Here is a 56,333-nt window from a genome sequence, read left to right on the forward strand (position 1 = left end):
ATGAAAATGCTCCGCGCGACGACCTTCGCCACCCTTCTCTTCGCCGCTGCCGTGGACGCCGATCAAGGGCAGCCGCGGCCTGACCCAAAGCCTTCAGCGGACGTGCTCGAAGTCACCCCACAGCTTTACGCCTACACCACCGAGTTGCTGTTCGGCGAAGTGTGGAAACGCACCGAGCTGATACCGCGAGACCGCAGCCTGATCACCTTGTCTGCGCTGATCGCCAGCGGCCAGACCCCGCAACTCACCGGGCACATCAAACTGGGGCTCGACAATGGCCTCAAGCCAAGTGAGATCAGCGCATTGATTACCCACTTGGCGTTCTACGCCGGCTGGCCCAACGCAATGTCGGCGGCCGGCGTGGCCAAGCAAGTGTTCAGCGAGCGAAATATCCCCGCCGAGCTGATGTCGCCAACCGCTGGCGCCGCGCTGACACTTGACCCGGACAGTGAAGTAAAACGCCGCGCCGCCGTCGAAGCCGGGGTTGCCGAGGTCGCGCCGGAGCTGGCGCGCTACACCAATGACGTGTTGTTCGGTGACCTTTGGCGACAAAGCACGCTCAGTGCGCGTGACCGCAGCCTGGTCACCGTCGCCGCGCTTATCGCCCAAGGCCAGGCGGCGCAGTTGCCGGTCCACCTCAACCGCGCCATGGACAACGGCCTCAGCCGCGCCCAGGCCGCCGAGGTGGTGACGCACTTGGCGTTCTATGTGGGCTGGCCGAAGGCGATGTCGGCGGTGCCGGTACTCAAGGAAGTCTTCGCTTCGCGCGCGTGAGGTAACGCCACGTTGAGCAATCATGAATTCAGCTCACAGGCTCGTTCCACGTTACCTGGCTAGTGCGCCCCTGCGCACCGACCGAATTGACCTGTTGTATCAGCACCGGGTTGATCCTGCAGTGCTGCCTGTGCTTGAAGAACTGAATATTGGCTTGATGCCGTTCAGCCCACTGGGCGCAGATACGGTGCTGGCCTACTCAGGCGTTGAGGCGCCCTTACAGCACTGACATCAGTTTTTCCTTGGTGATAGGCAAGCTGCGAATGCGTTTGCCCGTGGCGTGGTAGACCGCATTCGCAACCGCCGCCGCCAGGCCGGTCACACCGATTTCGCCGATACCGCGCGCACCGAACTCGCTGAGGTTGTAGTCCGGATAGTCGAGCAACGTCACGTCGATGTCGGGCAAGTCTGCATGCACCGGCACCACGTACTCGGCATAGTTGTTGTTGACCGGCAAACCGCTGCGGGGGTCATTCTCCGAGGCTTCGAACAGCGCCATCCCGAGCCCCATGATGATCGCCCCTTCTACCTGATTACGCGCCGCCAAAGGGTTAACCACCTTGCCCACATCGATGGCACTGACCACGCGTACCACGCGCAGCCGCGAAATGCCTGCGTCCCAGCGTACCTCGACAAAATGCGCGCCGAAGGAGCGATAGGAAAAGTCGCCGCCCTTTGCCCCGCTCTGAAAGTTGCCCTCGGCGCGAGCGATGCGTTGGTGGCGCAATACCTCGGCGAAACTTGCCCGCTGAGCGCCGTTGACGAGATGCCCAGCCTCCACCGCAAGGGTTTCGGCTTTAGCCCCGGCCAGAAGCCCGCCGCTCATCACCGCGTATTCACGCAGCTTGGCAAGCGCCGCGCGCGTAGCGCCAGCGACCGCCGGCAAGATGCTCGCCGTGGCCCACGAACCGCCGGCCAACGCGCCCGGCGGAAACGTGGAGCTACCGAGTTGAACCTCAATACGCTCGAACGGCAGGCCGGTCAGTTGCGCGACCGTCTGCGCAGCCACGGTGTAGGTACCGGTGCCAATGTCTTGCTGGCCGCATTGCACCAACGCGCTGCCGTCAGCGCGAATAATAACTCTCGCGTCAGTCGGCACCTGGTAGGCCTCCCAGTTGCAGGCGCCCATGCCATAGCCAATGACTTCATCAGCGTCACGCATTGAGCCGACCACTGCGTTGCGTGCATGCCAGCCAAATCGTTCGGCGGCGGTATCAATCGCTTCAGGCAGATGATTACTCGACCATTCCAGGTTAAGGCTTTCGTCGCGCGTGGCCAGGTTCAGCTTGCGAAACGCCAGCGGGTCAACCCCGCGCAACAGTGTCAGCTCATCGATTGCCGACTCCAACGCAAACAGACCGGGCGCGGCGCCAGGCGCACGCATTGAGGTGGGAGTGCCTCGATTAAGCGGGCTGTTCTGGTGATTCACCAGCACGTTCGCGCTCCGATGACTTGATCGACAAACGTTGGATTCAGTTCAGCGCTTCGACTGGGGGTGCGCCAAAGCAACTTCGATGGGCATGAACGCCGGCAACAGGCGGCAATCCAGCAGACGTATTTCAACGGTATTGATGCATTCGATAGGCATCGGCTGATCCTGCTTAATTGGCGTGGCGCGAATCTAGCGGTGAGCAGACAAGGCGACTACGCCGCTCAGTCGACATATGCATGTGAGCCCGGTTCATGAATAGCCTGAACGCCCCGTAACGCGTGAGACGGGTGCTGAAATTTCAACCGCGCGGATACAATTTGAAATCATTACCCGCCATAAGGCCGTGCGGTTTAGCGGTGTCGGGTCAGTGCGAGCGACGCACACGCTCAAGCCTGCGAACCGCATCGCAGACAGGCGTGTCGCCCTGAGTGAGCATCTGCGCGTTTTTTCACGGCCATGTAATGCTCGAAACCTTCAGATCCCGCGCCACCCGCGCCTGCGGTAAACACCGAATCCGAGAGCAGTGTGCGGCTCTATTTCAAGCGAGTTCCAGATAGAGTAGTTAACCAATATAAAGTAGGATGCCGCTGATTAAGGATAAGGAATCAACGTGCCTCAAAAAAATTCGATAGCGCTAATCCGCTACCCCAGTTTTGATTTGGTTCGGCTACTTTTAGCGCTGGAAGTTGTTGTCGCGCATACGTGGCCGACGATCGATCCAAGCGTAGGCTGGCCAGGCTTTATAATGGCCGTCCCGGCCTTTCTTGCAGTCAGTGGCTTCCTTGTACTTAAAAGCTACGCCACCTCGGGATCGTGGGTCATCTTCACAAAAAAACGCGCATTACGAATATTTCCAGCACTTTTCACTTCATTCGTATTAGGTTTTTTACTGATTGATTGGGCGTTCGTTGAAGCGTCGTTTATCAATTGGATTTCTGGCGGACTGTACGGCTTTCCGGGCCTTGCCAACGCACCCTTGTGGTCACTGGCGTGGGAGGAATTGGCCTACGTATGCCTGGCCCTGCTCTGGACAATTGGCGCTTATAAAAAACCACTCTTCATCTGGGCGCTCCTCGCCGTGTCTTCAGCCATCTCGGCGTATGTCGTCCATTCCGGGTTTAGCCCACGCACACAAGTAATCTCATTTCTCGCGCCGGCTTTTTTTGTCGGGAACCTGACCTATATTTACAGCACCACACTTTTAAAGTTAGGCAACATTTTGCCTTGGCTGTTTTTCATTGGCATTTGTGCGTGGGGCACGTCTTCACACCCCGTACTTCAAGCCTTCGCTACCGTATGGGCGGGCATGGCGGGTCGGCAGTTATTACCGGTTCGCATTCCGGATATAAGTTACGGAATTTACATCTACCATATGCCGGTGTTGCTGTATCTCACCGTCGTGTGCGGCGTAACCTCACCAGTCACGCTCATCACGTTAATGGTTGCTACCCTTGTTCCGCTGTGCCTGGCGAGTTGGTACCTGATCGAAAAGCCATTTTTACGACTGAAATAAAAGGCCTCCCGAGAGGACAAGCCGCTTGCCCAAGCGACCTGCCGAGGTCCTAAACCAGCACCGCCGGAGCGTGGCCCTGATGATGTGCGCATTTAGAATCGAGCATTGTTGACAGCTCTGAAACCCGTTGGCTCTCACGTCCGCAATCATGCGGACTTCGAATTGGCCGAGCAGCGCCGATCAGCCGAAGTGGCCGGGTTTATTTTAAATGCTTTCTATTTTGGGGTTACATCAATGCCTTTCTCTTGAAGTTGGCGCGTCAAATAGATAACCGCTGCTTTCAACTGATAGAGCTCTTCACGGTCCGATACGGACAGATAACCATCCGGATTAACCGTGACTGAATCTGGGTTGGTTGCCTGGACATCCTGGGCAAGGTTTCCTGTTTCATTCGTGGCGATCTTCTGGCGTTTTTCAGTGACTACGCCATTGGCATCAGTCTCTTTCCAAACCACATAGCGATCAGACACGTAGACCTTGTTCGCCAATACCCGCTGCATGCTCTTGGCGTAATCAACTTCCCCATGAATATCCTGAAGCCGGCTATCAGTAACTGTCATCACGCGACCGGCCTGCACGTCGCCAACAAAGTAGCCGGAATAGTTGCTTTTACCGCCAACCGCATTTGCGTAGACGCCATAGTTTGTATCATTGCGGCCCTCGACGATTGCTCGATAGCCCGATGCCTCTTTTCCGTCAGTGGCAAGGACGGTGGAGCTGTTACCACGCGCATCCTCCGAGCCGGTCACAGCGCTGCTGATGCGGGCTTCCTGCGCGGTGACTCTGCCTTTACCAGTGGACACTTCGGAAGGCTCAACACTGGAAACGGATGCGGCGACAGAACCTGTCCGCGTGCCACCACCCGAAACCAGGGTTGAGGCGGCAACTCCATACGCCCCGTTTGCACGCTCAAAAGTGTTCGATACTGGCGAGGTGTTGGTGCCATCCGTCATCGAATCAATGGCCATTGCTGCATTACGCGCAGAAAAAGCCCGCAGCGCTGAGTCACGTCCGCGAGAGTCGGCCAACATCGAGTAACCCCAGTCGCCTTGTTTTTTCAGGCCCGCTACCGATGCGTTATCGATGCTTGTGGCGCCCTTCGCATAACCAAGAACGCCATATCCAGGGCCAGCATCATTCAGGCGCTCGCCATAAACACCCGCGCCGTCTTTAGATTCATTCTTGCCGTAAACACCATGGCCAGAGCCGGTGAGAACCTTGTAGCCAGTCACTCCGCTGCCCGATCCAGTGCCGCGCATCAAGCCATAAACGCCGGAGCCGGCCCCGCTTTCCCACCGGGTGCCGATTACACCGTTGCCTGGGCCGTCCGCGCGACGATTACCGACGATCGCATCAGCCGTATTCGTACGCGCAGTAGCGCCACCAATGGCGCCACCGCCGCCACCCCCATCACCCTCGTCCAAGGCGTGGAAAGCATATCCAGATCCCAGGGGGCCCATAGCCTTATGGTGTGCAGACACAGCATCGGAAATACTGGTCGTATTCTTTATCACGAGAAGAGAGCTGGGCGCCTGGACAGCGTCGTCCGTGACGATGCTTACATGATGCTCGATAGATTCAGGGATTGCCTCAGCAAAAGCCGCCGAAGAGGTGACACCCAACATCAAAGCCACAGCCAAATTGTTCATTCGTCCACTTCCTGAAAAACGAGAATATACAATACATGACCCCGCAGCAGTCAGGCTGGGAGGGCGCACCGAGCACAACTCTGCCGCCAGCGCCTGCAGAAGCGCCGAGAGACTTTTACGCGAACGAGAAAATCTGGAGCGCTGTCTTTGCAGTCGAGGCCTGCACACTGACATTCTGGATGCGGGCGAAGCCAGCCGACTGCCGGGGCACACGGACAAGCGAATTACCGCTACGGTTTATCGACGTGTCGGGGAGATCGTGAAGCCCGCCCGCTGACCGAAACTCGCGAGTAGTTGCGCAAACCACCTGAAATGATGCGCAAACGGTAGAGAGTCAAGAGCATGGCTTGACCAAACCCCAGAAACGCAAAAGCCCCGCTTTCGCGGGGCTCTCGTGTAAATCTTGGCGGGAAACCAGGGATTCGAACCCTGGGAACGCTATTAACGTTCGCCGGTTTTCAAGACCGGTGCATTCAACCACTCTGCCAATTTCCCTTTTGCATCACAGGATTATCGTAGACCTTCCTGCCTCAGCGGGCGCCATAATACCCGAATGAAACACACTGTCAAACTCTCGCCATCGCTTGTTACAGAGCGTCTGTTATGATCTTTGCGACTGAACGTTTCAAAACTGAAGGAGTGTCGCCATGCGCGATCAGAATTACGCAGTGAATGGCAACGCGCAGGCTGAGCAGCTTGAAGTCAGCCGCGTCTTGCGCAATACCTATGGCTTGCTCGCCCTTACGCTCGCATTCAGCGGCGTGATGGCGTTCGTGGCGCAGCAAATGCGCGTTGGCTACCCGAATATCTTTGTCGTGTTGATCGGCTTCTACGGTCTGTTTTTCCTGACCAACAAGCTGCGTGACTCGGCGTGGGGCCTGGTGTCGGCATTTGCCTTGACCGGTTTCATGGGCTTTATCCTCGGCCCTATCCTTAACCGTTACCTCGGCATGGCCGGCGGCGCGGAAGTGGTCAGCTCGGCGTTTGCGATGACGGCGCTGGTGTTTGGTGGTCTGTCGGCTTATGTGCTGATCAGCCGCAAGGACATGAGCTTCCTGGGTGGTTTCATCACCGCAGGCTTCTTTGTGTTGCTGGCGGCAGTGGTTGCGGGCATGTTCTTCCAGATCAGCGGCTTGCAGTTGGCGATCAGCGCGGGTTTTGTGCTGTTCTCCTCTGTGTGCATCCTGTTCCAGACCAGCGCGATCATTCATGGCGGTGAGCGTAACTACATCATGGCGACCGTTAGCCTGTATGTATCGATCTACAACCTGTTCATCAGCCTGTTGCAGATCTTCGGCATCATGAGCCGCGATGACTGATTGTTAGTGCTATAAAAAATGCCCCGTATCGAAAGATACGGGGCATTTTTGTTTTCATACGGCGGTTGCAGGCTCAGTACTGGTTGGGTTCCATTTCCAGAGTCACCTTGAAGCGTTGAGCAATATCCTGCTGGATACGCCGCGCCAGGTTGGCAATGTCTTGCCCGGTGGCGGCGCCATAGTTGACCAGCACCAGTGCCTGCATTTTATGCACGCCCGCATCGCCTTCACGAAAGCCTTTCCAGCCTGCCTTGTCGATCAGCCAACCGGCGGCAAGCTTCATTTGCCCGTCAGGCTGCGGGTACGCCACCAAGTCGGGATACTTCGCCTGTAGTTCTGCGGCCAACGCCGTGGACACCAGCGGGTTTTTGAAAAAACTGCCTGCATTACCCAACTCAGCCGGGTCCGGCAATTTTTCGCGGCGAATGCTGCAAATGGCGCGGCTGACATCGCTGGGCGTCGCCTGCGTGATGCCCTGCCCGGCCAAGCGCTGTTGCACGGGGCCGTAGTCGAGTTTCAGGTGGCTGACGCGGCTCAAGGCAAAACGCACGCGCAGGATCAGCCAGCGCCCGGTTTCGTGCTTGAACAGACTGTCACGGTAGGCGAAGTTGCATTCTGCCAGGCTGAAGTCGCGCAGTTCGCCGGTTTGACGATCCAGCGCGGTCAGGCCGGCAAACACATCCTTGATCTCCACGCCGTAAGCGCCGATGTTCTGCATCGGTGCGGCGCCGACGGTGCCGGGGATCAGGCTGAGGTTTTCCAAACCGCAAAAACCGTGTTCCAGGGTCCACAGCACAAAGGGGTGCCAGGCTTCGCCCGCTTCAGCCTCAACGACCACGTGCAGGCCATCATCCTGGAGCACTCGAATGCCTTGGGTCGCCATGCGCACCACCAACGCCTGTATGTCTTGGGTCAGCAGCAAATTGCTGCCACCGCCGATCACCAGCAGCGGCGACGCGTGCGCGGCGGCGTAGGCCAGGGCTTCACGCACCTCGGCGTCGCTGCGCGCCTCGGCGAACCATTGGGCGCGTACGTCGATGCCAAAGCTGTTGAATGGCTTGAGCGACACCTGCGCAAGCACATGCAGGCTCATAAACGCCCCTTCAATTCGATCACCAATAGATCACATGCACGCTCGATCAGATCAAGCACCCGTTCAAAGCCTTGTTCGCCTTCGTAGTAAGGGTCTGGCACTTCTTCCACTTCGCCGTCGTAGCGGCGCAGGAACACGTCCAGCTCCGCCTTGCCGTGCGCCGGCTGCAAGGCCTTGAGGTTGCGCAGGTTGCTGTGGTCCATGGCGAGGATCAGGTCATAACGCGCAAAGTCGGCGCGAGAGACCTGCTGAGCACGTTGCGCCGACAGGTCATAACCGCGCGCCCGTGCCGCGCGTTGGCTGCGCTGGTCCGGCGGGTTACCGACGTGCCATTCGCCCGTCCCGGCTGACGCTACTTCGATTTGGCCGGCCAGCCCGGCTTCGCGCAACTTATGCCGCAGGACGCCCTCGGCAGTCGGTGAGCGGCAGATATTGCCCAAGCAGACAAACAGAACCTCCATCAGGCCCCCAGAACGCGACGGACGCGCTCAAGGTCTTCCTGAGTGTCAACACCGGCGGGCGGCGCTTCGAGGGCGTCACCTACGTGGATGCGCACGCCGTGCCACAGGGCACGCAGTTGCTCCAACGACTCAGTGCTTTCCAGCCAGCACGGGCCCCAACTGACGAAATCGTGCAGGAAACCGGCGCGGTAGGCGTAGATGCCGATGTGGCGGCGGTACGGCACACCCTCCGGCAATACGTCGGGGTGCTTGGCGAAGGCGTCTCGCGCCCACGGCAGGATCGAGCGGCTGAACGTCAGCGCCAGGCCATTGATGTCGCTGACCACTTTCACCACGTTGCGGTTGAACAGCGTGTCGATGTCTTCGATCGGCTCAGCCAGAGTCGCCATGCGCGCTTCGCCATGCGCCGCCAGGTTGGCGGCCACCTGGTCGATCACGCTCGGCGGGATCAACGGCTCATCACCCTGCACATTGACGACGATTGCATCGGGCGCCAGGCCCAACTGCGTGGCGACTTCGGCCAGGCGGTCGGTGCCGGAGTTGTGGTCTTCGCGGGTCAGCACCGCCTCGGCACCAAAACCCTTGCAGGCTTCGATGATGCGCGGGTCATCGGTGGCAACTACAACGCGCTCGGCGCTGCTTTTGCAGGCCTGCTCCCACACCAGCTGGATCATCGGCTTGTTGCCGATCAAGTGCAGCGGTTTGCCCGGCAGGCGGGTCGACGCGTAACGCGAAGGAATAATAACGGTAAAGGCGGTGGTCATTTATCCAGGCGCTCATCGGTGGTCAGGGTGCGGGCTTCGCTCTCCAGCATCACCGGGATGCCATCACGGATCGGGTAAGCCAGGCCGGCGCCCTTGCTGATCAGCTCGGTTTTGTCGGCGCTGAGCTTGAGCGGGCCTTTGCAGATCGGGCAAGCGAGAATATCGAGCAGTTTGGTGTCCATGAGTGTTTCCTGGAAAAAAGCGATTTAAGGCAAACGTCGGGCGGGCAGCAAGCGCATCAGTTGCGTGTCGAACCAGGCGACAAACGCGGGCGACGGCAGCGCATCCACCGCAAGGTACCACCAGTCGGGCTGGGCAAAGGCGCGGCACTTCACCGCGTCCTTTTCGGTCATGACCAGCGGCAATGACGGGGCAAAATTCAACACCTCTGCGCTGTACGGCGCGTGGTCGGCAAACGCATGCGGTATTGGCTGCCAGTGTAGCGTTTCAAGGGTATTGAAGAAACGATTCGGGTTGCCGATGCCGGCGACCGCATGCACCGGCTGACCAACCGGAAAATAGTCGACCGGCTGGCGCTCACCGGTGCTCAGGTTAACCAATGCCGCGGGGACCAGTCGAAAAGCAAAACCGCCTTCGGGATCAGAGCCTGCGCCGTTGTAGAGCAGCGCATCGACGCTTTGCAGACGCTCGACCGGCTCGCGTAACGGCCCGGCGGGCAGGCAACGGCGGTTGCCGAGGCCGCGCGCGGCGTCGATCAGCACCAGCTCAAGGTCACGCGCCAAACGGTAATGCTGCAGGCCGTCATCGGAAAGGATCAAGTCCAGCGGCTCGCTGGCCAGCAGCGCCTTTACGGCGCGACCGCGATCAGGGTCAATCATCAATGGAACGCCGCAGCGCTGCACGATCAGCAACGGCTCATCACCCGCAATCCCGGCGCTATGGCTGGCCTCGACTCGCCACGGCAACTGCGGCGGTTTGGCGCCGTAGCCACGGCTGACAACGCCGACGCGCAAGCCACTGCGACGACAGTGCTCGATCAGCCATAGAATTAATGGGGTCTTGCCGGTGCCGCCCACCGTAATATTGCCAACCACCACCACCGGCACGGGCGATTGATAGATCTCGCCCTCGCCCGCCAGAAAGCGCGCACGTTTGCGCTGCACCACTCGGCGATACAGCGATTCGAGCGGGCGCAGCAGCGCGAGTGCCGGATGGCCCTTGTACCAGGCGTTGACCAAACGATCAGACAGGGCCATCAGGGCTGCGCCGCCGCCTCAACGGTGGTCATGCGCAAGTGGCTGAAACCCAGCTTGCCGGCCGCGTCCATCGCGGTGATCACGGCTTGGTGCTGGGTTTTGCCATCGGCGCTGATGGAGAGCGGCATGTTGGTATCGCCGCCGGACTCTTTCTGCAGCGCCTCCATGAGGCTGGTGAGGTCGTTTTTCTCGAGCAACTGGTTATTCACCGAAAACACCCCATCGGCACTGATGGCAACGTCCAGTTGTTTGACTTCCTGGTCCTCGGCTGGCGAGCCGCTCACCGCTTCCGGCAAGTCGACACGCAGCTGGGTTTGCCGGGTAAAAGTGGTGGTGACGACAAAAAACAGCAGCAGGATGAACACCACGTCGATCAGCGACGCAAGGTTGATGTCGACATTTTCCCGTCGCTTGCGGCGAAATTTCACACTCGGCCCTCGACAAAATCTACATCACGATCGCCCTGCACCACTTCCACCAACTTGATCGCTTCTTGCTCCATACCGACCACCAACTCGTCGATACGCCGCTGCAGGAAACGGTGGAAAAATACCGAGGGAATGCCGACCATCAAGCCCGCTGCCGTGGTAATCAGCGCCTTGGAAATACCGCCGGCGAGGACGGCGGCGTTGGTGGTCATGCCCGAGCCCATGAACGAGCTGAAAATATCAATCATGCCCAGCACCGTACCCAGCAGGCCGAGCAACGGCGCCATCGCGGCAATGGTGCCGAGCGCGTTGATATAGCGCTCCATTTCATGGATGACGCGGGCGGCAGCCTCTTCAATGCACTCCTTCATGATCTCGCGACCATGCTTGGAGTTGGCGAGGCCAGCGGCCAGAATTTCACCCAACGGTGAATCGGCGCGCAGCTCCTTGAGCTTTTCCTTGTCCAACTGCTTGTTCTTGATCCAGCCCCACACCTGCCCCAGCAGGTGTTCAGGGGTGATGCGGCTGGCGCGCAGGGTCCACAGGCGTTCGGCTACGATGCCGAGTGCGGCGATGGAGCTCATGATGATCGGCAACATCATCCAGCCGCCGGATTTGACCAATTCCCACACAGTGAATGTCCCCTCGAAAAAGTGCGCCACTTTACCATATAGGTTCGCCAGCGGGGTTCGTCGGCCACACACCCGCGCGTAGCCGGCCCTGGTCTTTGGTAACGCGTGATTACGGTAACGCTTCGCGCCAGAAACGTCGTTGACTTCGCGCAACGTCAGGCGGCTTGAAGGCCCCCAGTTGCAGGCGGATGGCACCCTGCTCGGCGCTGTCATAGACAAGGCTGCCGACTGCTTGATAACGCGTCAGCACTTGCGGATGCGGGTGACCAAAGGCGTTACCACGGCCTCGGGAAATCAACACCGACTTGGGCGCCAGGCGCTGTATAAAAGCCTCGGAAGAAGAGCTACGGCTGCCATGGTGAGGGGCTTGCAGCCAATCGGTGGGCACCGCCAGGGGTGAGTCGAGCAGCGCGCGTTCAGCCGCGCGGTCAATATCACCGGTCAGCAGCAAGCGCTCGCCATTGGCCTGAACCTGCAACACGCAGGACTTCGGATTGCTGCTAGTGGCTCCAGGCCACTGCCACAGCTCAAATACCACGCCATCCCACTCCCACTGTTCACCGCTGATGCACGCCTGGGTGCCCAGCACTACCGGCAGCCCTTGGGTCTCTCCGCCCACCACCCGTTTTACCGCAAGCGCACGCGCAACAGCCGCCGCACCGCCTGCGTGATCGGCGTGGGCGTGGCTGATGACCATCATGTCCAACGCGCTCACCCCGAGTTTTCTCAAGGATGGCAATACCACGCGTGCGCCGAGATCAAAGTCCCCGGAGCGCGGCCCAGCGTCGTAGAGCAATGTGTGATGACGCGTGCGCAGAATCAACGCCAGGCCTTGGCCGACGTCCAACTGCACCACCTCCACCTGCCCGTGCGGCACCAGCGCTCGCGGTGGGTAGAGGGCGAGCAACAGCATTGGCCAGCCGAGCAGCCGAAACGGCACGCCATTGGGCAACAGTAATAACACCGCGCCCGCCAGACTTACCCACCAATAACCGGTAGGCACCTGCGCCGGTATCCAGGCCGGGCGTTGCTCGGCCAGCAGCGCCAAGCCGCTGAACAGCCCATTCAGTGCCCCGCCGGCCAGCCACAGCAAGCCCTCCCCGACAACAGGCACCGCCAGCAACGCGGTCCCCAGCAGTGCCAACGGCAACACCACCACGCTGATCCACGGCACGGCAAACAGATTGGCCACCGGCGCAGTGAGGCTGATCGGCAAGCCGAGCACCAGCAAGACCGGCAACAAGCCGATGGCAATCAGCCATTGCGGGCGCGCCCACACTTGCCACAGGTTCCACGGCCCCAGACGCCCGCTGAACGTCAGCAGCAGAACCGCGACCGCGGCAAATGACAGCCAGAACCCAGGTTGCAAACTGGCCAAGGGCTCAAGCACCAGCACCGCAATGAGCGCCAACAATAACGGCCACCACACGCCCAGGTGCCGAAAGCGCAAACGCCACAGCAATACCAGCCCGGCCATCACGCACGCCCGCTGTACCGGCACGCCGAATCCCGCCAGCAAGCCGTAACCCAGCGCTGCGGCGAACGCCAGGCCGCACGCCCACGGCAGCCACGGCAAGGCTCGCGGCCAAAAACCATAACGCGCCAGCCCCGCCACCAACCCGTAGATCAAACCCGCCAGTAAACCGATGTGTTGGCCGGAAATCACCAGCAGATGCACCGTGCCGGTGTCTTGTAGAATCTGCCAATCCTCAACACCCAGCCCCGAACCGTCGCCCAGCACCAGCGCCGCCAAACCCGCCTCACGGCCTTGAGCATCCAGCGCTTGCAGGCGTTGCCGCACGCCATCGCGCCACGCGTTGCGGGCTGGCGCCAGGCGCTGGCCATCTTTCACCGAGGCGGTTGCGCCGATGCGTTGGGCCAGCAGCCAGGCCTCGTGATCAAAGCCATGAAAATTAAGCAACCCTGACGGCCGCTTCAATTTGAGCGCAAGGCGCCAACGCTCGCCGCTGTGTACCGGCGGGCCGCCGTGCCAGGACACACGGATGCGCTTGGGTAATTGAGCGTTGCGCGACCAACTGTCGGATAACTCAAAACGTACCCCGGTGCTCGTCTGTTGCGGTAACCCGATGACTCGGCCTTCTACCCAGCGCGTCTGGCCGTCCAGCGCAGGCGTGAGGCGATCCTCCAAGGCCGCTTGCGCGCTCAGGCAGGCCCAACTCACGCCCAGCAGGAAGAACGCCACGGGGTAAGTGCGAAACGGCAACAGCATCAATGCCAGTACCAACAGGGCCAGCAGCCAACCCGTAGGCGGCAGTGCCGGTAAAAATCGCAACGACAGCAAGCCAAGCCCGAGCGCGAACATCCCAGTTCTCATGAATCATCCCTTTCAAGTGATCCACTCAGTTTTAGTCGAACGTCGAGTACGGCCTATGATGTTTTGTCACAAAGTCTGAATTTTCTGTTTATGGAATGCGGGCATACTTGCCCCTCGAACTGACCTGGACCCCTTATGCCCCGGCGCCTATTCAAACGGTACATGCCCGATCCCGTGAGTATCAGGGAACACAAGTCCTTACGATTTCTCGGCACGCTGCTGCATGACCCTAACCTTTGGCACCTGAACCGGCACTCGGTGGCACGCGCAATGGCGGTGGGTTTGTTCGCGGCCTTTATCCCCATTCCAATGCAAATGTTGTTGGCGGCGATCCTCGCGATTGCCGTGCGCGGCAATATGCCCATCGCCATCAGCCTGGTGTGGCTGACCAACCCGATCACCATGCCGGTGGTGTTTTTCTGCACCTACCTGACCGGCGCCTGGCTGATGAATGTGCCGCCGCGCAGCCTGCCCGACAACCTGACCTGGGAATGGATCAGCGGCCAGTTGAGTACGTTGTGGCAGCCGTTCCTGCTGGGTTCGGTGGTGTTGGGCCTGGTGTTAGGCGCGCTGGCCTATTGCCTGACCATGGGCTACTGGCGCTGGTGGGTCGCACACCAATGGAACAAGCGCAAACAGCGCCGTGCTTGAGCAATAACCCCTCAACAGACGCGGTCGCATCCGCGTGTTGTGTGCACACAAGCAACCTCCCCGCCGCTGCACGCCATTGAGCGCAATGCTCAAACGCAAGCCGATTTGAATGCCCCAACATTGCCATATGTCATTAATTTGCGAGATTCCAGACCTCGCAAATGGCTACACTGCGCAGGTGGCGCGGGCCGGATGCCTGCGTGAGTCATTGACATCAATGTGGTAGCAGGAGAGTGGCGTGCTTAGAAGAATGGGGATAAAAGGCCGCGTACTGTTGCTGACTTTATTACCGACCAGCCTGATGGCCCTGTTGTTGGGGGGCTATTTCACCTGGATGCAGCTGTCGGAGCTGCAAAGCCAATTGCTGCAACGCGGCGAAATGATTGCAGAGCAATTGGCGCCGCTGGTGGCCCCGGCCTTGAGCAGTAAAAACACCGACTTGCTCGAACGGATCGCCACTCAATCGCTGGATCAGCAGGACGTGCGCGCGGTGTCGTTCCTGGCGCCGGATCGCTCGCCGCTGGCCCACGCCGGCCCGACGATGCTCAACCAACAGCCGGTCGGCAACAGTTCCCACTTGCTGCAACGCACCGGCAATGACGCCACACGCTACCTGCTGCCGGTATTTGGCCGCCATCGCAACCTCGCCGGTGAACTGATCCCCGACGAAGCCGACCGTCTGCTGGGCTGGGTCGAGCTGGAACTGTCGCACAATGGCATGCTGCTGCGCGGTTATCGCAGCCTGTTCGCCAGCTTGCTGTTGATCGCCATTGGCTTGATATGCACCGCCGCCCTGGCGCTGCGCATCAGCCGCACGATCAATGCGCCGATTGGCCTGATCAAACAAGCCGTGGCCCAGCTCAAGGACGGTAACCTGGAAACGCGCTTGCCGCCGCTGGGCAGCCAGGAGCTGGACCAATTGGCCTCGGGCATCAATCGCATGGCCGGCACCTTGCAAAATGCCCAGGAAGAGCTGCAACACAGCATCGATCAGGCCACTGAAGACGTGCGCCAGAACCTGGAAACCATCGAGATCCAGAACATCGAGCTGGACCTGGCGCGTAAGGAAGCGCTGGAGGCCAGCCGTATCAAGTCAGAATTCCTGGCCAACATGAGCCATGAAATCCGCACCCCGCTTAACGGCATCCTCGGCTTTACCCACTTGCTGCAAAAAAGCGAGCTGTCACCGCGTCAGCTGGATTACTTGGGCACTATCGAAAAATCCGCCGACAACCTGCTGGGCATCATCAACGAGATCCTCGATTTTTCGAAAATCGAAGCCGGCAAGCTGGTCCTCGACAGCGTGCCTTTCAACTTGCGCGACCTGCTGCAAGACACCCTGACCATCCTCGCCCCGGCCGCGCATGCCAAACAGTTGGAACTGGTCAGCCTGGTGTACCGCGACACCCCACTGGCGCTGGTCGGCGACCCGCTGCGCCTCAGGCAGATCCTCACCAACCTGATCAGCAACGCGATCAAATTCACCCGCGAAGGCACCATCGTCGCCCGCGCGATGGTCGAGGACGAACAGGAAGACAGCGTACAACTGCGCATCAGCGTGCAGGACACCGGCATTGGCCTGTCCAATCAGGATGTGCGCGCGCTGTTCCAGGCGTTCAGCCAGGCCGACAACTCGCTGTCGCGCCAGCCCGGCGGTACTGGCCTGGGCCTGGTGATCTCCAAGCGATTGATCGAGCAAATGGGCGGTGAAATCGGTGTAGACAGCACGCCGGGCGAAGGTTCGGAGTTCTGGATCAGCCTGAACTTGCCGAAAACCCGCGACGACGTCGAAGACCTGCCCTGCGCGCCGCTGCTGGGTCGCCGCGTGGCGGTGCTGGAAAACCACGAACTGGCGCGCCAGGCCCTGCAACACCAGTTGGAAGACTGCGGCCTGGAGGTCACGCCGTTCAACACCCTCGAAAGCCTGACCAACGGCATCACCAGCGCGCATCAGACAGAACAGGCGATTGACCTCGCCGTGCTCGGCGTGACCGCCAACGATATTCCGCCGGAACGCCTCAACCAGCACCTGTGGGACCTTGAGCACTTGGGCTGCAAAGTGCTGGTGTTGTGCCCGACCACCGAACAGATGCTGTTCAACCAATCGGTGCCCAACCCCAACAGCCAATTGCAAGCCAAGCCTGCGTGTACGCGCAAACTGCGCCGCGCCCTCGCCGACCTGATCAGCCCGCGCCCGTTGCGCAACGAGCCCGGCGAGCCGCTGGGCAGCCGCGCACCGCGTGTACTGTGCGTGGACGACAACCCGGCGAACCTGCTGCTGGTGCAAACCCTGCTCGAAGACATGGGCGCCAAGGTGCATGCGGTGGAAAGCGGCTACGCTGCCATCGACGCGGTCAAACAGGAGACCTTCGACCTGGTATTGATGGACGTACAAATGCCTGGCATGGACGGCCGCCAAAGCACCGAGGCGATCCGCCAATGGGAAAGCGAGCGCCACGGTACGCCATTGCCGGTGGTCGCCCTCACCGCCCACGCCATGGCCAACGAAAAACGCGCCCTGCTGCAAAGCGGCATGGACGACTACCTGACCAAACCGATCAGCGAACGGCAACTGGCGCAGGTGGTGTTGAAGTGGACCGGGCTTGCGCTACGCAATCAGGGGCCGGAACGTACCCACGAAGGTTTGGGCAACGGGGTGCAACTGCTGGTGCTGGACCACGAGGAAGGCCTGCGCCTGGCCGCCAACAAGACTGACCTGGCGGCGGACATGCTCGCCATGCTGCTGGCCTCTCTGGAAGCCGACCGCCAGGCGATAAACGTCGCCCGTGAAGCGAATGACAACAATGCGCTGATCGAACGCGTGCACCGCCTGCACGGCGCCACCCGCTACTGCGGCGTACCGCAATTGCGCGCCGCTTGCCATCGCGCAGAAACCCTGCTCAAGCAAAACGACGGCAAAGCCATGGCGGCGTTGGACGAGCTGGACATGGCGATTGCCCGACTGGCTCGGGAGGCGCGCGTCAGCGTTTGAACGTCGTAACGTTAAACTTTGTGGGAGCGGGCTTGCTCGCGATGCAGTCACCTCGAACCATCAGGCACACCGCGTTGAGGCCATCGCGAGCAAGCCCGCTCCCACAGTTGACCGCGTTGGGCTTGCGAAATCGGAACTGCAGGGAGCTATTTTTATGCGCGTGATTCTTTTCAGCAGCCAGGCCTATGACCGCGACAGCTTTATCGGCGAGCCGCTGCCGGCAGGCGTTGAACTGCACTTTCAGCCGGCCCGGCTGAACCTCGACACCGTGGCCCTGGCTGAACACCACGCAGTGGTGTGCGCGTTTATCAACGATGACCTCAGCGCGCCGGTGCTGGAACAACTGGCCAAAGGCGGCACGCGCCTGATTGCCTTGCGCTCGGCCGGTTACAACCATGTCGACTTGCCCGCCGCCAAGCGCTTCGGGCTGGCCGTCGCGCGCGTGCCGGCCTATTCGCCGCACGCGGTGGCCGAGCATGCCGTGGCACTGATCCTCGCCCTCAACCGCCGCCTGCACCGTGCCTACAACCGCACCCGCGATGGCGATTTCAGCCTGCACGGGCTGACCGGCTTCGACGTGGTCGGCAAAACCGTCGGCGTGGTCGGCACCGGGCAAATCGGCGCGACCTTTGCCAAAATCATGGCCGGTTTCGGCTGCCAATTACTCGCCTTCGACCCCTTCCCCAACCCGCAGGTTGAGGCCCTCGGCGCCCGCTATGTGAGCCTTGCCGAGCTACTCGCGCAGGCGCAGATCATCAGCCTGCACTGCCCGCTGACCGCCGACAGTAAACACCTGATCAACGCCAACTCCCTGGCGCGGATGCAACCCGGCGCGATGCTGATCAACACCGGTCGCGGCGGCTTGGTGCATACGCCCGCGCTGATCGACGCGCTCAAGGACGGCCAACTCGGCTATTTGGGCCTGGATGTGTACGAAGAAGAAGCCCAACTGTTTTTCGAGGACCGTTCGGACCTGCCCCTGCAAGACGACGTACTTGCGCGCCTGCTCACCTTCCCCAACGTGATCATTACCGCGCACCAGGCGTTCCTCACGCGTGAGGCCCTTGCGGCGATTGCCGGCACCACGTTGGCCAACATTGCCGCGTGGGCCGCGGGCCAGCCGCAGAACCTCGTCGAAGGTTGATCAGCGGTCACATACCAGGCCCATGATAGGTCGGCACCCGTGATAGGATGCCGCGCCTATTTGGAGGATCCATGGCCGAACACGATTTCCGCTTCAGCTTGCTGAGCCCGCAACACACCCTGATCGAATGCCGCGCCCTGGTGCCGGGCCGCTACCAGGTCACTGGCAACGGTGGTTCGATCAAGCATGGCGACGTAATGATCGTCACCCTGCGCGGCAGTAAAACCCTGTCGATGCGCCTGACCGTCGAAGGTGATGCGCGTTACTCCATCCGCCCGGCGGGCCAATGGGTCGCCATGGCCCAGGGGCCGAAGTTTGGCGAACTCGAGATTCACACCTGGAAGGTCAACTGCGACAGTTGCGACAGCGTGCTCGAGTTTGAATTCGCGGTAGAAACCAAACTGACCAAAGAGCCGTTGCAACCGGCCGCCACTGCGCGCATCAACGCCTTGGGCTGGGCGACCGAGGGCGACCAGCACCGCTGCCCGAAATGCCAGCAGGCCGCGTTGTGAGAGGCCCGCTGCTGCTCGCTGTGATCGGTGCAGCCCTGGCCGGTTGCGCCGGTGATGCGGTAAAGCTCAAGCAGGACCACAGCTACGTGGTGGAATGGATCGGTGAACGGCCACTGATGGATTACGCGCACCTGACCGTCACCCTCGGCGCTGATGGTCGCGCCTACGGTAACGGCGGCTGCAACCACTGGTTCGCGCCCTACACCGTGGCCGGTCAAAAGCTTAGTTTCGGCAAGATCGGCAGCACCCGCAAACGCTGCGCCGAGGCCTTGATGGAGCAGGAACAGCGCTTCTTCCAGGCCCTGCAAGGCGTGCAGCGTTGGGACATTTCGCCAATCGAGCAGACGCGTTTCTGGCCAGCCGAGGGCAAACCTCTGCGCCTGTGGCTGGAAGAAGGCTGATAGCGGCCAACTGTGGGAGCGGGCTTGCTCGCGATGGCCTCAACTCGGTATGCCTGATGGTCCGAGGTGCCTGCATCGCGAGCAAGCCCGCTCCCACACTTTTAACCGCGCAAGGCTTTGAGTTTGGCCAGCACGCCTTCCGCCGTCTGCTCGCCCATCAACTGCTCGCGTACCTTGCCCTTGTCATCAATGATGTAGGTCACCGGTAACGCCTCGCTGCGCGGAATATCGAAAATCTCTTCAGGGTTCTGTGCCAACACGGTGAACTTGATGCCCAGCTTCTCGCTGGCAGCCTTCAACTCCTCGCCCTGCACATTATCGAAATTGACCCCGAACACCCCTACATTCTGCGCTTTCAGCTGCTCGGCCAACGCATTCAGCTGCGGGATTTCGGTGCGGCACGGGCCGCACCATTCGGCCCAGTAGTTGACCACTACCCATTGCTTGTCCAAGCGTTCGGCGGCGACTTTTTTGCCATATTGGTCAACGCCGTAGTCGTTACCGCAGCCGCTGAGCAGCAGGGTTGTGATGATCGCCAATGCACCGATCAGTCGCCTTGTCATGGGGTAATCCTTCGCAAAAAAATGAACGTTGGCTGCGACCTGTCGCCGCTTGTGGTTTAAGGACAGGTGGCTGCGCAGGTAGAATACCCGCCACCTTACGCAAGATGCGACCCGCACATGACCGATCTGACGCTTTATCACAATCCGCGCTGCTCGAAATCACGCGGTGCGCTCGAACTGCTGCAAGCGCGTGGCCTCAACCCGAGTGTGGTGCGCTACCTCGAAACCCCGCTGGATGCCACGCAATTAAAGGCCCTGCTCGGCAAGCTGGGGATCGGCGCGCGGCAACTGCTGCGCACCGGCGAAGACGAATACACAACCCTCAACCTGGCTGACGCCAGCCTCAGCGAAGCGCAATTGATCGCCGCCATCGCCGCGCACCCCAAGCTGATGGAACGCCCGATCCTGGAAACCGCTGACAAGGCCGTCATTGGCCGTCCGCCAGAGAACCTGCTGGAGATTCTGCCGTGACGACTGCGTATGTGCTGGTCTTGTATTACAGCCGCAATGGCTCGGTGAGCGAAATGGCCCGGCAGATTGCACGCGGTATCGAGCAAGGCGGGCTGGAAGCACGGCTGCGCACCGTACCGGCGATTTCCACCGAGTGCGAAGCCGTGGCGCCGAGTATCCCGCAGGAAGGCGCGCTGTATGCCAGCCTGGATGATCTGAAAAACTGCGCGGGCCTGGCCCTCGGTAGCCCCACGCGGTTTGGCAACATGGCCGCGCCGCTCAAGTACTTCCTCGACGGCACCAGCAACCTGTGGCTCACCGGCGCGCTGGTCGGCAAGCCGGCCGGTGTATTCACCTCCACCGCCAGCCTGCACGGCGGCCAGGAAACCACGCTGATGTCGATGCTGCTGCCGTTGCTGCACCACGGCATGCTGATCACCGGCCTGCCCTACAGTGAACAGGCGCTGCTGGATACTCAGGGCGGTGGTACGCCGTATGGCGCCAGCCATCACTCCGGGGCAGACGGCAAACGCGCACTCGACCCGCACGAGATCGCCTTGTGCCGGGCACTGGGCCTGCGCTTGGCCAAAACCGCCACGCTGCTGAGGAACGGCAGTGGCCAGCAAGCCTAAAGCCCTGCCGCCGCGAGCATGGCTGGCGCCACGGGTAAAAGCCGCACGCGTGTTAAGCCTGCTGGCGTTTTTTGCCTTGGTGGGCTTGCTGTGCGGGTATTACCTGTTCGTCGCCGACCTGCACGGTGCACGCCCGTGGGTCATCCTGCTGATCGAGCTGGTGCCGCTGCTGGTGTTGGCGCCGGGGATATTGCAGGGCAGCGCGCGCGGGCACTCGTGGCTGTGCTTTGTGGTGAACCTGTATTTCATCAAAGGCGCGCTGGCAGCGTATGACCCGAATCGCCAGTGGTTCGGCGTGCTGGAAATGCTCGCGAGCCTGGCGGTGTTTTGTACTGCGCTGCTGTATGTGCGCTGGCGGCATCAGCTGAATCGGTTGGCACAATGACTGTTGTTCACTGAAAGCACGCTAATTGTGGCGAGCGGGCTTGCTCGCGTTGGGCTGCGCAGCGGCCCCAGTACAGCAACCGCACTCTTCCAGGTATAAATTCGCCGTCTGGTTTGGGGCTGCCATGCAGCCCATCGCGAGCAAGCCGGCTCGCCATAGACTGCGTTGATCAGTGGTTAACGGTGTAAGCCAACATCATCGATAACTGACACATTGGCCGGCCGCTCTCGGCGTGCCATTGGTTGAACGCGCCCTGCACCGTCGCCAGGTCGCGCAGGCTGGTCGGCGCCTTGTCGACGATCTTCTGCGCGTTGAGCGCCGCGACCACGTCATCGCTCGGCACAAACGTATCCTTGCCGACCATGCGCAGAAAGCGCGGTGCCGACAACCCGCCGAGTTGGTGGCCGTGTTTGCTCAGGTACTTCCACAAGCCGACGATGTCGGTCACCGGCCACTCCGCGATAAACGCGCCGAAGCTGCCTTTTTCCTGTTCGATGTCGAGGATCATCTGCGCATTGCGCGGCACGCTCTTGAGCTTGCCCAGGTGGCGAATGATGCGAGCGTCCTGCATCAAGCGCTCCAGGTGCTCTGCGCCCATCAGCACGACTTTTTCCGGGTCGAAGCCGAAGAACACCTGCTCAAACGCCGGCCACTTGCCATCCACCACACTGTGCTTGAGCCCGGCGCGGAATACCCGCAGCGCCAGGGTCGACAGGTAGCGGTCAGCGCTGATCTTGCGCAATTGCGCCGGGGTTTTGGGCACTGGCAGATGGGCTTCCAACTTTGCCGCTGAACCGAAGCGGTTCAGACAATATTCGTGCAGCCACTTGTAATCGCGCATGCCCTCTCCTGGCAATTGAATTGAAAACGGCGCCCGCAAGCGCCGTGTGTCAGAGCGTTGAAAAGGCTCAGAGGTTCATTACATTGACGAAGCGCGAAGCGGCCGTCTCATCGATGCGCAGGCTGGTGAAGTCGAACAGGTTGCGGTCGGCCAATTGCGATGGCTGCACATTCTGCAGGCTGCGGAAGATGCTTTCGGTACGCCCCGGGGTCTTGCGCTCCCAGTCCAGCAGCATCTCCTTGACCACTTGGCGCTGCAGGTTTTCCTGCGAGCCACACAGGTTGCACGGGATGATCGGGAATTGCTTGAGATCCGAATACGCCTGGATGTCTTTCTCGTTGCAATAGGCCAGCGGGCGAATCACCACGTTGCGCCCGTCATCGGCGCGCAGCTTGGGCGGCATCGCCTTGAGCGAGCCATTGAAAAACATATTCAGGAAGAACGTCTCAACGATGTCATCGCGGTGATGCCCCAAAGCCATCTTGGTCGCGCCGATTTCATCGGCGAACGTGTAGAGCGTGCCACGGCGCAGGCGCGAGCACAGTGAGCAGGTGGTCTTGCCTTCCGGGATCAGCTCCTTGACCACCGAATAGGTGTCTTTTTCGACGATGTGGTACTCGACCCCCAAACCTTTGAGGTAGGCCGGCAGCACGTCTTCGGGAAAGCCTGGTTGTTTCTGGTCCATGTTGACGGCGACGATCCCGAACGTGATCGGCGCGACCTTTTGCAGGTGCAGCAGCACGTCAAGCAGGGTGTAGCTGTCTTTGCCGCCGGAGAGGCACACCATGACCTTGTCGCCGTCCTCGATCATGTTGAAGTCGGCGACCGCTTCCCCGGCCAGGCGACGCAGGCGTTTTTGCAGTTTGTTCTGGTTGACCGTAAGAGTGCCCATGGCGCTAGGATCCGCTGGAGGTGTGTGACGAAAAGCCGAGTATTTTAGCGGTATGCGCGAGCAAGTTCCAATATGCGATCGAGCACCCGACAACCGACCGCGCCGCGATTAAAGCCAATGTTCACAGGGTAATTGGCTCTAATGCGCTACAGGTGCTCCGGCCATCACTTGTTGTACTCCGTCGTATTGTGCGGGGGCTGAACGTAGGCCTTGCCGGTTTAAAACCTCAGGCAAGGCCACCGCAAGGTGGCTGTGTGCGTTAAGCATGACCATTCGGCGCCTGACAGATTCGGAAACATTCGCTTTTGCGGCATACTGGGCGTCTCTGGAGATAGGTACAGCATGTCCGAGCCACTCAATACCCGCGTCGAAGATTGTTTCCAGCAAGCCGAATCCTTTTTCAAACGAAGCTTCAAACGCCCCCAGGTCAGCCTCAAGCTGCGGGGCCAGAAGGCCGGTGTCGCGCATTTGCACGAGAACCTGCTGCGTTTCAACCCACAGCTTTACCGTGAAAACTGCCAACACTTTCTAAAGCAGACCGTGGCCCACGAAGTCGCGCACCTGATTGCCCACCAATTGTTTGGCGAGCACATTCAGCCGCATGGCGAGGAATGGCAGCTGATCATGCGCGGCGTTTACGAACTGCCGCCGGACCGCTGCCACACCTATGCGGTGAAACGCCGCCAGGTAACCCGTTACATTTACCGATGCCCGTGCGCCGACAGCGACTTCCCGTTTTCAGCCCAGCGCCATGGTTTGGTGGCTCAGGGCCGGCGGTATTTGTGTCGGCGGTGCCGGCAGACGTTGGTGTTCACCGGCGAAACGCGCGTCGAGTGAGGCATCGTGGTTTAACGGGGCGCTTCCAGGATCAAAATCAACAACAGGCGCCTGAAAGCTGGCCCGATCACCCAGGCCGAATCCAGTCAAATCTGGAAGCGGGCTTGCTCGCGATGCAGGCACCTCGGTCCATCAGGCACACCGAGTTGATGCCATCGCGAGCAAGCCCGCTCCCACAAAAGCGCTTTTGTTCCTGGACGCGCGCCGCTAGCCTCGATGGCCGCCCACGTTGATCACGGCGGGCTTTTTCGCGGCGGCGGCTTTATCATTGGCCGACGTTTTCTTGCAGAGTCTTCCATGAAGTTCGCGATTGCGCTGTTTTCCGCCGCCCACGCGCCCTCCTCGCGCCGCGCCTTGCTGTTCGCCCAAGCCGTGCTTGCCGGTGGCCACGAGATTGTGCGGCTGTTTTTTTATCAGGACGGCGTTTACAGCGCCGCCAATAACATCGTCACGCCGCAGGATGAGCAAGACATTGCCCGCCAATGGCGCGAGTTCGTCAGCGCGCACCAGCTCGACGGCGTGGTGTGTATCGCCGCCGCCTTGCGCCGTGGTGTGCTCAACAACGAAGAAGCCACACGCTACCAACGCAGCGCGGTGAACCTGGATGCGCCATGGGCGTTGTCCGGCCTTGGGCAGTTACATGATGCCGCCCAGGCCGCCGACCGCCTGATCTGTTTTGGAGGGCCATGACATGTCCAAATCCTTGTTGGTGATCAGCCGCCAGCCACCGTGGGCCGGGCCGGGTGCGCGCGAAGCACTGGACATCGTACTGGCCGGCGGCGCGTTTGACCTGCCGATTGGCCTGCTGTTTATGGACGACGGCGTGTTCCAGTTGGCGCCGCACCAGGACGCCAGGGCCGTGCAGCAAAAAGACCTCAGCGCCAACTTGCAAGCGCTGGGCCTGTTCGGTATCGATGAGGTGTTCGCGTGCAGCCACAGCCTCGCCGAACGCGGGCTTGCTGCCCCGGCCAGCGCCGAACCTTTGAGCAGCGAGGCTATCGCCCTGCTGATTGACCGCTACGACCAGGTGATTACCCTCTGATGTCGACTTTACACGTGGTGTCTCACTCCCCGTTTACCGACAGCCGCCTGGCCAGTTGCCTGCGCGTGTGCGGCGCCGAGGACGCCATTCTGCTGTGCGGCGACGGCGCCTACGGCCTGCGCAACCCGGCCCTGCAGACTAAAGGCGTGAAGGTGTTTGTGCTGGCCGAAGACATGCAGGCGCGCAACCTGCCCCTGCCGGATTGGGCCGACAGCGTCGACTACCCGGGTTTTGTGCAATTGTCGATCGACTACGCCAAGGTCAACACCTGGCTATGAATACCTTGACCGTAGGCGAGCGCACGCTGGCGCTGGACAAAGACGGCTACCTCGTCGACCTGAATGACTGGTCCGCCGACGTCGCCAACGCCCTGGCCGCCGCAGAAGCGCTGGAGCTGACCGCGAACCACTGGGAAATTCTCGAGCTGCTGCGAGGGTTCTACGCCGAATTTCAGCTGTCGCCTGCCACGCGGCCCCTGATCAAGTACGCAGCCATAAAGCTCGGCCCGGAAAAGGGCAACAGCCTGCACCTCAACTCACTGTTTAACGGCACTCCCGCCAAACTCGCCGCCAAGCTGGCGGGCCTGCCCAGGCCGACGAATTGCTTATGACCGACTTTGCTCCGCTGACCCTTGAAACCCCTGCCGAACACCCGTTTGCGCAGTTCGTGCGCATCCTCGGCAAAGGCAAGCGCGGCGCGCGCAACCTGACCCGCGAAGAAGCGCGTGAAGCGATGGGCATGCTGCTCGATGAAAAAGTCGAAGACACCCAGCTCGGCGCGTTCCTGATGCTGCTGCGCCACAAGGAAGAAAGCCCGGAAGAACTCGCAGGGTTCACCGAAGCGGTGCGTGAGCGCCTGAATGCCCCGGCGTTGAACGTGGACATTGACTGGCCGACCTACGCGGGCAAAAAACGCCACTTGCCGTGGTATTTGCTGGCGGCCAAGTGCCTGGCGCAAAACGGCGTGCGTATCCTCATGCACGGCGGCGGCGCACACACCGCCGGCCGGCTGTATACCGAGCAATTGCTGGAAGGTTTGCAGATACCGCTGTGCCGTGATTGGCAGCAGGTACAGGCAGCCTTCGAACAAGGCAACCTGGCGTTTATCCCGCTGGGCGATTGGGCGCCGCAACTGCAACGCATGATCGACTTGCGCAACACGCTGGGCCTGCGCTCGCCGATCCATTCCCTGGCGCGCCTGCTCAACCCGCTGAGTGCGCGTTGCGGCCTGCAAAGTATTTTCCACCCGGGTTATCAGGGCGTGCACCGCGATGCCAGCGGCCTGCTCGGCGACAACGTGATTGTGGTCAAGGGCGACGGCGGCGAAGTCGAGATCAACCCCGATGCTGCCAGCCACCTGTACGGCACCACCGGCGGCGAAAGCTGGGACGAAGAGTGGCCCGCCCTCGCGGCTCAACGCCACGTCAAACCCGCCAGCCTTGAGCCCGAGCATTTAAAAGCGCTGTGGCGCGGTGACGTCGAAGACAGTTATCCGCAATTGGCCCTGATCGCCACCATGGCCCTGGCCTTGCGCGGCCTCGGCCACCCACGCGCGCAGGCGTTCGAATTGGCTCAGCGATACTGGGATGCACGGAACAAATCGATTTAATCGATCATTCACCCGCGCTCTTTGCGCTTTTAGTTCGAACTCAGCCCGTTAGACTGGGCTCCAACGCTTAATTAGCCAAGGAGCCAGTCATGGGTTTGCTGATCGAAGGACACTGGAAAGACCAGTGGTACGAAAGTAGCGCAGACGGCGCTTTCCAGCGCGAACAGGCACAACGCCGCCACTGGGTGACCGCCGACGGCCAGCCTGGGCCAAGCGGCGACGGCGGCTTCAAGGCCGAGGCCGGTCGCTACCATCTGTATGTCTCGCTCGCGTGCCCTTGGGCGCACCGCACGCTGATACTGCGCAAGCTCAAAGGGCTTGAAAGCCTGATTGACGTGTCAGTGGTCAGTTGGTTGATGCTGGAAAACGGCTGGACCTTCGACAAGGCCCACGGCGCCAGCGGCGATAAGCTCGATGACTTCCAATTCATGCACCAGCGCTACACCGCCGACACCGCCGACTACACCGGCCGTGTCACCGTGCCAGTGCTGTGGGACAAGCAACTCAACCGCATCGTCAGCAACGAATCGGCGGAGATCATCCGCATGTTTAACAGTGCGTTTAACCAACTGACCGGCAATACCCTGGATTTTTACCCCGAGGCCCTGCGCCCAAGCATCGACGCGCTAAACGAGCGCATCTATCCCGCCGTCAACAATGGCGTGTACCGCGCGGGTTTCGCGACCTCGCAAACAGCCTATGAAAGCGCGTTTTATGATGTATTTGCCGAGCTGGACAACCTGGAGCAGCGCCTGGATAACCAGCGTTATCTGGCTGGGGAATACCTGACCGAAGCCGATGTGCGACTGTTCACCACGCTGATTCGCTTTGATGCGGTGTATTACAGCCACTTCAAGTGCAATCTGCGCAGGATTGCCGATTATCCAAACTTATCGAACTGGTTGAGGGAGATGTACCAGTGGCCAGGCGTGGCCGAGACGGTCGACTTTGAACATATCAAGGGGCATTACTACGCCAGCCACCGGACGATTAACCCAACGGGGATTGTGCCCAAGGGGCCGTTGCAACAGTTTGATGCAGAGCATGATCGGCAGCGCTTGGGCGGTAAAGGCGTCTGGGGCTGATTCGATTGATGGTGTGGGCTTATGGGCCTCATCGGGAGCAAGCCCCCTCCCACCTTGGGATGCGCTCCAAGATGGGAGGTGTTTGTGAATCTCAGACTTGAGACTGGGCGCCTTCGAACCACTTCAACTTTTCGCGCAACACCACCACTTCGCCGACGATGACCAGCGTTGGCGCATGCACTTCATGCTCCGCAACCATGCGTGGCAAATCTGCCAGGGTGCCGGTAAACACACGCTGGTTGGACGTGGTGCCTTGCTGGATCAACGCCGCCGGCGTATTTGGCGCACGGCCATGTTTGATCAGTTGTTCGCAGATCACCGGCAAGCCGATCAGGCCCATGTAGAACACCAGGGTCTGCGACGGTCCCACGAGGTCTCGCCACGGCAGATCCGATGTGCCGTTCTTCAAATGGCCGGTGATGAAACGTACCGATTGCGCATAATCCCGATGCGTCAGCGGAATCCCGGCATACGCCGCGCAGCCACTGGCCGCGGTAATCCCCGGCACCACCTGGAACGGGATGCCATGCGCCGCCAGTTCTTCGATCTCCTCGCCACCACGGCCAAAGATAAACGGGTCGCCGCCCTTGAGGCGCAGCACGCGTTTGCCTTGTTTGGCCAGGTCCACCAGTTGCTGATTGATCTGGTCCTGCGGCACCGCGTGTTCAGCACGACGCTTGCCGACATACACGCGCTCGGCGTCGCGACGGCACAGCTCAAGTATCGCCGGGGCTACCAGGCGGTCGTAGAGTACGACGTCGGCTTGCTGCATCAGGCGCAGGGCGCGAAAGGTCAACAGGTCGGGATCACCCGGGCCTGCGCCCACCAGGTAAACCTCGCCCGGTGCATGTGGCGGCGCACCGTTGACCTTGTCGATCAACAGACGCTCGGCTTCAGCGCCCTGCCCGGCCAACTGGCGGTCGGCAATCGGGCCCTGGAAAACCTCTTCCCAAAACGCACGACGCTGCTGCACATCCGGGTACAACGCTTTGACCTGCGCACGAAAACGCGCCGCCAACCCGGCCAGTTGGCCGTAGGTGGAGGGAATCCAGGTTTCCAGTTTGGCGCGGATCAAACGCGCCAGCACCGGCGCATCGCCGCCGCTGGACACTGCAATCACCAACGGCGAACGGTCGACAATCGCCGGGAAGATCACGCTGCACAAGGCTGGCGCGTCCACCACGTTGACCGGAACGCAACGGCGCTTGGCATCACTGGACACTTGCGCGTTGAGCGGCTCGTCATCGGTTGCGGCGATGATCAGGGTGCAACCGTCAAGGTCGGCCTCCTGATAACCGCGCAAAAACAGTTCCCCGCCACTGCGCAGCACCAGCTCACGCAACTGGTCTTCGATCTGTGGCGCAACCACCTGCAGCAATGCACCGGCGTCGGCCAGCAGGCGGGATTTGCGCAAGGCAATTTCCCCACCGCCGACGACCAACACACGACTGCCGCGCAGGTTATGAAACAGCGGCAGAAATTCCATTTAACCGATGACCTCAACGCCCGCCATGTAAGGCTTGAGCACTTCGGGTACGCGGATCGAACCGTCAGCCTGCTGGTAGTTTTCCAGCACGGCTACCAAGGTACGGCCTACGGCCAGGCCCGAACCGTTGAGGGTGTGCACCAGTTCCGGCTTGCCGGTTTCCGGGTTACGGAAACGCGCCTGCATGCGACGGGCCTGGAAATCACCGCAGTTGGAGCACGACGAAATCTCGCGGTACTTGTCCTGGCTCGGCACCCACACTTCAAGGTCGTAGGTTTTCACGGCACTGAAACCCATGTCGCCGGTGCACAGCGCCAGAACGCGGTATGGCAGCTCCAACAGTTGCAGCACGCGCTCGGCATTGGCAGTCAGGCCTTCCAGCGCTTGCATCGACGTCGACGGCTCAACCACTTGCACCATCTCGACCTTGTCGAATTGGTGCTGGCGGATCATGCCACGCGTATCGCGACCGGAGGCACCGGCTTCACTGCGAAAGCACGGGCTGTGCGCGACGAACTTCAGCGGCAGTTGCCTGGCATCGAGAATTGCGCCAGACACGATATTGGTCAGCGACACTTCGGCGGTCGGAATCAAGTACAGGTCGGCTTCGCCGTCGCGGCTGATCTTGAACAGGTCTTCTTCGAATTTCGGCAACTGGCTGGTGCCCATCAGCGCCGGCGCCTGCACCAAGTACGGGGTGTAGGCTTCTTCGTAACCGTGCTCGGCGGTGTGCAGGTTGATCATGAACTGCGCGAGTGCACGGTGCATGCGCGCGATTGGGCCGCGCAGCAAGGCAAAACGTGCGCCGGACATTTTGGCAGCGGTTTCAAAATCCAGGCCGCCGGTCAGCTCGCCCAATGCAACGTGGTCCTTGATCTCGAAATCAAAGGTCTTCGGCGTGCCCCAGCGGCGCACTTCAACGTTGCCGTCTTCGTCTTCGCCAATCGGCACGGAGTCATGCGGCAGGTTGGGAATGCCCAGCAGGATCGAATCCAGCTCGGTCTGAATGCCATCCAGCTCGATTTTGCCGTCGGACAGCTCAGTGCCCATCCGCTCGACGTCGGCCATCAACGGCGCGATGTCTTCACCGCGCTGCTTGGCCTGACCGATGGATTTGGAACGCGCATTACGCTCAGCCTGCAGTGCTTCGGTGCGGGTCTGGACGGTCTTGCGCTGTTCTTCCAGCGCTTCGATGCGCGCAACATCCAAGGCAAAGCCACGGGATGCGAGGCGGTCCGCTACGTCCTGAAGGTTGCTACGTAACAGTTTGGAATCGAGCATGTCGGTCTCTCGTTTATCAAAGTTTGGTCAAGGACAGGCCAGCCCACGTGGCGAGCAGCCCGCCGAACACGCTGATACCCAGGTAACCGAACGCTACCAGGGCCTGCCCGCTTTCCAGCAAGCGCAGCGTGTCCAGTGAAAAGGATGAAAAGGTCGTCAGACCGCCTACAAAGCCGACAATCAAGCCGGCGCGAATCTCAATCGGCACTTCCGGGCGCAACAGGAACCAGCCGTACAACAGCCCGATAATCAAGCAGCCCACCAGGTTGACTGCCAGGGTCGCCGCATAAAAATGCTTCGGCCAGTTGGCGCTCACCCACGTACCGGTGGCGAAACGCAATAATGTACCAGCGATGCCGGCTGCGGACACGGCAAGAATCGTCTTGAGCACTACTTTCTCCGCTGTTTGGGGCTGAGTCGATCAAGTTGCGCGAGGTGGCTGAGCTTTTCACCGATCTTCAGTTCCAGGCCACGCGGCACCGGCTGGTAGAACGGCTGCGGCTCAAGCTCGTCAGGGAAATAGTCTTCGCCGGCCGCGTAGGCGTCCGGCTCATCATGCGCGTAGCGGTATTCATCACCGTAGCCGAGTTGCTTCATCAGCTTGGTCGGTGCATTTCTCAGGTGCAGCGGCACTTCCAGCGAGCCGTATTCGGCGGCGGCACGCAGGGCTGACTTGAAGCCCATGTACACCGCGTTGCTTTTGGGCGCGCAGGCCAAATACGTAATGGCCTGAGCCACCGCCAACTCGCCTTCCGGGCTGCCCAGGCGCTCCTGCACTTCCCACGCCGCCAGGCACAAACTCAGCGCGCGCGGGTCGGCGTTGCCGATGTCTTCGCTGGCCATGCGCACCACGCGGCGCGCGAGGTACAGCGGGTCGCAGCCGCCGTCGATCATCCGCGCAAACCAATACAACGCGCCGTCGGGGTTGGAGCCACGCACCGACTTGTGCAGTGCGGAAATCTGGTCGTAAAACGCTTCGCCGCCCTTGTCGAAACGACGGCGCGTGTCGCCGAGCAGGCTTTGCAGGAGGTCGACGCCGATCTCGCTGTTGTCTTCGGCAAGGTCGGAGGCGTTCTCCAACAAGTTGAGAAAACGCCGCCCGTCGCCATCGGCGGCGCTCAGCAGAATCTTGAAACCTTCGTCGCCGAGACTCAACTGGCGCTTGCCCAAGCCTTTGTCTTCGCTCAGGGCGCGCTGCAACAGCTTGCGCATTGCGGCCTCGTCGAGGCTCTTGAGCACATAGACGCGCGCGCGCGACAGCAGGGCGTTATTCAGTTCGAACGAGGGGTTTTCGGTGGTGGCGCCGATAAAAATCAGCGTGCCGTCTTCAACATACGGCAAAAACGCATCCTGCTGCGACTTGTTGAAACGGTGCACTTCGTCGACAAACAAAATGGTGCGTTTGCCATACTGCCCCGCCTGTTGCTTGGCCACTTCCACCGCCTGGCGGATCTCTTTGACACCGGCCAGCACCGCCGAGACCGTTTCGAAGTGCGCATCCGAAACTTTCGCCAAGAGCCGCGCCAGGGTGGTTTTACCCACGCCCGGCGGGCCCCAGAAAATCATCGAATGCAGCGCACCCTGCTCCAGCGCTTCGCGCAAAGGCTTGCCGCGCGCAAGCAGGTGTTCTTGCCCGACGTACTCATCCAGGTTGGTCGAACGCAAGCGCGCGGCCAGGGGTTGAGCAATCGGGTCACTTCGAAACAAATCCATGGGCAGCGTTTGAAACCTCTAAGCAGGTTATTCCTGGATCACGTCGGCACCCTTGGGGATGACAAACTTGAACTTGGATGCATCGACGACACCGTTGGCCTTGACGCCGGAGAACAGAATATCGGTGCGCTGGCCGACGCTGTCGATCAGGCGCATGTTATTGATCACGCCGTTACCGAACGACAGTTGCAGGCTGTCAAACAGCGTGTCCTTGGATTTCGGCTTGAGGACGAACTCAATCACGTTGCTGGTTTGCCTGGACGTGATATCAAAGCTGTCGCTGATTTTCGACACGTCGCCCGACAGCAGCAGCGCCGGGGTCTGGTTCAAGCGCGGGTCGAGCTTCTTGATGGTCGCCTGTTCCAGGTCCGGGTCCCACAGGGTGACCTTTTGGCCGTCGGAAACGATAGTTTGCTCGTTCGGCGCGTCGGTTTTCCAGAAAAACAGGCCAGGGCGCTGCACGGCCATTTCACCGGCAGTTTGCTGCAGCTGGGTGCCGCCGCCATCCAGGGTCATCTGGGTGAAGCGCGCGGTCAGGGTCTTGGATTTGTCCAAGAGGTTGGTCAGGCTGGCCACGGAGGCAGGGTCGGCGTGCGCCGAAACAGCGGTCAGGGCCAGTACCGGCAACAACAGCATGCGGATAAGACGCATGGGAATCCTCATTGAGTCGTTAGGGCGTGCCGCGTGCTGCCACGCGGCACGTGATCAGTCGCGCATCTGCCCGGGGGCGATGACTTCGCGCGAGCCGTTGGTGTTCATTGCGGTCACCACGCCAGCGTTTTCCATGGATTCGATCATGCGAGCGGCGCGGTTGTAGCCGATTTTCAGTTTGCGCTGCACCGCAGAAATCGAGGCGCGACGGCTTTCGAGTACGAACGCCACGGCTTCGTCGTACAGCGCATCGGTTTCGGCATCGTCGTCACTGCTGCTGCCACCGTCGAAGCCGCTGCCGGCCTCTTCGACACCGGCGAGGATGTCGTCGTTGTATTCCGGCGCGCCACGCAGTTTCCAGGCTTCGACCACACGGTGTACTTCGTCATCGGACACAAAGGCGCCGTGAACACGGATCGGCAAGCTGGTGCCGGGCGGCATGTAGAGCATGTCACCATGGCCCAGCAGTTGCTCGGCGCCGCCCTGGTCGATGATGGTTCGCGAGTCGATCTTGCTCGACACCTGGAACGCCATACGCGTCGGGATGTTGGCCTTGATCAAACCGGTGATCACGTCCACCGACGGGCGCTGGGTGGCCAGGATCAAGTGGATGCCGGCAGCACGCGCCTTCTGGGCGATACGCGCGATCAGCTCTTCAACCTTCTTGCCGACGATCATCATCATGTCGGCAAATTCGTCGACCACCACCACGATGGTCGGCAGCTTGGTCAACAGCGGCGCTTCGTCGTGAATGCTTTCGCGCTTGTACAGCGGGTCGGCCAGCGGCGTGCCGGCGTCCTGCGCTTCCTTGACCTTGGCGTTGAAGCCTTGCAGGTTGCGCACGCCCATTTTCGCCATCAGCTTGTAGCGACGTTCCATCTCGGCAACGCTCCAGCGCAGGGCGTTGGCGGCGTCCTTCATGTCGGTCACGACCGGGCAGAGCAAGTGCGGAATGCCTTCGTAGATCGACAATTCGAGCATCTTCGGGTCGATCATGATCAGCTTGGCGTCTTCCGGGCCGGACTTGAACAGAATCGACAGGATCATCGCGTTCACGCCCACCGACTTACCGGAACCGGTAGTACCGGCAACCAACAGGTGCGGCATCTTCGCCAGGTCAGTGATGACCGGCTTGCCGCCGATGTCGTGGCCGAGGGCCAAGGTGACCGGCGATTTGAAGTTGTCGTATTCGGGCGTCGAGAGCACCTCGGAGAAGCGCACGATCTGGCGGTCTTCGTTGGGAATCTCGATACCCACGGTGGTTTTGCCAGGGATCACTTCGACCACGCGCACGCTGGTCACCGCCAGGGAGCGCGCCAGGTCTTTGGCCAGGTTGGAAATACGGCTGACTTTTACCCCGGCGGCCGGCTGGATCTCGTAACGGGTAATCACCGGGCCGGGGTGGATCGAATCCACCGTGACTTCAACGCCGAATTCCTTGAGTTTGATCTCCAGCAGGTGGCCGACGGCCGCCAGGGACTCAGGCGAATAGTTGAGCTGTTTCTTTTCCGCAGGGTCAAGAATCGAGATCGGCGGCAAGGTGCCTTCCACGGCGCTGTCGACAAACAACGGCGCCTGTTTCTCTTTCTGCACGCGGTTGCTTGGCTCGGGGGCTTTGGGCGGTGCCGGGGCGATCACCGGCGGCACCTGCTTCTCGCGGTCCGACATGTGCTTGCTCAGCGCCTGTTCGCGCTCAATCAGGCGTTCCTTGACCTTGGCCTGCTCGCGCCGGTCCGGCGTGCTCGGGGCCACTACCTCGTTAACGCGGGTGTCCACCTCACGCAACTGCGCGACCATGCGCTTGCGCTCGACGCGGGCCGACCACCAGCGGTTGGCGGCGCCCTGGAACAGCTCCAACAGGTCGAGGGTGATCTTGCCGGTCACGTCCATCACCTTGAACCACGACAAATCGGTGAACACGGTGAGGCCAAACAGGAACAGCGCGATAAACATCAGGGTGCTGCCCTGGATGTTCAGGCTCTTGCGCGCCAAATCGCCAAGGCTTTCGCCCAGCGCCCCGCCTGCGCCCGCCGGCAGGCCGGTGGGTGCATGAAAATGAATGTGCGCCAGAGCAGCGCCGGACAGCACCAGGAACACCAGGCCGATCAGGCGCCACGAAAACAGCCAGCCGCTCCACTGCCACGGCTCATGCCGCTGGCGGAAGATCTGCCAGGTCTTGATCGCCAGCAACAACGGGAAGATGTACGCGAAGTAACCCAGCACCATAAACAGGATGTCGGCGCTGTAGGAACCGGCTGGGCCGCCGAAGTTCTGCACGTCTTCGATCTTGCTGTTGTGGCTCCAGCCGGGATCGTCCTTGCCATACGTGAGCAAGGCCATCATCAGGAACAGGCACAGGGCGCCGATGGCAATCAGCGCGCCTTCCTTGAGTCGGTAGTGCAGGTGCTGGCGCCAGGCCGGAACGACTGCTGCTTTAGGTGTTGCGGCGGATTTCTTCAAAACGGGTCTTTTCCTGCGCCTTTAGCGCGTCCATCTATTATTGAATGACTGCAAAATACTGCTCAATCCGAGCAGCTGAAAAATGAACGAACATCGGTAAACCTGGGTTTAACACTGGGTGATGAATGGGTGGAATGGCGATAACGCCACAATGGCCGCATTGTACGGGTTTGCGTGCGGTATGCCACGCACTTGCCCTTCCCCCAGCAGCATAGACAATTGAAGTGTCACGGCATGTTCAATTTGAGCATGCATTGCCTTTGCTGACAAAGGCTTATGAGCTGTTTTTAGCAATCCAGGCAAGCTTGGCAAATGGCCTGCATGCGCCAGACCCGATTACGACCGCGCCTCAGGCATAGAGTTGCAGAAACACCCGCTAACGCTAATCCGCGCGGATGCCTGATTCGGGGTGGCCTCACACGGCAGCGTCGACAATAATCAACACTCAAGCGGCGGGCGCTATAACCTGCCACTCCCCTCCCCTTCCATAAGCCTGGATACCATGCTGACCTGGTTACAACGCGATTCCCTGACTTTTCCGCCATTGGCCAAGGCCATGCGTGAACCCAATGGCCTGCTTGCCGCGGGTGGCGACCTGTCGGCCGAGCGCCTGGTGCAGGCCTATCGACATGGCTGCTTTCCGTGGTTCTCCGAAGGCCAGCCGATCCTCTGGTGGTCGCCAGACCCGCGCACGGTGATATTCCCCGACGAACTGCATATATCGCGCAGCCTCGGCAAATTATTACGCCAGCAGCGTTATACCGTGACCTTTGATCAGGATTTTGCCGCCGTCATCCAGGCCTGCGCAGCGCCGCGCGCGTATGCCGACAGCACCTGGATCACCGAAAGCATCCAAAGCGCCTACCTGAAACTGCACCAGCGTGGCTACGCGCACTCCGTGGAGGTGTGGGACCAGGGCGAACTGGTCGGCGGCCTGTACGGTTTGGCGATGGGCCAACTGTTTTTTGGTGAATCGATGTTCAGCCGCGCCGACAACGCCTCCAAATTCGGCTTTGCCACACTGACCCGGCAGTTGCAGGCCTGGGGTTTTGTGCTGATCGACTGCCAAATGCCCAATGACCACCTGCACAGCCTTGGCGCCCGCGCCATACCCCGCAGTACGTTCGCGGACTTTCTGCGCGACCATTTGGACCAGCCCAACGCTGGGCCGTGGGTTTCTTAAGCGTCTTGCGCGCACCTGGCTTACACTTGTTCAAAGGTTATTCCGAGGGTTGATCATGACCGAGCTGGCACGCCTGAAGTTTTATGCCACTCAAGCCCACTCCTGCAGCTATTTGCCCGACGAGCAGGCCACCACGCTGTTCCTCGATCCCAGCCAGCCGATGGACGTGCACGTGTACGCCGACCTTTCGGAGATGGGCTTCAGGCGCAGCGGTGATCACCTGTACCGGCCGCACTGCCAGAACTGCAATGCCTGCGTGCCGGCACGCCTGCCTGTTGCGCAATTTTTGCCGGACCGCAACCAAAAGCGCATCCTCAAGCGCAACGCCGACCTCACGGTCACTGAAACCAAGCCGTACTTCAGCGAAGAATATTTCGACCTGTACCAACGCTACATTGAACAACGCCACGCCGACGGCGATATGTTCCCGCCCAGCCGCGATCAGTTTTCGACGTTCCTGGTGCGCGACCTGCCCTTCTCACGCTTTTACGAATTTCGCCTGGAGGGGCGCCTGCTGGCGGTCGCCGTGACCGACTTGCTGCCTAACGGCCTCTCGGCGGTCTACACCTTCTATGAGCCGGCTGAAGAACGCCGTAGCCTGGGGCGCTACGCGATCCTCTGGCAAATCGGCGAAGCCCTGCGCTTGGAACTTGAGGCGGTGTACCTCGGATACTGGATCAAAAACTGCAAAAAAATGAATTACAAGACCCAATATCGGCCCATAGAACTGCTGATTAATCAAAGATGGGTCACGCTTAACTAGAACCCCTTGGCTTAAACACCCTTTTTCGGGCACAATGCACGCCGCTTTTGCCTGGCGCAGTTGCACCGGGCCATTCACTGGATACCGAGGGCTTTACTGCATGTCGAAAGAAGACAGCTTCGAAATGGAAGGCACTGTCGTCGACACCCTGCCCAACACCATGTTTCGTGTGGAGTTGGAAAATGGGCACGTCGTAACCGCGCACATCTCCGGCAAGATGCGCAAGAACTACATTCGTATTCTTACCGGCGACAAAGTGCGCGTCGAGCTGACGCCCTATGACTTGAGCAAAGGGCGCATCACTTACCGCGCTCGTTAATCAAGTCAATACAAAACGCCCGGTTATGCCGGGCGTTTTTGTGTGCATGGGGTTTATCAACCACCGAGCGAGCTTGCTCCCGCACTGGATCTCAATTGTCCTGACAATTGCATTTGCAGACAGCAAAAAGGCGCCTTTCGGCGCCTTTGCTTTTTGTACAGCTATCGATCAGGCCATTTCGGCCGTGGTTTCGAACTCGAAGGTCAGCTCGCCGTCCTTCAGGTCGATATGCACCACGCCACCATGGTCGGCCAATTCGCCAAACAGGATCTCTTCGGCCAGTGGCCGCTTGATCTTGTCCTGGATCAGACGTGCCATCGGGCGAGCACCCATTGCCGCGTCGTAGCCACCCTCTGCCAGCCAGTTGCGTGCCGCATCCGTGACTTCCAACTGCACGCGCTTGTCTTCCAACTGCGCTTGAAGCTCGGTAAGGAACTTGTCCACCACGCTTTTGATGACCTCATGGCTGAGGCGACCAAACTGGATAATGGTGTCCAGACGGTTGCGGAACTCGGGCGTGAAGCTCTTCTTGATCACTTCCATCGCATCAGAGGAGTGATCCTGGTGCGTAAAGCCGATAGAAGCCCGCGCGGCCGTTTCGGCACCGGCATTGGTGGTCATGATCACGATCACGTTGCGGAAGTCCGCTTTGCGCCCGTTGTTGTCGGTCAGGGTGCCGTGGTCCATAACCTGCAGCAGCAGGTTGAAGACTTCCGGGTGGGCCTTCTCGATTTCATCGAGCAGCAACACACAATGCGGCTGCTTGGTAATCGCTTCAGTCAGCAGGCCGCCCTGGTCGAACCCGACATAGCCCGGAGGCGCACCGATCAGGCGCGACACGGTGTGGCGCTCCATGTATTCGGACATGTCGAAACGCACCAGCTCAATGCCCATGGCTTTGGCCAACTGCCGCGCCGCCTCGGTTTTGCCGACGCCGGTCGGGCCTGCGAACAGGAACGAACCGACCGGCTTGTCTGGCGACTTGAGGCCCGCACGCGACAACTTGATCGCGGTGGACAGCGAGTCGATGGCCGCATCCTGACCAAACACAGTCAGCTTGAGGTCACGCTCCAGGTTACGCAGCAGCTCCCGGTCGGAGGTGTTGACGTGTTTTGGCGGAATACGCGCGATCTTCGCCACGATGTCCTCGACCTGAGGCACGTCGATGCGTTTCACGCGCTTCTCAACCGGCTGCAGGCGCTGGTAGGCACCCGCTTCGTCGATCACGTCAATCGCCTTGTCCGGCATGTGCCGGTCATTAATGTAGCGCGACGCCAGCTCAGCCGCAGCGCGCAAGGCTTCATCGGTGTATTCGATGCCATGGTGCGCCTCAAAGCGCCCCTTGAGCCCACGCAGGATGCCGATCGTGTCTTCAACCGAAGGTTCGGACACGTCGACTTTCTGAAAGCGACGCGCCAAGGCACGGTCTTTCTCGAAGATCCCGCGAAATTCCTGGAAGGTGGTCGAGCCGATGCAGCGAATATCACCCGACGACAGCAACGGCTTAAGCAGGTTGGACGCATCCATCACCCCACCGGACGCCGCACCGGCACCAATAATGGTGTGGATTTCATCGATAAACAGAATCGCTTGCGGGCGTTTTTTCAGTTCGCCGAGCAACGCCTTGAAGCGCTTCTCGAAATCGCCACGGTACTTGGTACCGGCGAGCAATGCCCCAAGGTCGAGCGAGTAGACAACACTGTTGGCCAGCAAGTCGGGTACTTGATTATCGACGATGCGCTTGGCCAAGCCTTCGGCGATCGCGGTTTTACCCACGCCGGCCTCGCCCACCAACAGCGGGTTGTTTTTGCGACGACGCGCGAGAATCTGCGCCACGCGCTCAACCTCAAGCTCGCGCCCAACCAGCGGATCAATCCGCCCCTGGCGCGCCAACTCGTTAAGGTTGCTGGCATAAGCATCCAGTGGGTTGCCCGAAGAAGAAGACTCACCGCCCTCGTCGTCCTGCATTTCCTGCTCACCCTCGGAATGATCGCCGTGCCCAGGCACTTTGGAGATGCCGTGGGCGATGTAGTTGACGACATCAATACGCGCAACGCTCTGCTGTTTCAGCAAGAACACTGCCTGGCTTTCCTGTTCGCTGAAAATCGCCACAAGCACGTTGGCGCCTGTGACTTCACGCTTACCGGAGCTCTGTACGTGGAACACAGCACGCTGCAATACCCGCTGGAAGCCCAGCGTTGGCTGAGTTTCGCGGTCCTCGTCATGCACGGGGATCAATGGCGTGGTGGAGTCGATAAACTCCTGCAGGTCATGCTTGAGTTTGTCGAGGTTGGCGCCGCACGCACGCAAAACGGTGGCGGCAGCTTCGTTATCCAAAAGTGCCAGCAGCAGGTGTTCGACGGTCATGAATTCATGACGCTTCGAACGAGCCTCCTTGAAGGCAAGATTGAGGGTGACTTCGAGCTCGCGGTTTAACATAGCTTCACCTCATACCCAAGTGGTCGGCGTTAACCGTCCTTCTCGATTTCACAGAGTAGCGGATGCTGGCTTTCCCTGGCGTACTGGTTGACCTGCATGGCCTTTGTCTCGGCGATGTCGCGGGTAAACACTCCACATACTGCCCGTCCTTCTGTGTGAACGGCCAGCATTACCTTGGTCGCCAACTCGCGGTTCAGGTTAAAAAACACCTCGAGCACTTCGACGACGAAATCCATCGGTGTGTAGTCATCATTGAACAAAACCACCTTGTACATCGGCGGCGCCTGTAGGGCAGGCTTCGCCTCCTGAACAGCAATGCCTGCAGAACCGTCGTCATCGTGTTCCTGATCCGGGCGATCCTGATTGAATGTTAGTCGAATCTGGCTGTTTGCATGCATGGAAAGAAAGGTTCGTCAGTGGTTCAATTACAGTGGTGGGGGCGACCTGTCAGAATTTCAACTCTGACGGCAAGCGTCGCCTTGACTATCGGCGAATCAGTGTTACAACCAATAGAACCCACAGTGGGTAAAAAAGGTCCGCGCAGTCAACCTTATTTATTCGGGTTAGGACGGATAAACTGGATGATACTCCAGTGATGGAGTCTGGTGCAGAGGGATATGGCTATGTCTGGCGTCAAGATCAATGGCAAGGTGAAATGGTTCAATAATGCCAAAGGCTACGGGTTCATCAATGCCGAGGGCAAACCCGACGAAGATCTTTTTGCGCATTACTCGGCGATTACCATGGATGGCTACAAGACGCTGAAAGCCGGCCAGGTGGTGAGTTTTGAAACCATTCAGGGACCGAAGGGGCTGCATGCGGTCAACATTGGGGCGGCGAAAGTGCTCACACTGGAAAAACTCGCAACCCAGTGCACGCCTGAAGAAGGCACATTAACAATGGCTTGATTCGCATTAGAGCCAGCAGACCGCGAAAACCGGCCAGCTCACTTTACCTGAGCTGGCCGGTTTTTTTCTGGCCACGCCTTCTACAGGTGCGAACTCTGCGCATTACCGGAACAGGAACACACCCTCATGCCACGCCAACTTGCATCGAAAACAGCCGATTCAGTTGCTTGAAGGCCAGAAAATCAAGACAAAATCGATAATCTTCAGCACTCCGTGCAAGGCGGGCGGCAGCCGCGCACCTGCGACCTTTAGACCAATGGACGACGCTCCTTTTGTATGAAGGCTCGGCGTAGGCACATTGACCTATGTATAATGCTGGCGCTGACCCAAGAGTCACGACAGCTGACCGCTCTAGACAGTGGCCTTCAGCTAGAAAGCAGGGCTATTAAAAGGCCCACCCGCTTGACGCTCGACTGATGCAAACCAACATCACCGCGAAGAAATCTCGACATTTCGCTCATGGATGCTTTGAACGAACGCGCTCTACCCGGCGCATCTCGAGTTTCTGCGCACGCTTTCAGCAAAGAAGAGAGTTAATCCGAATATGCCCACCCGCTCGAAGATCATCTATACCTTCACTGACGAAGCCCCGGCCCTCGCCACCTATTCACTGCTGCCTATCGTAGAGGCTTTCACCGCTTCCGCTGATATTGCCGTGGAAACCCGCGACATTTCCCTCGCCGCGCGCATCCTCGCAAGCTTCCCCGAGCAACTGGGCGCCAAAGCCGTTGCGGACCACCTCGCCGAACTGGGCGCCCTGGCCGTTACGCCTGAAGCCAACATCATCAAGCTGCCTAACATCAGCGCCTCGACCCCTCAGCTGCAAGCTGCGGTCAAGGAACTGCAGGCCCAGGGCTACGCCCTGCCGGACTACCCGGAAACCGTAACCACCGACGCGGAAAAAGAAACCCGTGCACGTTACGACAAGGTCAAGGGCAGCGCCGTGAACCCGGTACTGCGCGAAGGCAACTCCGACCGCCGCGCACCGCTGTCGGTCAAGAACTACGCTCGCAAGCACCCGCATAAAATGGGCGCGTGGGCAGCCGACTCCAAGTCGCACATCGCTCACATGAGCAACGGCGACTTCTACGGCAGCGAAAAATCAGTGCAGATCGAAGCCGCTGATGCTGTCAAAATCGAGCTTATCGCTCAAGACGGCAGCGCAACCGTCTTGAAAGAAAAGACCTCGGTACTGGCCAGCGAAATCATCGATACCGCCGTGCTGAGCAAAAAAGCCCTGCGCAGCTTCATCGCCGCTGAAATCGACGACGCCAAAAAACAAGGCGTGCTGCTCTCGGTTCACCTGAAAGCCACCATGATGAAGGTCTCCGACCCGATCATGTTCGGCCAGATCGTTGCCGAGTTCTACAAAGACGCCCTGGCCAAGCACGCTCCGCTGCTTGCGCAGATCGGCTTTAACCTGAACAACGGCATCGGCGACCTGTACGCTCGCATCAAAGCCCTGCCGGCTGATCAGCAAGCGCAGATCGAAGCCGATATTCAGGCGGTCTACGCCGCTCGCCCTTCGCTTGCGATGGTCAACTCCGACAAAGGCATCACCAACCTGCACGTGCCGAGCGACGTCATCGTCGACGCCTCGATGCCGGCCATGATCCGTGACTCCGGCAAAATGTGGGGCACCGACGGCCAGTTGCACGACACCAAGGCGGTGATCCCGGATCGCTGCTACGCAACCATCTACCAAGCCGTCATCGAAGACTGCAAGGCCAATGGCGCGTTCGACCCAACCACCATGGGCAGCGTGCCAAACGTTGGCTTGATGGCGCAAAAAGCCGAAGAATACGGCTCTCACGACAAGACCTTCCAGATCAAGTCTGACGGCGTAGTGCGCGTCACCGACAGCAAGGGCAACCTGCTGATGGAACAAACTGTCGAAGCCGGCGACATCTTCCGCATGTGCCAGACCAAAGACGCGCCGATCCAGGACTGGGTCAAACTGGCCGTCAACCGTGCACGCGCCAGCAACACCCCGGCGATTTTCTGGCTGGACCCGGAGCGCGCTCACGACGCCGTCATGGCCAAGAAAGTTCAGGCTTACCTGAAAGACCACAACTCCGAAGGCCTGGACATCCGCATCATGTCGCCGGTCGACGCGATGAAGTTCACCCTGGAGCGCACCCGCAAGGGCCTGGACACTATCTCGGTGACTGGTAACGTGCTGCGCGACTACCTGACCGACCTGTTCCCGATCATGGAACTGGGCACCAGCGCCAAGATGCTGTCGATCGTGCCGCTGATGAACGGTGGCGGCCTGTTCGAAACCGGCGCTGGCGGTTCGGCACCGAAACACGTGCAGCAATTGGTGGAAGAGAACTTCCTGCGCTGGGATTCGCTTGGCGAGTTCCTGGCCCTGGCTGCCTCCCTTGAGCATTTGGGTGTGACGTACAACAACCCCAAAGCCCTGGTGCTGTCCAAGACCCTGGACCAGGCCACCGGCCAGTTCCTCGACAACAACAAGTCGCCATCGCGCAAAGTCGGCAACATCGACAACCGCGGCAGCCACTTCTACCTGGCGCTGTATTGGGCGCAAGCCCTGGCCGCCCAGACCGAAGACACTGCACTGCAAGCGCAGTTTGGCGAGCTGGCCAAAACCCTGACCGCCAACGAGGCAACCATCGTTGCCGAGCTGAACGCGGTACAAGGCAAGCCAGTCGACATCGGTGGCTACTACGCACCGAACCCAGAGCTGACCAGCAAGGCCATGCGCCCAAGCAGTACGCTTAACGCGGCGATTGCCAAGTTGAAGTAAGGTCGTAAGGATGCAGAGACGCCCCGGCCACGTGCCGGGGTTTCTGTTTGCGCCAACCACGTTGCCATTGGATTAACCCAATTAAATGTGGGAGGGGGCTTGCTCCCGATAGCGGTGGGTCAGTCAACTTATACTTGGCTGACTCACCGCTATCGGGAGCAAGCCCCCTCCCACATCGACCCAGTCATCTCCAGATATCGAGAGCTCCCCATGACCTGGCAACCCCACATCACCGTCGCCACCGTCGTCGAAGACAATGGCCGCTTCCTGATGGTCGAAGAACTCAAGGGCGGCCGCGCGGTGCTCAACCAGCCCGCTGGCCACTTGGACCCGAATGAAACCCTGATCGAGGCCGCCGTGCGCGAGACCCTCGAAGAAACCGGCTGGGACGTCGAAGCCACCGCCATTCTCGGGATTTACCTGTACACCGCGCCGAGCAATGGCGTGACCTATCAACGGGTGTGTTTCATCGCCAAGGCCCTGAAACACCACCCTGACTATCAGTTGGACGAGGGCATCATCCGCGCCCGCTGGCTGACGCGGGACGAATTGATGGCGGTGCGCGACGACTGGCGCAGCGAGCTGATCATCCGCTGTATCGATGATTATCTGGCGGGTCAGCGCCACAGTCTCGAATTGATCCGCCCTTCTCTTTAGCCTTGCGGGCGCGAGCCTGCTAGAATCGCGTCCTTTTTAAAGACACCCGTTGAAACCTTATGCGTGATCCAGCCCCTTCTGACACACAAAAGAAGCGCGTCATCGTCGGCATGTCCGGCGGCGTGGATTCTTCCGTTTCCGCCGTTCTGCTCATGGAGCAGGGTTATGAGGTGGAAGGCCTGTTCATGAAGAACTGGGAAGAAGACGATGGAACGGAATATTGCACCGCGATGGACGACCTGGCGGACGCTCAGGCCGTTTGCGACAAGATCGGCATCAAGCTGCACACCGCCAACTTTGCCGCTGAGTACTGGGACAACGTGTTCGAGCACTTCCTGGCCGAATACAAGGCTGGCCGTACGCCGAACCCGGACATCCTGTGTAACCGCGAGATCAAGTTCAAGGCGTTCCTCGACTACGCGATGATTTTGGGCGCCGACCTGATCGCCACTGGCCACTATGTGCGCCGTCGCGACATCGAGGGCCGCACCGAACTGCTCAAGGGCCTGGACGCAAACAAAGACCAGAGCTACTTCCTGCACGCCGTCGGCGGCGAACAGATCGCCAAGACCCTGTTCCCGGTGGGCGAACTGGAAAAACCCGAAGTGCGCAGGATTGCCGAGAAACACGGCCTGGCCACCGCCAAGAAAAAGGATTCCACCGGGATCTGCTTTATCGGCGAACGCCGCTTCAGCGATTTCCTCAAGCAATACCTGCCGGCACAACCGGGCGAAATCAAAACCACCGAAGGCGAGGTCATCGGCCGCCACCACGGCCTGATGTACCACACTATCGGCCAGCGTCAGGGGCTGGGCATCGGCGGGCTGAAAGATGCCGGTGAAGAGCCGTGGTATGTGCTGGTCAAGGACCTGGAACACAACGAGCTGATCGTTGGCCAGGGCAATGAACACCCTTGGCTGTTCTCCGGCGCCCTGCTCGCTTCGGACATCTACTGGGTTAACCCGGTCGATTTGAGCACACCACGCCGGCTGACCGCCAAAGTGCGCTATCGCCAGAGCGATCAGCCGTGCACCCTGGAAAAAACCGCCAGCGGCTATCGCGCGACCTTTGATGACCCGCAACGCGCGGTCACGCCGGGCCAGTCCGTGGTGTTCTACGACGGCGAAATTTGCCTGGGCGGTGGCGTGATTGAAGTCGCCGAGCCCTGGAGCCGTCAGGCATGAGCCCGACCCAAGAGCAACTGACCGCACTCGGCGGGGTGTTCCTTGCCGCTGTGCTGGTGGACAAGATCGCCAAGACCGGCCAGGTTACCGAGGCAGGCCTGACCTGCATGCTCGGCAGCCTGTTGATCCGTGACCCCAAGGACACCCTTGAGGTGTACGGCGGTGATGACTTGGCGCTGCGTGAGGGTTACCGCGCGCTGATCGGTGCGCTGGAGCGCGACCCAAGCACGTTGCAGCGTGAGCCGCTGCGTTACGCCCTGTCGATGCTCGGCCTTGAGCGCCAACTGGCGAAGCGCGAGGACATGCTCGACACTATCGGCAAACGCCTGCCGCAGATTCAGTCGCAGGTTGAACACTTCGGGCCGGCTCACGAAAACGTGATCGCCGCCACCGGCGCGCTGTACCAGGACACCTTGAGCACCTTGCGCCAGCGTATTCAGGTGCACGGCGACATGCGCAACCTGCAGCAACCGAACAACGCGTCTAAAATCCGCGCGCTGCTCCTGGCCGGTATTCGTTCGGCGCGGTTGTGGCGGCAGCTGGGCGGCCATCGTTGGCAGTTGGTGATCAGCCGGCGCAAATTGCTCAAAGAGCTTTACCCGTTGATGCGCAACGAATAAGTCGCAGCAACAGGCCATTTTCAAGCCGTTACGCGTAATACGCCGGTCAGTTGGCAACGGGCCGGCGGATTTTTTCATGTATGATACGCGCCCCATTTCGTTGCCCGACTGTCCGAGAACACCCCATGCAGCTTTCTTCGCTCACTGCGGTTTCCCCTGTTGACGGCCGCTACGCCGGCAAAACCCAGGCCCTGCGCCCTATTTTCAGTGAATACGGCCTGATCCGTGCTCGTGTTCTGGTTGAAGTGCGCTGGCTCCAGCGCCTCGCCGCGCATTCCGCCATCAGCGAAGTGCCGGCGTTTTCCGCCGAAGCCAACGCTGTATTGAACACCCTGGCGGAAAACTTCTCGCTGGAGCACGCCGAGCGTGTGAAAGAGATCGAGCGCACCACCAACCACGACGTCAAAGCCATCGAGTACCTGCTCAAAGAGCAAGCGGCCAAGTTGCCGGAACTGGCCCAGGTCAGCGAGTTCATCCACTTTGCCTGCACCAGCGAGGACATCAACAACCTGTCCCACGCGCTGATGCTGCGTGAAGGCCGTGATGACGTAATGCTGCCGCTGATGCGCCAGACTGCCGAAGCCATCCGCGAACTGGCGATCCGTTTCGCCGACGTGCCGATGCTCTCGCGCACCCACGGCCAACCGGCCTCGCCGACCACGCTGGGCAAAGAACTGGCGAACGTGGTGTACCGCCTGGAGCGCCAAATCGCTCAAGTCGCCGCTGTGCCGCTGCTGGGCAAAATCAACGGCGCCGTGGGCAACTACAACGCACACCTCTCGGCCTACCCGGAAATCGACTGGGAAGAAAACGCCCGCGCCTTCATCGAAGACGAGCTGGGCCTGGGCTTCAACCCCTACACCACGCAGATCGAACCGCACGATTACATTGCCGAGCTGTTCGACGCGATTGCGCGTTTCAACACCATCCTGATCGACTTCGACCGCGACATCTGGGGCTACATCTCGCTGGGCTACTTCAAGCAGCGCACGATTGCCGGTGAAATCGGTTCGTCGACCATGCCGCACAAGGTCAACCCGATTGACTTCGAAAACTCCGAAGGCAACCTCGGCATCGCCAACGCGCTGTTCCAGCACCTGGCCAGCAAATTGCCGATCTCGCGCTGGCAGCGCGACCTGACCGACTCCACCGTGCTGCGCAACCTCGGCGTGGGCTTCGCTCACAGCGTGATCGCGTACGAAGCCAGCCTCAAAGGCATCAGCAAGCTTGAGCTCAACGCGCAAAAAATCGCCGCTGACCTGGATGCGTGCTGGGAAGTATTGGCTGAGCCGATCCAGACCGTCATGCGCCGCTACAACATCGAAAACCCGTACGAAAAGCTCAAAGAGTTGACGCGCGGCAAGGGCATCAGCCCCGAAGCGCTGCAAACTTTCATTGATGGCCTGGACATGCCAGCCGCTGCCAAGGCCGAGCTGAAACTGCTCACCCCGGCCAACTACATCGGCAACGCGGTGGCTCAAGCCAAGCGCATCTGATTAGCGTAAGCCCTCTTGAGACGCCCGGCCGCGCCGGGCGTTTTTATTCCAGTCTGAAAAGTGCTTTCTTTCAATAGGTTACACATGAATCCTGACATCCCTCTTCAACTTCTGGGCGGCATCACGGCACGCGAGTTCCTGCGCGACTACTGGCAGAAAAAACCGCTGCTGATCCGTCAGGCCATTGCTGATTTCGAAAGCCCGATCGACGCCGACGAACTGGCCGGCCTGGCCCTGGAAGAAGAAGTCGAATCGCGCCTGGTGATCGAGCACGGCGAGCGCCCTTGGGAACTGCGCCGCGGCCCGTTCGCCGAAGACGCCTTCAGCACGTTGCCCGAGCGCGAGTGGACCCTGCTGGTGCAGGCGGTCGACCAGTTTGTGCCGGAAGTTGCCGAGTTGCTCGAACACTTCCGCTTCCTGCCAAGCTGGCGCATCGACGACGTGATGATCAGCTTCGCCGCACCCGGCGGCAGCGTCGGCCCGCACTTCGACAACTACGACGTGTTCCTGCTGCAAGCCCAAGGCAAGCGCACCTGGAAAATCGGCCAGATGTGCAGCTCCGAAAGCCCGCTGCTGCAACACGCCGACCTGCGCATCCTCGCTGAATTCGAACAAAGCGAAGAATGGGTACTGGAACCGGGCGACATGCTTTACCTGCCGCCGCGCCTGGCACACTTCGGTATCGCCGAAGATGACTGCATGACCTACTCGGTGGGTTTCCGTGCACCGAGCGCCGCTGAAGTGCTGACGCACTTCACTGACTTCCTCAGCCAATACCTGACGGACGAAGAGCGTTACACCGACGCCGACGCCCAGCCGGTCAGCGACCCGCACCAGATTCAGGCCGATGCGCTTGACCGTTTGAAGAGCCTGCTGGCCGAGCACATGAGCGACGAGCGCATGCTGCTGACCTGGTTCGGCCAGTTCATGACCGAGCCGCGCTACCCGGAACTGGTGGCGGGCGAAGAACTGGGCGAAGAAGACTTCATCAACAGCCTGGAAGGCGGCGCGATCCTGGTGCGCAACCCAAGCGCGCGCATGGCCTGGTCAGAAGTCGACGACGACGTATTGCTGTTCGCCAGCGGCCAGAGCCGTTATCTGCCGGGCAAACTGCGCGAGTTGTTGAAGCTGGTGTGTTCGGCCGATGCGCTGCACAGCGAAAACCTCGGCGAATGGCTCAAAGACGAAGATGGCTGCAACCTGCTGTGCGAACTGGTCAAGCAGGGCAGCCTGGGATTTGCCGATGAATAAAATTCGCGTACGTGTCGCAGACTGGCATAAGGATATCGCTGAGATTCGGCGCATTCGTGAAGCGGTATTTATCGCTGAACAATCGGTGCCACCAGAGCTGGAGTGGGATGCAGACGACGCCGACGCGGTGCATTTTCTCGCGTTCGAAGGCGACTTTCCGATTGGCACCGCTCGCCTGCTGCCCAGCGGCGAAATCGGCCGCGTATCGGTGCTCAAGGACTGGCGCGGGCTGAAGGTCGGCGACAAGCTGATGGAAACCGTGATGGGCATGGCCGAGAAACGCGGCCAGACCAAGCAATTCCTCAGCGCGCAAGTCTACGCTGCGCCGTTTTATGAGCGGCTGGGCTTCAAGATCGTCAGCGATGAGTTTCTTGAAGTCGGCATTCCGCATGTGGATATGGTGCGCGGGGGCTGACTCAGGATTGCAGCGCGGCCATCGGGAGCAAGCCCCCTCCCACAGTTGCAATGCGCTCAACTGTGGGAGGGGGCTTGCTCCCGATGGCTATTTCAGCAACACCCAAAATGCCCTGCCCTGTCAGGGCATTTTGCCGTCTAAGATTCAACTTGCGACCTGCCACGCCGACAAACTGGCACTATCACGCCTAAATGACTCGCAGAGATAACGGCCATGTCCCTACGCACCCTACGTACCCAGCTCACCGCCCTCCTCCTGACCGTCAGTTGCTCGGCAATCGCCGACACACAAGTGCTGGACCTGAGTAACCGCACCAGCACCGACCTGCTGCCGGTCGCGCAGAACTTCATCGGCAAGGACGGCACCGTCAGCGCCTACGGCAACCAGCTGATCGTGAATGCCGCCCCCGGCAAAATCCAGGGCTTGCGCGCCCTGCTCTCACAGTTGGACACGCCCGCCAGGCGCCTGCTGATTACCGTCGACACCAACGAGAATAATCAGCAAAGCAGCGGCGACAGCCAGACCCGCATCATCAGCTACGGCACCACCAGCCGCGACGGCGGCGTGCAACAGATCCAGGCCAGCGAAGGCGTGCCCGCACTGATCCAGGTCGGCCAAAGCGTGCCATTGACCACCACCCAGCCAGACGCGTACGGCCGCCCGCAAAACCAGACGCAGTATCGCAACGTTACCCAGGGTTTTTACGTCACCGCCAGCGTCACCGGTGAGACCGTACACTTGGCTATCAGTACTAACCGTGACCGCATGAGCCAGGAACGTCCCGATGTAGTGAACGTTCAGAGTACCGACACAACCGTCAGTGGCCGCTTGGGCGAATGGATCCCGCTGGCCGGCATCAATCGCCAGACCCAAGCCGACAAAACCTCTACAACCCGCAGCTACTCTACTCAGGGCCGTGATGACCTGACGTTGCGGGTCAAGGTCGACAGCGTGAACTGAAGCGCCAAAAACTGACCGTCGAGTCGTATAAGACTAAAGATGTAGTGCTTTAAAAAAAGCACTACAAAACATTTGACGATCCAAAAAAGCCTGTGCATGATGGCCTCGCTCCCGCTAATCAGGGGCCCTGGCAAGGGCTCTCGGATCGTCGCTCTAAACTACCCACCTGAGCCGATTCGTGTCTGTACCGCCCACAAGGTGTGTTTGACGTTGGTTGCGACTGGAACGAAGTTGTCCCGAGGGACGGAAGCTAACCAGGTAACCCGGCCACACACTGATGGATCGTACAGAGGCCCACGACGCCCGAAGACCGTCCGCAGTTCGCCCTTACCTGCTCAACGCCGCCCCTTGAGCCTTTCGTTCATCCCGTCGCCACCCCCGCCAAACCCGACTTGAGCGCCCAAGCTTCTGGTCAGCGAGCCGCCATTGCCACGCACTGAATACGTGGCCGGCAAACGGAATTTTCAACCCAGTAGTTTTTTCCACAAAAGACGCGACGAGGTTTTTCCCCATGGCACTGACACGCGAACAGCAAATTGCAGCCCTAGAAAAAGACTGGGCTGAAAACCCACGCTGGAAAGGCGTGACCCGCGCTTATTCCGCTGCTGACGTCGTCCGCCTGCGTGGCTCGGTTCAACCTGAGCACACCTTTGCAAAACTCGGCGCCGACAAGCTGTGGAACCTGGTGACCCAGGGTGCCAAGCCTTCCTTCCGCCCCGATAAAGATTTCGTCAACTGCATGGGCGCCCTGACCGGCGGCCAGGCAGTGCAACAGGTAAAAGCCGGTATCCAGGCGATTTACCTGTCCGGCTGGCAAGTGGCGGCGGACAACAACTCCGCCGAGTCCATGTACCCCGACCAATCGCTGTACCCGGTGGACTCCGTGCCTACGGTGGTCAAGCGCATCAACAATTCGTTCCGGCGCGCCGACCAGATCCAATGGAAAGCCGGTAAAGGCCCGGGCGACGAAGGCTACATCGACTACTTCGCGCCAATCGTGGCCGACGCCGAAGCCGGTTTCGGTGGCGTACTGAACGCCTATGAACTGATGAAAAGCATGATCGAAGCCGGTGCTGCCGGCGTTCACTTTGAAGACCAGTTGGCCTCGGTGAAAAAATGCGGTCACATGGGCGGCAAAGTGCTCGTGCCAACTCAGGAAGCGGTGCAAAAGCTGACCGCTGCTCGCCTGGCCGCTGACGTTGCCGGCACGCCGACCATTATTCTGGCGCGTACCGATGCCAACGCGGCTGACTTGCTGACGTCGGACTGCGACCCGTACGACCAGTCGTTTGTGACGGGCGAACGCACCAAGGAAGGCTTCTATAAAGTACGTGCTGGTCTGGACCAGGCGATCTCCCGCGGCTTGGCCTATGCGCCGTACGCCGACCTGATCTGGTGCGAAACCGCCAAGCCGGACCTCGACGAAGCGCGTCGTTTTGCCGAAGCGATCAAAAAGGAATACCCGGACCAACTGCTGTCCTACAACTGCTCGCCGTCTTTCAACTGGAAGAAGAACCTCGACGACGCGACCATTGCCAAGTTCCAGCGCGAACTCTCGGCGATGGGTTACAAGCACCAGTTCATCACCCTGGCCGGCATCCACAACATGTGGCACAGCATGTTCAACCTGGCGCACGACTACGCCCGCAACGACATGACCGCCTACGTAAAGCTGCAAGAGCAGGAGTTCGCCGATGCGTCCAAGGGTTACACCTTTGTCGCGCACCAACAGGAAGTGGGCACCGGCTACTTCGACGACATGACCACCGTGATTCAGGGCGGCAGCTCGTCCGTTACCGCACTGACCGGTTCGACCGAAGAAGAGCAGTTCCACTGAGTAACGCTTGAGTACCTGCGAGTACGCAGATGAGTAAACGGCCATTGCGGGCCCGTTAAAGAGCTAACCGCAGTGCCGCACGATCTGACGCCCCAACTGGTTTGGGGCGTTTTTTTTTGCAACAGTTTTATCCGACAGGCTGCTAACCCGGTCAAACCACAGCAGGCCGTGCAGATGGGGCGCGTTGTTGAGCCTGCCGCACGGGCGATGGGTAACAACTAAACATGCCCTATTACAAAGAAACGGGCAAAATTGGCGCCTGATAAAATGGAGTGCAGGTATGAAGTTGCTCAAAGGCGTAATTCTGGGTGCTGTGCTGCTTGTCGTCAGCGCTGGCGCGCTGGGGCTTTTCTACATCCTCCCGCAACACGAGGTGGTGCTGATCACCGGCGGTGAGGTTAAACGGGTCGATCAGGATGGCGTGATCAATGCCGAGAACCCCGCGGACGGTCCGACTCGCGACGTTTACTTCATCAACACCGAGCACCCGGATTCCAAAGAGGTGATGGTGTATCGCAATGAAGACACCGGCTGGTCGTTCCCCTGGTACTTCAAGTTCGATTCTGCCGACATCCAGGCCAAGGCCCAGGGCTACTCGCGTAACGCTGAGCAATTGGCGCTCGTGCGGTACTACGGGTGGCGCATCAAGATACTCTCGGTGTTCCCGAACATCACCGACATTGAGGCCACCAACAGCCGTGAAGAACCCTTCCCCTGGTTCAATACGCTGTTCCTCGGCGTCATCGCGCTGGTGGTTATTGTCGCGGTGGTGTTGGTCAAACGTCGCCTGAAGCGGCGGCATCAAACCGTCGCACATTGAGCCAGGCATGACGGCATAAAACCCGCACAAGAAAAAGCCCCGCTCGAAAGACGGGGCTTTTTTTAACCCGATGGGTTAGCCGATGCTCACGCCATGCGCTTCAGCCAGCGGCTTCAAGCCGCCCGCAAAGCCTTGGCCGATCGCCTTGAACTTGAACTCTTCGCCGCTGCGATACAACTCACCGAACACCATCGCGGTTTCGGTGGAAGCGTCTTCGCTCAGGTCAAAACGTGCCAGCTCTTTGCCGTCAGCCTTGTTGACGACACGAATGAAGCTGTTGGAAACCTGACCGAAGGTCTGTTTACGCGCTTCGGCATCGTGAATGGTCACGGCAAATACCAGCTTCTTCACCAGCGGGGCCAGCGAAGTGAGCTTTACAGTCACTTGCTCATCGTCGCCTTCGCCAGCACCGGAGCGGTTATCGCCCATGTGCTCGACGGAGCCGTCAGCGGATTTTTTGTTGTTGTAAAAAATGAAGCTGTTGTCGTCGAGCACTTTGCCGTTTTCACCCACGACGAACACCGAGGCGTCGAGGTCAAACTCGGTGCCGTCGGTAACACGCGGGTCCCAGCCCAGGCCCACGACTACTTCAGTCAGCCCTGGAGCTTCTTTGGACAGTGAGACGTTGCCGCCTTTGGAAAGACTTACAGCCATGATCAGTTTCCTTGTTCTGGACGTAGGGTTTAGAAGCTCATGCCATACGAGTTGGCCAATGCCTTGAGGCCGCCGGCAAAACCCGAACCCACGGCACGGAATTTCCACTCGCCGTTGTTACGGTACAGCTCGGCGAAGATCATCGCGGTTTCAGTCGACGCATCTTCTGCGAGGTCGTAACGAACAATTTCAGCGCCGCTGACTTCGTTGACGACACGGATGAACGAACCACCCACTTGGCCGAAATTCTGCTTGCGTGCGTCAGCATCGTGAATGGTCACGGTGAAGGCGACGCGGTCGATGTCCGCAGGCACACGGCTCAGATCGATTTTCAGCACTTCATCATCGCCATCGCCGGCACCGGTGCGGTTGTCGCCGGTGTGCTCGATGGAACCGTCAGCGCTTTTGAGCTGGTTGTAGAAGATAAAGTCGGCATCGCCACGCACTTTGCCGTTGGCACCCAGCAGGAACGCGCTGGCGTCCAAGTCAAACTCAGTACCGTCAGTCGCGCGAGGATCCCAGCCCAGACCGATGAGGATCTTGGTCAGTGTTGGGTCGGTCTTCGAAAGAGACAGGTTGCCGCCTTTTTGAAGGGTCAGTGCCATGAGTACAACTCCTTGTGAGTCACTATTTGAGGTTACGATTTATCGGTTTCGGCTTCTTCTTTTTGAGGGAAGAGCACGCTGGCAAAAATACCGATGGCCAGAACAACCATAACGATGATCAAACTGGTGTTCGGATCAATGTTGTAGCCGTGATGGAAAATGTGGTCGGTCGCATTCAAGCCAAGTTTTACGGCAATGAAGAACAGCAGTGCGATGACGGCTTTTTCCAGGTGGACCAGATAGCGTTTCAAGGCTTCCAGCACAAAGTACATGGTCCGCAGACCCAGAATCGCGAAGAGCATTGCCGAGAACACGATCAATGGCTCGCGGCTGACTGCGATTACGGCCGGAACAGAGTCAAACGCAAACAGCACGTCGGAAACTTCCATCACCACCAGGCAGAGGAACAGCGGGGTGGCGAACAAACCACCTTTGGCGGCCAGCGACATGCCTGCGTTTTCTGGCTTGGTCAGCTCGGCTTCGAGGGTCTTGCGACGCACGAAGAAGTCATGGCCGTGCAATTTCGGCCACACCGGGAACAGTTTCTTGGCGAAACGGTAGGCCATGTGCTGGGAGTAATCTTCTTCTTCCTCGTCATCGCCACCGCTTCTGAGCATCATCACAGCGGTCCAGGCAACCACCAACGCAAACACCACTTCGACCCAAGGCCCAAGTGCCAGCAGGCCAGTACCGATGGCAACGAAGATCAGGCGGAACACGATGGCGCCGATGATGCCCCAGTACAGCACGCGGTGACGCAGACCATTAGGCACCTTGAACCAGGCGAAGATCGCCATGAATACGAACAGGTTGTCCACGCTCAGCACTTTTTCAAGGGCGTAACCGGTGATGAACAGCGTCGCAACTTCAGAACCGTGCTCGACGTACAGGAACCCTGCAAAGCCGAACGAGATGAGGATCCAGAACACCGACCAGGCCGAGGCACGTGCCAGGCTGATGGGCTGGTCACCACGGTGGGTAAACATGTCGAGAACCATTGCGCCAATCGCCAGCGCTACAAACACGGCGATGGTCAGCGGGGGGAAACCCAGGTGGCTAACTTCCACAGTAATGTTCCTTAGAGTTCAAAGTCAGCTGGGGGAAGGCCCAGCTCGAGACAAATCAAACGGCAAACGGCTTTTTCTTTGTCGTCGAAATTACCGTCCGACGCGCCAATGGCGCAGGCGACACGCACGAGCAAACGCCCGGCGCCGTCCTTGCCTTTGATTTTGCTGATGTTTTTCAGGGCTTCGGCCTGACCGATCTGAAAATCGAACTCGAACTTGGCACACGCGTCGTTGAACACGTTGATGACGTCGGTCAAGTTGAACACTTTCAGTTCGGGCGAGTTGCTGATAAAACCTGCCATCTTGGTTTTTTCGGCCGAAGAGACTTCACCATCGGCCGCCGCGACCATTGCACAACTGTTGGCGACGGCCTCCATGAACTCTCTGTTTTTGAACTTGGCCACCTCGGTGGTCAACTTCTCGCGGGCCAGCGCCGCATTCGTTTTCAGCCATGACAACATGTCGTTCACCTCAAGGGCGGGCCGGTGTGGCCCGCCATATTCAACTGCACGTTTAAAATAGGTTTATTTGGAACCTGCCGCCCAGCGCATGCCCCAGCCGTAGGCCTTGTCCATCGGTGCGTGGCCTTTGTGGAAGTCGACACGTCGGCTGACCTTGACGCTGCCGCCGACGTTTTCCAGCAAAGCGATTGCACACATGCCCAAGCGACCGCCCTCTTCATTCAAGCGAACTTCAATCGGCGGCTGACCGGGAACGTGGATGGTCACAACGCCATCGGTCTCGCGCCAGTTCGGTGCGCCTTCGTAAATGAAGGCGAATACCAGTACCCGGCGAATTTCACCCCAGTGTTTACCGTTGATATGCAGCCATTCGCCATCGCTGACGGCACCGGTACGGTCGTCACCTTTGAGTTGAATGTAAGGGTCGTAATCCAGTTCGCCAAAGCAGTTGCCCAGCGCCTGCACGACGCCCTTGGAGCCGTCCTGCAACTCGTAAAGGCAGCCGACATCCAGGTCGATCGAGGTATTGCGCGAGAAAAAACCGCCGCCGCCTTTGCCTTTGTTCCAGTTCAGATTGACTTTGATTTCGCCAAAGCCCTCGGACGTTTTTTCCAGGCTGATCGACGAGCGAGTCTTGTCCAGCGTGATTTTGCTCAGGCTGACCGAAGACTTCGGCGCCGC

At 59.8% G+C, this 56,333-nt stretch carries 58 protein-coding genes, 1 tRNA gene and 2 pseudogenes (1 of these 61 only partly in view); 34 read left to right on the forward strand and 27 right to left on the reverse strand.

All coding sequences use genetic code 11. The annotated features are described in order from the left end of the window. Both AO240_RS22865 and AO240_RS22870 read left to right on the forward strand, forming a co-directional pair. Entirely contained in the window at window positions 1-774 is a 774-nt protein-coding gene (locus tag AO240_RS22865) for a carboxymuconolactone decarboxylase family protein (protein ID WP_099239467.1), read from the forward strand. A gap of 22 nt (window positions 775-796) precedes the next feature. Beyond that, on the forward strand, window positions 797-1,003 hold the full coding sequence (locus AO240_RS22870; RefSeq protein WP_099239469.1) for a hypothetical protein: 207 nt from the start codon (window positions 797-799) through the stop codon (window positions 1,001-1,003). On the opposite strand, the pseudogene AO240_RS22875 reads toward AO240_RS22870, so the two are convergent. After that, window positions 992-2,212: pseudogene (locus AO240_RS22875) on the reverse strand (xanthine dehydrogenase family protein molybdopterin-binding subunit); the annotation flags it as partial. The gene AO240_RS22870 and the pseudogene AO240_RS22875 sit on opposite strands and share 12 nt — an antisense overlap. Window positions 2,213-2,816: 604 nt before the next feature. Between AO240_RS22875 and AO240_RS22880 the strand changes: the two are divergent. Next, a complete protein-coding gene (locus AO240_RS22880) occupies window positions 2,817-3,719 on the forward strand; it encodes an acyltransferase (protein ID WP_158231400.1) in 903 nt (300 codons plus the stop codon). 215 nt (window positions 3,720-3,934) lie between these two features. Here the strand turns inward: AO240_RS22880 and AO240_RS22885 are convergent, their stop codons facing one another. Further along, window positions 3,935-5,368 (reverse strand): hypothetical protein, encoded by a 1,434-nt coding sequence (locus AO240_RS22885; RefSeq protein ID WP_143505451.1) that lies wholly within the window; start codon window positions 5,366-5,368, stop codon window positions 3,935-3,937. Between the two features lie 166 nt (window positions 5,369-5,534). Between AO240_RS22885 and AO240_RS29085 the strand changes: the two are divergent. Continuing rightward, a pseudogene (locus AO240_RS29085) lies at window positions 5,535-5,645 on the forward strand (integrase); the annotation flags it as partial. Window positions 5,646-5,772: 127 nt separating this feature from the next. Here AO240_RS29085 and AO240_RS22895 read toward each other — a convergent pair. Then, a tRNA-Ser gene (locus tag AO240_RS22895) sits at window positions 5,773-5,863 on the reverse strand. A gap of 152 nt (window positions 5,864-6,015) precedes the next feature. On the opposite strand from AO240_RS22895, the gene AO240_RS22900 reads away from it, so the two are divergent. Further along, window positions 6,016-6,687 carry a Bax inhibitor-1/YccA family protein gene (locus AO240_RS22900; protein ID WP_099239479.1) on the forward strand — a complete coding sequence of 224 codons (672 nt, stop codon included), beginning with the start codon at window positions 6,016-6,018 and terminating at the stop codon, window positions 6,685-6,687. Window positions 6,688-6,760: 73 nt separating this feature from the next. Here AO240_RS22900 and murB read toward each other — a convergent pair whose 3' ends face one another. The 8 genes from murB to AO240_RS22940 form a co-directional block, all read right to left on the reverse strand. Then, on the reverse strand, window positions 6,761-7,780 hold the full coding sequence (murB, locus tag AO240_RS22905) for a UDP-N-acetylmuramate dehydrogenase (RefSeq protein WP_099239481.1): 1,020 nt from the start codon (window positions 7,778-7,780) through the stop codon (window positions 6,761-6,763). After that, complete coding sequence (locus AO240_RS22910; protein ID WP_099239483.1) at window positions 7,777-8,241, reverse strand: low molecular weight protein-tyrosine-phosphatase; 465 nt, start codon at window positions 8,239-8,241, stop codon at window positions 7,777-7,779. The genes murB and AO240_RS22910 overlap by 4 nt, the downstream gene beginning before the upstream one ends. Further along, window positions 8,241-9,005 (reverse strand): 3-deoxy-manno-octulosonate cytidylyltransferase, encoded by a 765-nt coding sequence (kdsB, locus tag AO240_RS22915; protein ID WP_058415462.1) that lies wholly within the window; start codon window positions 9,003-9,005, stop codon window positions 8,241-8,243. The genes AO240_RS22910 and kdsB overlap by 1 nt, the downstream gene beginning before the upstream one ends. Beyond that, window positions 9,002-9,187, reverse strand: a complete 186-nt coding sequence (locus tag AO240_RS22920; RefSeq protein WP_003174668.1) for a Trm112 family protein — start codon at window positions 9,185-9,187, stop codon at window positions 9,002-9,004. The genes kdsB and AO240_RS22920 overlap by 4 nt, the downstream gene beginning before the upstream one ends. 24 nt (window positions 9,188-9,211) lie before the next feature. Then, window positions 9,212-10,222: a tetraacyldisaccharide 4'-kinase gene (lpxK, locus tag AO240_RS22925; RefSeq protein WP_099239485.1), complete on the reverse strand. Its 1,011-nt coding sequence runs from the start codon at window positions 10,220-10,222 to the stop codon at window positions 9,212-9,214. Next, complete coding sequence (locus tag AO240_RS22930) at window positions 10,222-10,650, reverse strand: biopolymer transporter ExbD (RefSeq protein WP_099239487.1); 429 nt, start codon at window positions 10,648-10,650, stop codon at window positions 10,222-10,224. The genes lpxK and AO240_RS22930 overlap by 1 nt, the downstream gene beginning before the upstream one ends. Beyond that, complete coding sequence (locus AO240_RS22935; protein WP_099239489.1) at window positions 10,647-11,282, reverse strand: MotA/TolQ/ExbB proton channel family protein; 636 nt, start codon at window positions 11,280-11,282, stop codon at window positions 10,647-10,649. Before AO240_RS22935 ends, AO240_RS22930 begins: the two co-directional genes overlap by 4 nt. Window positions 11,283-11,391: 109 nt before the next feature. Next, window positions 11,392-13,617, reverse strand: a complete 2,226-nt coding sequence (locus tag AO240_RS22940) for a DNA internalization-related competence protein ComEC/Rec2 (protein WP_099239491.1) — start codon at window positions 13,615-13,617, stop codon at window positions 11,392-11,394. A 135-nt stretch (window positions 13,618-13,752) separates the two neighbouring features. Between AO240_RS22940 and AO240_RS22945 the strand changes: the two genes are divergently transcribed. The 5 genes from AO240_RS22945 to AO240_RS22965 all read left to right on the forward strand — a co-directional run bounded on the left by AO240_RS22945 (window position 13,753) and on the right by AO240_RS22965 (window position 19,317). Beyond that, the gene (locus tag AO240_RS22945; protein WP_099239493.1) at window positions 13,753-14,268 is read left to right on the forward strand and encodes a DUF2062 domain-containing protein; all 516 of its coding nucleotides are present in this window, start codon (window positions 13,753-13,755) and stop codon (window positions 14,266-14,268) included. 238 nt (window positions 14,269-14,506) lie between these two features. Beyond that, on the forward strand, window positions 14,507-17,260 hold the full coding sequence (locus tag AO240_RS22950; protein ID WP_099239495.1) for a response regulator: 2,754 nt from the start codon (window positions 14,507-14,509) through the stop codon (window positions 17,258-17,260). 154 nt (window positions 17,261-17,414) lie between these two features. After that, window positions 17,415-18,404: a 2-hydroxyacid dehydrogenase gene (locus AO240_RS22955; protein WP_099239497.1), complete on the forward strand. Its 990-nt coding sequence runs from the start codon at window positions 17,415-17,417 to the stop codon at window positions 18,402-18,404. Between the two features lie 71 nt (window positions 18,405-18,475). Beyond that, window positions 18,476-18,916, forward strand: a complete 441-nt coding sequence (locus tag AO240_RS22960) for a hypothetical protein (RefSeq protein ID WP_099239499.1) — start codon at window positions 18,476-18,478, stop codon at window positions 18,914-18,916. Continuing rightward, a complete protein-coding gene (locus AO240_RS22965; RefSeq protein WP_099239501.1) occupies window positions 18,913-19,317 on the forward strand; it encodes an META domain-containing protein in 405 nt (134 codons plus the stop codon). The genes AO240_RS22960 and AO240_RS22965 overlap by 4 nt, the downstream gene beginning before the upstream one ends. 101 nt (window positions 19,318-19,418) lie before the next feature. Here AO240_RS22965 and AO240_RS22970 read toward each other — a convergent pair whose 3' ends face one another. Beyond that, window positions 19,419-19,880 carry a TlpA disulfide reductase family protein gene (locus tag AO240_RS22970; RefSeq protein ID WP_099239503.1) on the reverse strand — a complete coding sequence of 154 codons (462 nt, stop codon included), beginning with the start codon at window positions 19,878-19,880 and terminating at the stop codon, window positions 19,419-19,421. A 117-nt stretch (window positions 19,881-19,997) separates the two neighbouring features. Here AO240_RS22970 and arsC point away from each other — a divergent pair, with 117 nt between their 5' ends. From arsC to AO240_RS22985, 3 genes are read left to right on the forward strand one after another with little or no spacing between them, the layout of a single operon-like run. Further along, window positions 19,998-20,351 (forward strand): arsenate reductase (glutaredoxin), encoded by a 354-nt coding sequence (gene arsC, locus AO240_RS22975; RefSeq protein ID WP_099239505.1) that lies wholly within the window; start codon window positions 19,998-20,000, stop codon window positions 20,349-20,351. Then, window positions 20,348-20,962: an NAD(P)H:quinone oxidoreductase gene (wrbA, locus tag AO240_RS22980; protein WP_099239507.1), complete on the forward strand. Its 615-nt coding sequence runs from the start codon at window positions 20,348-20,350 to the stop codon at window positions 20,960-20,962. Before arsC ends, wrbA begins: the two co-directional genes overlap by 4 nt. Further along, complete coding sequence (locus AO240_RS22985) at window positions 20,946-21,347, forward strand: DUF2069 domain-containing protein (protein WP_099239509.1); 402 nt, start codon at window positions 20,946-20,948, stop codon at window positions 21,345-21,347. Before wrbA ends, AO240_RS22985 begins: the two co-directional genes overlap by 17 nt. 169 nt (window positions 21,348-21,516) lie before the next feature. Here AO240_RS22985 and AO240_RS22990 read toward each other — a convergent pair whose 3' ends face one another. Both AO240_RS22990 and ttcA read right to left on the reverse strand, forming a co-directional pair. Next, window positions 21,517-22,188 carry a DNA-3-methyladenine glycosylase I gene (locus AO240_RS22990; protein ID WP_099239511.1) on the reverse strand — a complete coding sequence of 224 codons (672 nt, stop codon included), beginning with the start codon at window positions 22,186-22,188 and terminating at the stop codon, window positions 21,517-21,519. Window positions 22,189-22,255: 67 nt separating this feature from the next. After that, entirely contained in the window at window positions 22,256-23,080 is an 825-nt protein-coding gene (gene ttcA, locus AO240_RS22995) for a tRNA 2-thiocytidine(32) synthetase TtcA (protein WP_058415477.1), read from the reverse strand. Window positions 23,081-23,422: 342 nt separating this feature from the next. On the opposite strand from ttcA, the gene AO240_RS23000 reads away from it, so the two are divergent. The 7 genes from AO240_RS23000 to AO240_RS23030 all read left to right on the forward strand — a co-directional run bounded on the left by AO240_RS23000 (window position 23,423) and on the right by AO240_RS23030 (window position 27,652). Continuing rightward, complete coding sequence (locus AO240_RS23000; protein ID WP_099239513.1) at window positions 23,423-23,917, forward strand: SprT family zinc-dependent metalloprotease; 495 nt, start codon at window positions 23,423-23,425, stop codon at window positions 23,915-23,917. Window positions 23,918-24,214: 297 nt separating this feature from the next. Then, on the forward strand, window positions 24,215-24,607 hold the full coding sequence (gene tusD / locus AO240_RS23005; RefSeq protein ID WP_099239716.1) for a sulfurtransferase complex subunit TusD: 393 nt from the start codon (window positions 24,215-24,217) through the stop codon (window positions 24,605-24,607). Between the two features lies 1 nt (window position 24,608). Next, window positions 24,609-24,959 (forward strand): sulfurtransferase complex subunit TusC, encoded by a 351-nt coding sequence (gene tusC, locus AO240_RS23010; protein WP_099239515.1) that lies wholly within the window; start codon window positions 24,609-24,611, stop codon window positions 24,957-24,959. Continuing rightward, window positions 24,959-25,237: a sulfurtransferase complex subunit TusB gene (gene tusB, locus AO240_RS23015; RefSeq protein ID WP_099239517.1), complete on the forward strand. Its 279-nt coding sequence runs from the start codon at window positions 24,959-24,961 to the stop codon at window positions 25,235-25,237. Before tusC ends, tusB begins: the two co-directional genes overlap by 1 nt. Beyond that, window positions 25,234-25,569 (forward strand): TusE/DsrC/DsvC family sulfur relay protein, encoded by a 336-nt coding sequence (locus tag AO240_RS23020; RefSeq protein ID WP_099239519.1) that lies wholly within the window; start codon window positions 25,234-25,236, stop codon window positions 25,567-25,569. The genes tusB and AO240_RS23020 overlap by 4 nt, the downstream gene beginning before the upstream one ends. After that, on the forward strand, window positions 25,566-26,567 hold the full coding sequence (locus AO240_RS23025; protein WP_099239521.1) for a glycosyl transferase family protein: 1,002 nt from the start codon (window positions 25,566-25,568) through the stop codon (window positions 26,565-26,567). Before AO240_RS23020 ends, AO240_RS23025 begins: the two co-directional genes overlap by 4 nt. A gap of 89 nt (window positions 26,568-26,656) precedes the next feature. Continuing rightward, complete coding sequence (locus AO240_RS23030; protein ID WP_099239523.1) at window positions 26,657-27,652, forward strand: glutathione S-transferase family protein; 996 nt, start codon at window positions 26,657-26,659, stop codon at window positions 27,650-27,652. A 91-nt stretch (window positions 27,653-27,743) separates the two neighbouring features. On the opposite strand, the gene cysG is transcribed toward AO240_RS23030, so the two are convergent. From cysG to AO240_RS23060, 6 genes are read right to left on the reverse strand one after another with little or no spacing between them, the layout of a single operon-like run. Then, a complete protein-coding gene (gene cysG, locus AO240_RS23035) occupies window positions 27,744-29,138 on the reverse strand; it encodes a siroheme synthase CysG (protein ID WP_099239525.1) in 1,395 nt (464 codons plus the stop codon). Further along, window positions 29,139-30,419: a serine--tRNA ligase gene (gene serS / locus AO240_RS23040; RefSeq protein WP_099239527.1), complete on the reverse strand. Its 1,281-nt coding sequence runs from the start codon at window positions 30,417-30,419 to the stop codon at window positions 29,139-29,141. It abuts the gene before it with no gap. Between the two features lie 16 nt (window positions 30,420-30,435). Then, entirely contained in the window at window positions 30,436-30,810 is a 375-nt protein-coding gene (gene crcB / locus AO240_RS23045; RefSeq protein ID WP_003232122.1) for a fluoride efflux transporter CrcB, read from the reverse strand. Then, window positions 30,810-32,132, reverse strand: coding sequence for a replication-associated recombination protein A (locus AO240_RS23050; RefSeq protein WP_099239529.1), 1,323 nt, complete (start codon window positions 32,130-32,132; stop codon window positions 30,810-30,812). The genes crcB and AO240_RS23050 overlap by 1 nt, the downstream gene beginning before the upstream one ends. Window positions 32,133-32,159: 27 nt before the next feature. Further along, window positions 32,160-32,783, reverse strand: coding sequence for an outer membrane lipoprotein chaperone LolA (gene lolA, locus AO240_RS23055; protein ID WP_099239531.1), 624 nt, complete (start codon window positions 32,781-32,783; stop codon window positions 32,160-32,162). Between the two features lie 54 nt (window positions 32,784-32,837). Then, on the reverse strand, window positions 32,838-35,243 hold the full coding sequence (locus AO240_RS23060) for a DNA translocase FtsK (RefSeq protein WP_099239533.1): 2,406 nt from the start codon (window positions 35,241-35,243) through the stop codon (window positions 32,838-32,840). Between the two features lie 502 nt (window positions 35,244-35,745). Between AO240_RS23060 and aat the strand changes: the two genes are divergently transcribed. From aat to infA, 3 genes are all read left to right on the forward strand, one after another. Continuing rightward, entirely contained in the window at window positions 35,746-36,426 is a 681-nt protein-coding gene (gene aat, locus AO240_RS23065; RefSeq protein ID WP_099239535.1) for a leucyl/phenylalanyl-tRNA--protein transferase, read from the forward strand. A gap of 55 nt (window positions 36,427-36,481) precedes the next feature. Beyond that, entirely contained in the window at window positions 36,482-37,189 is a 708-nt protein-coding gene (locus AO240_RS23070; RefSeq protein ID WP_099239718.1) for an arginyltransferase, read from the forward strand. Window positions 37,190-37,289: 100 nt separating this feature from the next. Further along, window positions 37,290-37,508, forward strand: coding sequence for a translation initiation factor IF-1 (infA, locus tag AO240_RS23075; RefSeq protein ID WP_002553999.1), 219 nt, complete (start codon window positions 37,290-37,292; stop codon window positions 37,506-37,508). 168 nt (window positions 37,509-37,676) lie between these two features. Here the strand turns inward: infA and clpA are convergent, their stop codons facing one another. After that, the gene (gene clpA / locus AO240_RS23080) at window positions 37,677-39,947 is read right to left on the reverse strand and encodes an ATP-dependent Clp protease ATP-binding subunit ClpA (RefSeq protein WP_058415491.1); all 2,271 of its coding nucleotides are present in this window, start codon (window positions 39,945-39,947) and stop codon (window positions 37,677-37,679) included. 29 nt (window positions 39,948-39,976) lie between these two features. Further along, the gene (gene clpS / locus AO240_RS23085; RefSeq protein ID WP_005789091.1) at window positions 39,977-40,345 is read right to left on the reverse strand and encodes an ATP-dependent Clp protease adapter ClpS; all 369 of its coding nucleotides are present in this window, start codon (window positions 40,343-40,345) and stop codon (window positions 39,977-39,979) included. Window positions 40,346-40,570: 225 nt separating this feature from the next. Here clpS and AO240_RS23090 point away from each other — a divergent pair, with 225 nt between their 5' ends. The 11 genes from AO240_RS23090 to AO240_RS23140 all read left to right on the forward strand — a co-directional run bounded on the left by AO240_RS23090 (window position 40,571) and on the right by AO240_RS23140 (window position 52,865). Further along, window positions 40,571-40,855: a cold shock domain-containing protein gene (locus tag AO240_RS23090; RefSeq protein ID WP_177445860.1), complete on the forward strand. Its 285-nt coding sequence runs from the start codon at window positions 40,571-40,573 to the stop codon at window positions 40,853-40,855. Window positions 40,856-41,399: 544 nt separating this feature from the next. Next, on the forward strand, window positions 41,400-43,625 hold the full coding sequence (locus tag AO240_RS23095) for an NADP-dependent isocitrate dehydrogenase (protein WP_099239539.1): 2,226 nt from the start codon (window positions 41,400-41,402) through the stop codon (window positions 43,623-43,625). A gap of 210 nt (window positions 43,626-43,835) precedes the next feature. Beyond that, window positions 43,836-44,282, forward strand: coding sequence for an NUDIX hydrolase (locus AO240_RS23100; RefSeq protein WP_099239541.1), 447 nt, complete (start codon window positions 43,836-43,838; stop codon window positions 44,280-44,282). 59 nt (window positions 44,283-44,341) lie between these two features. After that, window positions 44,342-45,466, forward strand: coding sequence for a tRNA 2-thiouridine(34) synthase MnmA (gene mnmA / locus AO240_RS23105; RefSeq protein WP_099239543.1), 1,125 nt, complete (start codon window positions 44,342-44,344; stop codon window positions 45,464-45,466). Further along, window positions 45,463-46,086 (forward strand): high frequency lysogenization protein HflD, encoded by a 624-nt coding sequence (gene hflD, locus AO240_RS23110; RefSeq protein ID WP_058415498.1) that lies wholly within the window; start codon window positions 45,463-45,465, stop codon window positions 46,084-46,086. The genes mnmA and hflD overlap by 4 nt, the downstream gene beginning before the upstream one ends. A 125-nt stretch (window positions 46,087-46,211) precedes the next feature. Then, complete coding sequence (purB, locus tag AO240_RS23115; protein ID WP_058415499.1) at window positions 46,212-47,582, forward strand: adenylosuccinate lyase; 1,371 nt, start codon at window positions 46,212-46,214, stop codon at window positions 47,580-47,582. Window positions 47,583-47,666: 84 nt separating this feature from the next. After that, complete coding sequence (locus tag AO240_RS23120; RefSeq protein ID WP_099239545.1) at window positions 47,667-48,833, forward strand: cupin domain-containing protein; 1,167 nt, start codon at window positions 47,667-47,669, stop codon at window positions 48,831-48,833. Then, on the forward strand, window positions 48,826-49,248 hold the full coding sequence (locus AO240_RS23125; protein WP_099239547.1) for a GNAT family N-acetyltransferase: 423 nt from the start codon (window positions 48,826-48,828) through the stop codon (window positions 49,246-49,248). The genes AO240_RS23120 and AO240_RS23125 overlap by 8 nt, the downstream gene beginning before the upstream one ends. 213 nt (window positions 49,249-49,461) lie before the next feature. After that, complete coding sequence (locus AO240_RS23130) at window positions 49,462-50,208, forward strand: secretin N-terminal domain-containing protein (RefSeq protein ID WP_099239549.1); 747 nt, start codon at window positions 49,462-49,464, stop codon at window positions 50,206-50,208. 511 nt (window positions 50,209-50,719) lie between these two features. After that, entirely contained in the window at window positions 50,720-52,045 is a 1,326-nt protein-coding gene (aceA, locus tag AO240_RS23135) for an isocitrate lyase (RefSeq protein WP_099239551.1), read from the forward strand. Window positions 52,046-52,325: 280 nt separating this feature from the next. Then, window positions 52,326-52,865 (forward strand): DUF1523 family protein, encoded by a 540-nt coding sequence (locus tag AO240_RS23140; RefSeq protein WP_099239553.1) that lies wholly within the window; start codon window positions 52,326-52,328, stop codon window positions 52,863-52,865. Between the two features lie 75 nt (window positions 52,866-52,940). On the opposite strand, the gene AO240_RS23145 is transcribed toward AO240_RS23140, so the two are convergent. The 5 genes from AO240_RS23145 to AO240_RS23165 form a co-directional block, all read right to left on the reverse strand. Beyond that, window positions 52,941-53,519, reverse strand: a complete 579-nt coding sequence (locus AO240_RS23145) for a TerD family protein (RefSeq protein ID WP_099239555.1) — start codon at window positions 53,517-53,519, stop codon at window positions 52,941-52,943. A 29-nt stretch (window positions 53,520-53,548) separates the two neighbouring features. Next, complete coding sequence (locus tag AO240_RS23150; protein WP_099239557.1) at window positions 53,549-54,124, reverse strand: TerD family protein; 576 nt, start codon at window positions 54,122-54,124, stop codon at window positions 53,549-53,551. Between the two features lie 32 nt (window positions 54,125-54,156). Then, window positions 54,157-55,191, reverse strand: coding sequence for a TerC/Alx family metal homeostasis membrane protein (locus tag AO240_RS23155; protein WP_099239558.1), 1,035 nt, complete (start codon window positions 55,189-55,191; stop codon window positions 54,157-54,159). Window positions 55,192-55,202: 11 nt separating this feature from the next. Further along, on the reverse strand, window positions 55,203-55,652 hold the full coding sequence (locus AO240_RS23160; RefSeq protein WP_099239560.1) for a tellurite resistance TerB family protein: 450 nt from the start codon (window positions 55,650-55,652) through the stop codon (window positions 55,203-55,205). Between the two features lie 63 nt (window positions 55,653-55,715). Further along, a protein-coding gene (locus AO240_RS23165; protein ID WP_099239562.1) for a TerD family protein crosses the window boundary here: on the reverse strand, window positions 55,716-56,333 show its 3' portion. Its footprint extends 564 nt past the window's final position; 618 of the gene's 1,182 nt are visible here — the last part of the coding sequence; its start codon lies beyond the right edge, outside the window; its stop codon occupies window positions 55,716-55,718.

The organism is Pseudomonas sp. ICMP 460 (genome assembly GCF_002723595.1).
Classification (GTDB): Bacteria; Pseudomonadota; Gammaproteobacteria; order Pseudomonadales; family Pseudomonadaceae; genus Aquipseudomonas; species Aquipseudomonas kitaguniensis.

Coding starts and splice junctions, on each gene's coding strand:
- clpA (WP_058415491.1), bottom strand. CDS start 39,947: ATGTTAAACCGCGAGCTCGAAGTCACCCTCAATCTTGCCTTCAAGGAG.
- AO240_RS22920 (WP_003174668.1), bottom strand. CDS start 9,187: ATGGACACCAAACTGCTCGATATTCTCGCTTGCCCGATCTGCAAAGGC.
- mnmA (WP_099239543.1), top strand. CDS start 44,342: ATGCGTGATCCAGCCCCTTCTGACACACAAAAGAAGCGCGTCATCGTC.
- AO240_RS22940 (WP_099239491.1), bottom strand. CDS start 13,617: ATGAGAACTGGGATGTTCGCGCTCGGGCTTGGCTTGCTGTCGTTGCGA.
- AO240_RS23145 (WP_099239555.1), bottom strand. CDS start 53,519: ATGGCTGTAAGTCTTTCCAAAGGCGGCAACGTCTCACTGTCCAAAGAA.
- hflD (WP_058415498.1), top strand. CDS start 45,463: ATGAGCCCGACCCAAGAGCAACTGACCGCACTCGGCGGGGTGTTCCTT.
- aat (WP_099239535.1), top strand. CDS start 35,746: ATGCTGACCTGGTTACAACGCGATTCCCTGACTTTTCCGCCATTGGCC.
- AO240_RS23025 (WP_099239521.1), top strand. CDS start 25,566: ATGACCGACTTTGCTCCGCTGACCCTTGAAACCCCTGCCGAACACCCG.
- AO240_RS22870 (WP_099239469.1), top strand. CDS start 797: ATGAATTCAGCTCACAGGCTCGTTCCACGTTACCTGGCTAGTGCGCCC.
- AO240_RS23050 (WP_099239529.1), bottom strand. CDS start 32,132: ATGGATTTGTTTCGAAGTGACCCGATTGCTCAACCCCTGGCCGCGCGC.
- tusC (WP_099239515.1), top strand. CDS start 24,609: ATGTCCAAATCCTTGTTGGTGATCAGCCGCCAGCCACCGTGGGCCGGG.
- ttcA (WP_058415477.1), bottom strand. CDS start 23,080: ATGGGCACTCTTACGGTCAACCAGAACAAACTGCAAAAACGCCTGCGT.
- AO240_RS23120 (WP_099239545.1), top strand. CDS start 47,667: ATGAATCCTGACATCCCTCTTCAACTTCTGGGCGGCATCACGGCACGC.
- clpS (WP_005789091.1), bottom strand. CDS start 40,345: ATGCATGCAAACAGCCAGATTCGACTAACATTCAATCAGGATCGCCCG.
- murB (WP_099239481.1), bottom strand. CDS start 7,780: ATGAGCCTGCATGTGCTTGCGCAGGTGTCGCTCAAGCCATTCAACAGC.
- AO240_RS23140 (WP_099239553.1), top strand. CDS start 52,326: ATGAAGTTGCTCAAAGGCGTAATTCTGGGTGCTGTGCTGCTTGTCGTC.
- AO240_RS23070 (WP_099239718.1), top strand. CDS start 36,482: ATGACCGAGCTGGCACGCCTGAAGTTTTATGCCACTCAAGCCCACTCC.
- AO240_RS23020 (WP_099239519.1), top strand. CDS start 25,234: ATGAATACCTTGACCGTAGGCGAGCGCACGCTGGCGCTGGACAAAGAC.
- AO240_RS23100 (WP_099239541.1), top strand. CDS start 43,836: ATGACCTGGCAACCCCACATCACCGTCGCCACCGTCGTCGAAGACAAT.
- AO240_RS23095 (WP_099239539.1), top strand. CDS start 41,400: ATGCCCACCCGCTCGAAGATCATCTATACCTTCACTGACGAAGCCCCG.
- AO240_RS22910 (WP_099239483.1), bottom strand. CDS start 8,241: ATGGAGGTTCTGTTTGTCTGCTTGGGCAATATCTGCCGCTCACCGACT.
- kdsB (WP_058415462.1), bottom strand. CDS start 9,005: ATGACCACCGCCTTTACCGTTATTATTCCTTCGCGTTACGCGTCGACC.
- arsC (WP_099239505.1), top strand. CDS start 19,998: ATGACCGATCTGACGCTTTATCACAATCCGCGCTGCTCGAAATCACGC.
- AO240_RS23125 (WP_099239547.1), top strand. CDS start 48,826: ATGAATAAAATTCGCGTACGTGTCGCAGACTGGCATAAGGATATCGCT.
- AO240_RS23160 (WP_099239560.1), bottom strand. CDS start 55,652: ATGTTGTCATGGCTGAAAACGAATGCGGCGCTGGCCCGCGAGAAGTTG.
- AO240_RS22900 (WP_099239479.1), top strand. CDS start 6,016: ATGCGCGATCAGAATTACGCAGTGAATGGCAACGCGCAGGCTGAGCAG.
- AO240_RS22970 (WP_099239503.1), bottom strand. CDS start 19,880: ATGACAAGGCGACTGATCGGTGCATTGGCGATCATCACAACCCTGCTG.
- AO240_RS22885 (WP_143505451.1), bottom strand. CDS start 5,368: ATGAACAATTTGGCTGTGGCTTTGATGTTGGGTGTCACCTCTTCGGCG.
- tusD (WP_099239716.1), top strand. CDS start 24,215: ATGAAGTTCGCGATTGCGCTGTTTTCCGCCGCCCACGCGCCCTCCTCG.
- AO240_RS22955 (WP_099239497.1), top strand. CDS start 17,415: ATGCGCGTGATTCTTTTCAGCAGCCAGGCCTATGACCGCGACAGCTTT.
- AO240_RS22945 (WP_099239493.1), top strand. CDS start 13,753: ATGCCCCGGCGCCTATTCAAACGGTACATGCCCGATCCCGTGAGTATC.
- infA (WP_002553999.1), top strand. CDS start 37,290: ATGTCGAAAGAAGACAGCTTCGAAATGGAAGGCACTGTCGTCGACACC.
- cysG (WP_099239525.1), bottom strand. CDS start 29,138: ATGGAATTTCTGCCGCTGTTTCATAACCTGCGCGGCAGTCGTGTGTTG.
- lolA (WP_099239531.1), bottom strand. CDS start 32,783: ATGCGTCTTATCCGCATGCTGTTGTTGCCGGTACTGGCCCTGACCGCT.
- aceA (WP_099239551.1), top strand. CDS start 50,720: ATGGCACTGACACGCGAACAGCAAATTGCAGCCCTAGAAAAAGACTGG.
- AO240_RS23030 (WP_099239523.1), top strand. CDS start 26,657: ATGGGTTTGCTGATCGAAGGACACTGGAAAGACCAGTGGTACGAAAGT.
- AO240_RS22990 (WP_099239511.1), bottom strand. CDS start 22,188: ATGCGCGATTACAAGTGGCTGCACGAATATTGTCTGAACCGCTTCGGT.
- AO240_RS23150 (WP_099239557.1), bottom strand. CDS start 54,124: ATGGCACTGACCCTTCAAAAAGGCGGCAACCTGTCTCTTTCGAAGACC.
- AO240_RS22865 (WP_099239467.1), top strand. CDS start 1: ATGAAAATGCTCCGCGCGACGACCTTCGCCACCCTTCTCTTCGCCGCT.
- AO240_RS22960 (WP_099239499.1), top strand. CDS start 18,476: ATGGCCGAACACGATTTCCGCTTCAGCTTGCTGAGCCCGCAACACACC.
- AO240_RS23000 (WP_099239513.1), top strand. CDS start 23,423: ATGTCCGAGCCACTCAATACCCGCGTCGAAGATTGTTTCCAGCAAGCC.
- tusB (WP_099239517.1), top strand. CDS start 24,959: ATGTCGACTTTACACGTGGTGTCTCACTCCCCGTTTACCGACAGCCGC.
- AO240_RS23090 (WP_177445860.1), top strand. CDS start 40,571: ATGTCTGGCGTCAAGATCAATGGCAAGGTGAAATGGTTCAATAATGCC.
- purB (WP_058415499.1), top strand. CDS start 46,212: ATGCAGCTTTCTTCGCTCACTGCGGTTTCCCCTGTTGACGGCCGCTAC.
- serS (WP_099239527.1), bottom strand. CDS start 30,419: ATGCTCGATTCCAAACTGTTACGTAGCAACCTTCAGGACGTAGCGGAC.
- AO240_RS23130 (WP_099239549.1), top strand. CDS start 49,462: ATGTCCCTACGCACCCTACGTACCCAGCTCACCGCCCTCCTCCTGACC.
- lpxK (WP_099239485.1), bottom strand. CDS start 10,222: ATGGCCCTGTCTGATCGTTTGGTCAACGCCTGGTACAAGGGCCATCCG.